52 protein-coding genes (2 of these 52 running past the window's edge) are annotated in these 57,671 nt (G+C 32.6%); 33 read left to right on the top strand and 19 right to left on the bottom strand.

Annotated features, from left to right (window positions below; translation table 11 throughout):
- Both OH806_RS07025 and OH806_RS07020 read right to left on the bottom strand, forming a co-directional pair.
- Positions 1-535 carry the 5' portion of a glycosyltransferase family 2 protein gene (locus tag OH806_RS07025; protein ID WP_264742959.1) on the bottom strand. The gene continues 467 nt to the left of window position 1, outside the view, so 535 of the gene's 1,002 nt are visible here — the first part of the coding sequence; the start codon lies at positions 533-535; its stop codon lies beyond the left edge, outside the window.
- A 3-nt stretch (positions 536-538) separates the two neighbouring features.
- Positions 539-1,609, bottom strand: coding sequence for a formimidoylglutamase (locus tag OH806_RS07020; RefSeq protein WP_264742958.1), 1,071 nt, complete (start codon positions 1,607-1,609; stop codon positions 539-541).
- Positions 1,610-1,900: 291 nt separating this feature from the next.
- On the opposite strand from OH806_RS07020, the gene OH806_RS07015 reads away from it, so the two are divergent.
- The 4 genes from OH806_RS07015 to OH806_RS07000 all read left to right on the top strand — a co-directional run bounded on the left by OH806_RS07015 (position 1,901) and on the right by OH806_RS07000 (position 9,117).
- The gene (locus OH806_RS07015; protein WP_264742957.1) at positions 1,901-3,535 is read left to right on the top strand and encodes a LamG-like jellyroll fold domain-containing protein; all 1,635 of its coding nucleotides are present in this window, start codon (positions 1,901-1,903) and stop codon (positions 3,533-3,535) included.
- Positions 3,536-3,676: 141 nt separating this feature from the next.
- A complete protein-coding gene (locus tag OH806_RS07010) occupies positions 3,677-6,517 on the top strand; it encodes a sensor histidine kinase (protein ID WP_264742956.1) in 2,841 nt (946 codons plus the stop codon).
- A 5-nt stretch (positions 6,518-6,522) separates the two neighbouring features.
- Positions 6,523-7,272 (top strand): LytR/AlgR family response regulator transcription factor, encoded by a 750-nt coding sequence (locus OH806_RS07005; protein ID WP_264742955.1) that lies wholly within the window; start codon positions 6,523-6,525, stop codon positions 7,270-7,272.
- Positions 7,273-7,410: 138 nt separating this feature from the next.
- Positions 7,411-9,117, top strand: a complete 1,707-nt coding sequence (locus tag OH806_RS07000) for a LamG-like jellyroll fold domain-containing protein (RefSeq protein ID WP_264742954.1) — start codon at positions 7,411-7,413, stop codon at positions 9,115-9,117.
- A gap of 75 nt (positions 9,118-9,192) precedes the next feature.
- Here the strand turns inward: OH806_RS07000 and OH806_RS06995 are convergent, their stop codons facing one another.
- The 7 genes from OH806_RS06995 to OH806_RS06965 all read right to left on the bottom strand — a co-directional run bounded on the left by OH806_RS06995 (position 9,193) and on the right by OH806_RS06965 (position 19,118).
- On the bottom strand, positions 9,193-10,092 hold the full coding sequence (locus tag OH806_RS06995) for an MBL fold metallo-hydrolase (protein WP_264742953.1): 900 nt from the start codon (positions 10,090-10,092) through the stop codon (positions 9,193-9,195).
- A gap of 105 nt (positions 10,093-10,197) precedes the next feature.
- Positions 10,198-11,313, bottom strand: a complete 1,116-nt coding sequence (locus tag OH806_RS06990; protein WP_264742952.1) for a T9SS type A sorting domain-containing protein — start codon at positions 11,311-11,313, stop codon at positions 10,198-10,200.
- 203 nt (positions 11,314-11,516) lie between these two features.
- Positions 11,517-14,087, bottom strand: coding sequence for a type I DNA topoisomerase (gene topA, locus OH806_RS06985; RefSeq protein WP_264742951.1), 2,571 nt, complete (start codon positions 14,085-14,087; stop codon positions 11,517-11,519).
- Positions 14,088-14,399: 312 nt separating this feature from the next.
- On the bottom strand, positions 14,400-15,665 hold the full coding sequence (locus OH806_RS06980; RefSeq protein WP_264742950.1) for a hypothetical protein: 1,266 nt from the start codon (positions 15,663-15,665) through the stop codon (positions 14,400-14,402).
- A gap of 1 nt (position 15,666) precedes the next feature.
- Complete coding sequence (locus tag OH806_RS06975) at positions 15,667-16,590, bottom strand: glycosyltransferase family 2 protein (protein WP_264742949.1); 924 nt, start codon at positions 16,588-16,590, stop codon at positions 15,667-15,669.
- 271 nt (positions 16,591-16,861) lie between these two features.
- Positions 16,862-17,905 carry an acyltransferase family protein gene (locus OH806_RS06970; RefSeq protein ID WP_264742948.1) on the bottom strand — a complete coding sequence of 348 codons (1,044 nt, stop codon included), beginning with the start codon at positions 17,903-17,905 and terminating at the stop codon, positions 16,862-16,864.
- 76 nt (positions 17,906-17,981) lie between these two features.
- Complete coding sequence (locus OH806_RS06965) at positions 17,982-19,118, bottom strand: EpsG family protein (RefSeq protein ID WP_264742947.1); 1,137 nt, start codon at positions 19,116-19,118, stop codon at positions 17,982-17,984.
- Between the two features lie 179 nt (positions 19,119-19,297).
- On the opposite strand from OH806_RS06965, the gene OH806_RS06960 reads away from it, so the two are divergent.
- From OH806_RS06960 to OH806_RS06860, 21 genes are all read left to right on the top strand, one after another.
- Positions 19,298-22,951 (top strand): MMPL family transporter, encoded by a 3,654-nt coding sequence (locus OH806_RS06960; protein ID WP_264742946.1) that lies wholly within the window; start codon positions 19,298-19,300, stop codon positions 22,949-22,951.
- A gap of 42 nt (positions 22,952-22,993) precedes the next feature.
- A complete protein-coding gene (locus tag OH806_RS06955; protein ID WP_264742945.1) occupies positions 22,994-23,908 on the top strand; it encodes a dialkylrecorsinol condensing enzyme DarA in 915 nt (304 codons plus the stop codon).
- 1 nt (position 23,909) lies between these two features.
- Positions 23,910-25,049, top strand: coding sequence for a beta-ketoacyl-ACP synthase III (locus OH806_RS06950; protein ID WP_264742944.1), 1,140 nt, complete (start codon positions 23,910-23,912; stop codon positions 25,047-25,049).
- Positions 25,049-25,480 (top strand): hypothetical protein, encoded by a 432-nt coding sequence (locus OH806_RS06945; RefSeq protein WP_264742943.1) that lies wholly within the window; start codon positions 25,049-25,051, stop codon positions 25,478-25,480. Before OH806_RS06950 ends, OH806_RS06945 begins: the two co-directional genes overlap by 1 nt.
- Before the next feature lie 5 nt (positions 25,481-25,485).
- Positions 25,486-25,929 carry an ABC transporter permease gene (locus tag OH806_RS06940; protein ID WP_264742942.1) on the top strand — a complete coding sequence of 148 codons (444 nt, stop codon included), beginning with the start codon at positions 25,486-25,488 and terminating at the stop codon, positions 25,927-25,929.
- A 6-nt stretch (positions 25,930-25,935) separates the two neighbouring features.
- Entirely contained in the window at positions 25,936-26,340 is a 405-nt protein-coding gene (locus tag OH806_RS06935; protein WP_264742941.1) for a hypothetical protein, read from the top strand.
- A 1-nt stretch (position 26,341) separates the two neighbouring features.
- Positions 26,342-27,337, top strand: a complete 996-nt coding sequence (locus OH806_RS06930; protein WP_264742940.1) for a BtrH N-terminal domain-containing protein — start codon at positions 26,342-26,344, stop codon at positions 27,335-27,337.
- Position 27,338: 1 nt separating this feature from the next.
- On the top strand, positions 27,339-28,097 hold the full coding sequence (locus OH806_RS06925) for an ABC transporter ATP-binding protein (RefSeq protein WP_264742939.1): 759 nt from the start codon (positions 27,339-27,341) through the stop codon (positions 28,095-28,097).
- On the top strand, positions 28,084-29,355 hold the full coding sequence (locus tag OH806_RS06920) for an ABC transporter permease (RefSeq protein ID WP_264742938.1): 1,272 nt from the start codon (positions 28,084-28,086) through the stop codon (positions 29,353-29,355). Before OH806_RS06925 ends, OH806_RS06920 begins: the two co-directional genes overlap by 14 nt.
- A 76-nt stretch (positions 29,356-29,431) precedes the next feature.
- Positions 29,432-29,857, top strand: coding sequence for an acyl-CoA thioesterase (locus OH806_RS06915; RefSeq protein ID WP_264742937.1), 426 nt, complete (start codon positions 29,432-29,434; stop codon positions 29,855-29,857).
- Positions 29,857-31,029, top strand: coding sequence for a beta-ketoacyl synthase N-terminal-like domain-containing protein (locus OH806_RS06910; protein WP_264742936.1), 1,173 nt, complete (start codon positions 29,857-29,859; stop codon positions 31,027-31,029). The genes OH806_RS06915 and OH806_RS06910 overlap by 1 nt, the downstream gene beginning before the upstream one ends.
- Before the next feature lie 11 nt (positions 31,030-31,040).
- Positions 31,041-31,580: a 3-oxoacyl-ACP synthase gene (locus tag OH806_RS06905; protein WP_264742935.1), complete on the top strand. Its 540-nt coding sequence runs from the start codon at positions 31,041-31,043 to the stop codon at positions 31,578-31,580.
- An 83-nt stretch (positions 31,581-31,663) separates the two neighbouring features.
- The gene (locus OH806_RS06900; RefSeq protein ID WP_264742983.1) at positions 31,664-31,924 is read left to right on the top strand and encodes a phosphopantetheine-binding protein; all 261 of its coding nucleotides are present in this window, start codon (positions 31,664-31,666) and stop codon (positions 31,922-31,924) included.
- 81 nt (positions 31,925-32,005) lie between these two features.
- Positions 32,006-33,205 (top strand): beta-ketoacyl-[acyl-carrier-protein] synthase family protein, encoded by a 1,200-nt coding sequence (locus OH806_RS06895; RefSeq protein ID WP_264742934.1) that lies wholly within the window; start codon positions 32,006-32,008, stop codon positions 33,203-33,205.
- Positions 33,202-34,263, top strand: coding sequence for a beta-ketoacyl synthase N-terminal-like domain-containing protein (locus tag OH806_RS06890; protein ID WP_264742933.1), 1,062 nt, complete (start codon positions 33,202-33,204; stop codon positions 34,261-34,263). Before OH806_RS06895 ends, OH806_RS06890 begins: the two co-directional genes overlap by 4 nt.
- Positions 34,264-34,516: 253 nt before the next feature.
- A complete protein-coding gene (locus tag OH806_RS06885) occupies positions 34,517-35,269 on the top strand; it encodes a polysaccharide deacetylase family protein (protein ID WP_264742932.1) in 753 nt (250 codons plus the stop codon).
- A complete protein-coding gene (locus tag OH806_RS06880; protein WP_264742931.1) occupies positions 35,266-35,892 on the top strand; it encodes a LolA family protein in 627 nt (208 codons plus the stop codon). The genes OH806_RS06885 and OH806_RS06880 overlap by 4 nt, the downstream gene beginning before the upstream one ends.
- Positions 35,858-36,493 carry a hypothetical protein gene (locus tag OH806_RS06875; RefSeq protein WP_264742930.1) on the top strand — a complete coding sequence of 212 codons (636 nt, stop codon included), beginning with the start codon at positions 35,858-35,860 and terminating at the stop codon, positions 36,491-36,493. Before OH806_RS06880 ends, OH806_RS06875 begins: the two co-directional genes overlap by 35 nt.
- A gap of 21 nt (positions 36,494-36,514) precedes the next feature.
- Positions 36,515-36,892 carry a 3-hydroxyacyl-ACP dehydratase gene (locus OH806_RS06870; RefSeq protein WP_264742929.1) on the top strand — a complete coding sequence of 126 codons (378 nt, stop codon included), beginning with the start codon at positions 36,515-36,517 and terminating at the stop codon, positions 36,890-36,892.
- Positions 36,892-37,368: a hypothetical protein gene (locus OH806_RS06865; RefSeq protein ID WP_264742928.1), complete on the top strand. Its 477-nt coding sequence runs from the start codon at positions 36,892-36,894 to the stop codon at positions 37,366-37,368. The genes OH806_RS06870 and OH806_RS06865 overlap by 1 nt, the downstream gene beginning before the upstream one ends.
- Positions 37,369-37,372: 4 nt before the next feature.
- On the top strand, positions 37,373-38,545 hold the full coding sequence (locus OH806_RS06860; protein WP_264742927.1) for a DUF2062 domain-containing protein: 1,173 nt from the start codon (positions 37,373-37,375) through the stop codon (positions 38,543-38,545).
- Here OH806_RS06860 and OH806_RS06855 read toward each other — a convergent pair.
- The 7 genes from OH806_RS06855 to OH806_RS06825 all read right to left on the bottom strand — a co-directional run bounded on the left by OH806_RS06855 (position 38,542) and on the right by OH806_RS06825 (position 46,775).
- Positions 38,542-40,197: a C45 family autoproteolytic acyltransferase/hydolase gene (locus tag OH806_RS06855; protein ID WP_264742982.1), complete on the bottom strand. Its 1,656-nt coding sequence runs from the start codon at positions 40,195-40,197 to the stop codon at positions 38,542-38,544. The genes OH806_RS06860 and OH806_RS06855 overlap by 4 nt on opposite strands.
- 85 nt (positions 40,198-40,282) lie before the next feature.
- The gene (locus OH806_RS06850) at positions 40,283-41,824 is read right to left on the bottom strand and encodes a phytoene desaturase family protein (protein WP_264742926.1); all 1,542 of its coding nucleotides are present in this window, start codon (positions 41,822-41,824) and stop codon (positions 40,283-40,285) included.
- A 149-nt stretch (positions 41,825-41,973) separates the two neighbouring features.
- A complete protein-coding gene (locus tag OH806_RS06845; protein WP_264742925.1) occupies positions 41,974-42,858 on the bottom strand; it encodes an LpxL/LpxP family acyltransferase in 885 nt (294 codons plus the stop codon).
- 111 nt (positions 42,859-42,969) lie between these two features.
- Positions 42,970-43,224, bottom strand: coding sequence for an acyl carrier protein (locus OH806_RS06840; protein WP_264742924.1), 255 nt, complete (start codon positions 43,222-43,224; stop codon positions 42,970-42,972).
- 4 nt (positions 43,225-43,228) lie between these two features.
- Positions 43,229-44,449: a beta-ketoacyl-[acyl-carrier-protein] synthase family protein gene (locus OH806_RS06835; protein ID WP_264742923.1), complete on the bottom strand. Its 1,221-nt coding sequence runs from the start codon at positions 44,447-44,449 to the stop codon at positions 43,229-43,231.
- A gap of 14 nt (positions 44,450-44,463) precedes the next feature.
- Positions 44,464-45,195 (bottom strand): 3-oxoacyl-ACP reductase FabG, encoded by a 732-nt coding sequence (gene fabG / locus OH806_RS06830; RefSeq protein ID WP_264742922.1) that lies wholly within the window; start codon positions 45,193-45,195, stop codon positions 44,464-44,466.
- Positions 45,196-45,254: 59 nt separating this feature from the next.
- A complete protein-coding gene (locus OH806_RS06825) occupies positions 45,255-46,775 on the bottom strand; it encodes an HAL/PAL/TAL family ammonia-lyase (RefSeq protein ID WP_264742921.1) in 1,521 nt (506 codons plus the stop codon).
- Positions 46,776-46,871: 96 nt separating this feature from the next.
- On the opposite strand from OH806_RS06825, the gene OH806_RS06820 reads away from it, so the two are divergent.
- On the top strand, positions 46,872-48,122 hold the full coding sequence (locus tag OH806_RS06820; RefSeq protein WP_264742920.1) for an NAD(P)/FAD-dependent oxidoreductase: 1,251 nt from the start codon (positions 46,872-46,874) through the stop codon (positions 48,120-48,122).
- Positions 48,123-48,180: 58 nt separating this feature from the next.
- Here OH806_RS06820 and OH806_RS06815 read toward each other — a convergent pair whose 3' ends face one another.
- Genes OH806_RS06815 through OH806_RS06805 form a run of 3 tightly spaced genes read right to left on the bottom strand, consistent with a single transcriptional unit; the run spans position 48,181 to position 50,801 of the window.
- Complete coding sequence (locus OH806_RS06815; protein ID WP_264742919.1) at positions 48,181-48,780, bottom strand: hypothetical protein; 600 nt, start codon at positions 48,778-48,780, stop codon at positions 48,181-48,183.
- A 60-nt stretch (positions 48,781-48,840) separates the two neighbouring features.
- On the bottom strand, positions 48,841-49,452 hold the full coding sequence (locus OH806_RS06810) for a hypothetical protein (protein ID WP_264742918.1): 612 nt from the start codon (positions 49,450-49,452) through the stop codon (positions 48,841-48,843).
- A gap of 56 nt (positions 49,453-49,508) precedes the next feature.
- Positions 49,509-50,801, bottom strand: a complete 1,293-nt coding sequence (locus tag OH806_RS06805; protein ID WP_264742917.1) for a phenylacetate--CoA ligase family protein — start codon at positions 50,799-50,801, stop codon at positions 49,509-49,511.
- A gap of 249 nt (positions 50,802-51,050) precedes the next feature.
- On the opposite strand from OH806_RS06805, the gene ileS reads away from it, so the two are divergent.
- The 7 genes from ileS to trpS form a co-directional block, all read left to right on the top strand.
- Entirely contained in the window at positions 51,051-54,440 is a 3,390-nt protein-coding gene (ileS, locus tag OH806_RS06800) for an isoleucine--tRNA ligase (protein ID WP_264742916.1), read from the top strand.
- A gap of 59 nt (positions 54,441-54,499) precedes the next feature.
- Positions 54,500-54,880 (top strand): TraR/DksA family transcriptional regulator, encoded by a 381-nt coding sequence (locus tag OH806_RS06795; protein WP_264742915.1) that lies wholly within the window; start codon positions 54,500-54,502, stop codon positions 54,878-54,880.
- Between the two features lie 82 nt (positions 54,881-54,962).
- Positions 54,963-55,208: a DUF6576 domain-containing protein gene (locus OH806_RS06790; protein WP_264742914.1), complete on the top strand. Its 246-nt coding sequence runs from the start codon at positions 54,963-54,965 to the stop codon at positions 55,206-55,208.
- Between the two features lie 15 nt (positions 55,209-55,223).
- Positions 55,224-55,415 carry a DUF2683 family protein gene (locus OH806_RS06785; protein ID WP_264742913.1) on the top strand — a complete coding sequence of 64 codons (192 nt, stop codon included), beginning with the start codon at positions 55,224-55,226 and terminating at the stop codon, positions 55,413-55,415.
- Complete coding sequence (locus OH806_RS06780) at positions 55,415-56,053, top strand: lipoprotein signal peptidase (protein WP_264742912.1); 639 nt, start codon at positions 55,415-55,417, stop codon at positions 56,051-56,053. Before OH806_RS06785 ends, OH806_RS06780 begins: the two co-directional genes overlap by 1 nt.
- Before the next feature lie 4 nt (positions 56,054-56,057).
- The gene (locus OH806_RS06775; protein ID WP_264742911.1) at positions 56,058-56,702 is read left to right on the top strand and encodes a SanA/YdcF family protein; all 645 of its coding nucleotides are present in this window, start codon (positions 56,058-56,060) and stop codon (positions 56,700-56,702) included.
- Positions 56,703-56,883: 181 nt separating this feature from the next.
- Positions 56,884-57,671, top strand: partial view of a tryptophan--tRNA ligase gene (trpS, locus tag OH806_RS06770; RefSeq protein ID WP_264742910.1) — the 5' portion only. Its footprint extends 181 nt past the window's final position; the window shows 788 of its 969 coding nt (coding positions 1-788); it begins with the start codon at positions 56,884-56,886; its stop codon lies off the right edge, out of view.

Below are 57,671 nucleotides of genomic sequence, written 5' to 3'. Positions count from 1 at the left end.
TCTTGAATCGTTTTTCATTAAAAAGCTCCTTTTTAAACAATTTATTACATGCAAAATAACTCAAATCGGAAAAAACAGAAAAATTCTTTTCCAAAATTATTTTTTCAGGCATGTTGGGGATTTGAGTTAGCTTTTGAGTAACGTTTTCATTTTGGTCAACCTTCTGAATATTACAGATAACCATCTTTGCCTCATGTTTTTCCGCAAGATTTAGCATTTCTTCAAACATTGTAGGGGTCACATAATCGTCACTATCCACAAAACCGATAAAATCTCCTGTTGTTCTATCTATTCCGAAGTTTCGGGCATCACTTAAACCTCCGTTTTCTTTATTGAATGCTTTAATTTTCTCAGGATATTTCTGAGCATACTCCTGAATAATTACCTCCGAATTATCTTTACTTCCATCGTTTACAACCAAAATTTCAATATTTTGATAAGTCTGATTCACCAAAGAATCAAGACATTTTGCCAAATAATTTTCGACATTATAAACCGGAACAATAATGGAAACTTTTGAGGGAACTTTTTTCATACATTAAAATTTCGTCAGTCGTGCATTGAGCCATCCTTTTTTGGCATCATCAAAATCTTTTCTTGAGCAAGGTATACAGTTTTCTATATTTTCATCATCTCCGAAATACCAAAGATTACTGAATGTATCACGCTTAAAAGCGTACTGTCTGTCATCAATCAGTACATAAAACACTTCATAATGTCTTTCTTTAGGATGAGAGTTCTGAATATTTATCCCTTCAATCAAATACCAAATCATTTGTGCCAAAAGCTGGTGATTTTGCTGATTTTCAGAATAAATATTATAATTGAAAATCCCTACGGATTTTAAGTTTTCACTCAGCCCAATTTCTTTCATATAGGCACAAATTTCTCTTCTGTTTAATCCGTTTACTTGTGGATTCATTGAAAACGGTTCACTGAAACTTTCAATGGCATCACAATTTACCGTTACCAAATCTGCTTTTCTGAAGAAAGGTTCTGTTTTTTCTGTAGAATTCATCATTTCTGCCAAGCGAACGATATCAAACTCCACTTCTTTGATGAGTTTCACCGAATCAACTTCATTCAAATGTTTTTGGTATCCTAAATGATGATAGTTTTTAATTGAAAAGTTTTTCGCTCCAAAAATTTTGCTCAAAAAAGTATGTTCATTGATCATTTCACCTTGCTTAAGGGAAATAATATTGCTGATTTGAGTATAATTGATATTCTTTTTATGAAAATTCAAAGCTGAAAACAGGGAAAAAGCGAAGTCATTTGAGCCTCCAATAATCACAGGAATTGCTCTTTTATAATGACATGCCGACAATACTTCCTGCAAAATATAATGAGAATCCTGAACAGATTTTCCGGAAACCAAATCACCCAAATCAACAATCGGGATTTCAAAGTCTAGTTGCGAAAGTTGGTAAAATTCCTTTCTGATATTTGTAAAATCCTGTACTTCGGCATCACCACTTGCTCCTCTGTAATCTGAAACAAATAATAAAACAATACTATCTTCTTTGATTTCCTTTGTAACCTTGCTTCCGATCTGCCAGCTTTCGGTTTTGAAATTTCTTGGTGAAATGATAAAATCTTCAAAATCCATATAATCTCATCTTTAGTCCCCAAAAATAAGATTTTAATTCTTTTTTTCATTCATTCAGGTGAAAAGTATGCTCATAAACTCAAATCAGGGTTTCGTAAACTCAAACTTCCTTTATACAAAATACATCTAATTTCTTCTCTATTACATGATTAATTTTGAGAAAACTCTAGAACCATGAAATCCAAATTATTATTCTTAACAATTGCTTTTATAGGATTCATTATAAAAAAATTAACAGTAACAATGGATGAAAACAACAATCGAAAACTTAAAATTTAAAAACAAGAAACTATGAAAAAAATTAACATTTTATTTTTAATAATCATTTCATTTTGGAGCAATGCCCAAACCTTATTATACTCAAATGATTTTACAGGCAGCCTGAATGCTCCCGGATTCAGCTATGGAAACACACCCTCCTTTACTTTAAACGGAATAGGAATCTATAACGAAAATTTTAGCGCACTCGCACTTAATCCTAATCACGGTTATGTAAAATTAAATTTCAGTGACAATCCTACAATAAAAACAGAAGGAATAGTCTCTTTTTTCTACAAACACAATATTGCAGGTACAGACAACGTAAGCTCCGTATATCCTATGTTATATCTAAGCAACGGATTGTCTAGCTACAGTGAAGGTCTTGCTCTTTCTATAACAGCACCAGATCCTCAAAACAACAATAAAGTTAAGCTCAGATTAACTTCATACTATGCTGCAAACCAAGGTGGTTTTACAGAATCACCAGCAATGGATCTGTATAACATTTGGAATCATTATACAATTGTTTACAAAAATGGTGCTTCAGGTAGTGGCTATATCAAGGTATATATGAATGGAGAATTATTAATCTCAACCAATCAATACGTACCTCTATCTACTACGCAAACTCAGTTTTTCTTTGCTGGTATTTCTGAAGCAAAACCGTATTCATTATCCGGAACTTTCGACAGAATAAAAGTATATTCTTTCGCCAATCTTACGGATGCCCAGATTAAAACCATGTTTGGTGAGAACTTCGCATTTCAGGCTGGAGGCAATGCTTTATTATATCATTTTAATAATAGCGCTTCTTCATCTTATAATTATTATATCAATTTTAATACTACAGGACCTATTTCTTATAAAACGACCAATGGAAGAATTGGTGTAAATACAGACTCAAGTACAAATCCTCAACTATCATTTCCAACTATAATAAATCCATTATTTGGAAACAATTTCACCATAAGCATGGCTTATTTCCCTGGAATCATGACCTATTCCGGAACAGGATATTATACCTTATTAGACATTCCTAGTACAACATCTGGTGTTCCAGCTCTTTTCGTTGGCCTAAGTAAAGGCTATCCTCAATATTTAGTAATCCAAAGAGGTTCAAAAACCAATTCCATCAGTGTAGCACCTCCTCTTTCGGCTTATTCTCACTTTACACTTACCAACGATAATAATACAATAAAGTTTTATCATAACGGAGAACTAGTACACACAGATACTTATCCTCAAGTAAGTACATCTACTACAGAGTCAATTAAACTTCTTCATTCCAGCATTACAAATTATGACCAGTTCAAAGGTCTTTTGGATGATTTTGGTGCAGATTTCAAAACATACAACAATATAGAAGTTTGGAATAACTATTATCAATGGTATTACAAAATCGAAAGAAATAATGCCAATCTCACATTGGGTGTAGCAAATACATCTCCTGTAAAAAATAACCTTCAGGTTTACCCTAACCCAACTAATGGTGTTGTAAACTTCAATGAAGAAGTGGATGTAATCGTAACTGATTTTACAGGAAGAAGAATTGACGCAAAAAACAAAACTAAATCAATCGATTTAACTTCTCAAAACTCCGGAGTTTATCTATTGCAACTAAAAACATCAGCCGGAACCAAGGCCGTAAAAATAATTAAAAAATAATAGCCGATTCTAAAAATACAAACAAAAGCTGTCTCTATGTAAAGCAGCTTTTGTTTTGAATTTTAGTAATTTTGATAAAAACTAAATAATTAACCAACCAAGCTTAAAAAAGCTTTTTTAACTCTTTTTAAAAATAAAGGTTTGAGACTCTTATTATTCCTTTTCTTTTATTCTTTTCTTTACGGGCAAACCACTCCGTATGCTTTTTATTTGAATAAAGTTTCGGGAATGCCTTCTGACATGGTCTTTGATGTATTTCAGGACAACAGAGGTTTTATGTGGTATGCAACAGGAAAAGGAATCTGTAGATTCGATGGCTCACAAATTAAAACTTATATATCCGCAGATTTCCCAATAAAATCGGTTTCTAATATTAATCAGGATTTTAAAGGTAGAATTTGGTTTCAGGATTTCAATGGTACTATTTTTTATATAGAAAATGGAATAACAAAACTCTTCCCACACTATAAAGCCAATGGTTTTCTGAAATTTGGATTTATTAATAATCATCTTTTCATTGCAGGTAAAGAAGGCATAAAAATATTTCGCATATCCGATTTTAAGCTAATAAAGACTATTTCTCTGGACATGAAATCGGTTATTCAGAGTATTGCCTCAAATGATAAGTTTTATCTGATTGGTTCGCAAGTTTATACTATTACTTTATCCGGAACAGTAGAAAAAGTATCTCTTCCTGATAATTTCACCGCGAAAATACCTGCACCAATACCTATATCATCCAAAGAAGGAATCATTCTATTCTCGAAGTTTAATGACAATTATATTGAGATTGGCAAAAAAGGATATAAAGTATCCCAACTCCCTTTCAACACTACCTTTACTCAAAATGCCAATATCATTGGAGACGACTTTTGGATATGCTCAACTAAAGGAATTTACCGTTATAACACAAAAACTAAAGAGTACAATCTTTACTACCCTTCGGTAAACATATCATTCATTATTAAAACAAAATCCGGAAAATTCTGGATTTCGACAATTAATAACGGAATGCTGTATGTTGACAACTGGAGCTCCGATTTTATCAACACCCCTTCAACACCGGCACGCTTAGTAAAAAGCGGAAAAGACATTTACTTTACAAGTAATCGTGAAGAAATCTATCGCCTTGATAAAAACCAGCAACCCATACAAATATATAAAGGAAATTCTGATCATTTAATCACGCCTCTTCTTGTTGACAGCTTAAATAAAAAACTATTATTTACTTCGTCTAAATTTATTATAAAATCTGAAAAATCTCAATTGGAAAGCATATTTGCTGTAAAACATATTGTTCAGTTAGACGCAAAATATTATGTTGTAAGCGCAAGTACATGGAATGGTATCATCTATACAGATCCTAACAAAAAAAGTGAGTGGGATTCTGTTTTCGAACCGCTAAAACACTCAGAAAACGGAGGAATTCACTTCATAACAATCATAGAAAATGAAAACGGAAAAGACTGTTCTGCAAATCGTAAGGAAAAAAGTTTGTACTTTATCACGAATTATGGTTTAAAGAAATTTCAGAACAGTGTTGTAAAAGAAATCACTTCAAAAGAGGTCAAAAATTTCACACAGTTATCCAATATTAATAATCAACTATTTCTCCTTTCCGAGGATGAAAAAATATATACGCTTAATGATGAAACCATAAAATTAGTCGAGTTTCCATACTATTTCTCAAACTCTAAAATTCAAAGAATAAAGACCAACGGTAATACAATATTCATTTATAAAGATCAGGCTATTTATAACTATTCCCCTTCTCTAAAAACAGTTCATAAGGCCATAAACATCCCAAAAGAACTGGAAGTAAATGACATTACAGCCATGGGAAGCTATGTATATTATGCTACAAATAAGGGAATCATTAAAACTCCTAAGCTCCAAAATTCTTTACTCAGCCTCGTAGAATTACATATTGATAACATCTTAGTAAACGGAGAAAATAGCGTAAATACAGATCTGACTGATCTAAAATTTAATCAAAATAATATTGAAATTAACTTCAGTATTATTTCAGAATCTCCCAACAACTTTTACACGATTTCTGCCAGAATAGACAAAAACCCTTGGGAACAAATTTCTAATACCAGTCGTACCCTCAGATTTTCTTCGCTTTCATTTGGTGAACACATAATTCAATTAAAAATTGAAAACGGAACACAAAAAATTATAAAAGAATTTAAACTATATATTGATCCTCCTATTTGGCTAAAATGGTGGTTTATTACGCTTGTTGTTCTAGTAGCATTTGCTTTAGGATATTTTTATTTCAGAAAAATTTTAAAGCAAAATGATGAGAAAAATCAAAAAAAACTAGAACAGGCAAATCTTGAAAAACTTCTCAATCAGTCTAAATTGAAGTCATTGAAATCTCAAATGAATCCTCATTTCTTTTTCAATGCACTTAATACTTTGCAGTCTTATATTTTGTCTAATGACAAAAAGGAAGCCGTTTCTTATCTTTCAAAATTCTCTAAACTTACACGCTCCATCTTAGAGATGAGCGATAAAGACGATGTATCGGTAGGTGAAGAAATTCAAACTTTAACCAATTATCTTGAGCTTGAAAAAGCAAGATTCAATGGAGATTTTCATTATTCAATAGAAGTAGATGAAAAACTAAATCCTATGGACATCTTTATCCCGTCTTTACTTCTTCAGCCTTTTGTAGAAAATGCTATAAAGCACGGATTATTACATAAAAAAACAGATAAAAACCTCATCATAAAATTTGATGATGAAAATGAATATCTTAAAATAAGTATTGACGATGACGGTATTGGAAGAAAAAAAAGTGCAGAACTCAATTCTATCAAAAATAAAGACCACAAATCATTTGCAACTCAGTCTTTAGCAGAAAGAATTGATATTCTAAATAAAAATCTTAATCCCAAAATACGTCTGGAATACACCGATAAAGAACCAGATCTTGGAACTACAGTAACATTATATCTACCAAAAGAAAGTTGAAAAAAATGATAAAAGCAATAATTATAGATGATGAAGAACGCGCAAGAGTAAATCTAAAACTTTTGATTGAAGAATTCTGCCCTGAAGTTAGGTTGGTTGCAGAATGTAAAAATCTTTCGGAAGGAGTGAAATCTATACGCAAAGAAAATCCGGAACTTGTTTTTCTCGACATAGAAATGCCCGGACATAGTGGGCTCGAGTTATTGGATTTCTTCAATGATAATGAGATAAATTTTTCTATCATTTTTACCACAGCTTATAACAACTATGCAATTCAGGCTTTTAAACTTGCTGCTGTAGATTATTTATTAAAACCCATCAATCCACAGGAGTTAATAGATGCCATAGCTCTTTTTGAAAAGAAAAAAAACCAGCTAGAGAATCTAATTACCCTAAAAAATAATCTTGAGCATAAAGACCAAACTAAAATCGCTGTTCCTGTTTCCGGAAAAATAGTTTTTTTAGATATTAATGAAATTCTTTACCTAAAAGGAGAAGGTTCTTATACCAATATCTTTAAAACGGATAAGACTAATTTTTTAGTTTCTCGAAATTTAAAATCTTTCGAAGAACTTTTGGAAAACAGTAAAAACATGATGCGCATTCATAAGTCTTATATCGCCAATTTCCAGCATATTGTTGCGGTGAGCAAGGCCGATGGAGGGTTTGTAGAGTTTTCAGATGAAAGTCAGATTCCCGTTTCACAAGAAAAATTAACCGAAATACTTGAATTAGTTAAATATTTAAAGAGATAAAGGAAAAATTGATTGCTTTTTTAAACTTATTTATAAAACAAAAACACTGTTTCACAAACTCATTTTACCATTTCACAAACTCGCAAAACCTTCACCAAGAAATAGCAGTAGCTTTGAATATTCAATAAATTTAAAGCCATGAAAAAAATCTATCTGCTATCCTCCTTAGCTTTCATAAACTTTGGTTGGGCTCAACAATTCACACCTGTTTTTGAAAAAAATTTCAATACCATTACGTCTGATTCCTACTTTACTGTTGGTACTTCGGGAGTAACTCAAAGTACAGACTATTATTATAATGATCTTTCTGCAGCAAAATTTACGGGTGATTCCAAAGGTGTTCAATTGGATTTTTCTTCACAGCCCACTTTAGAAACTGAAGGCACTGTTGAGTTCTTCTATTTGCATTCCAGTTTATGGACTGAGGCTTATACCAATATATATCCCATATTTTACATGCCACATGGAGGAACATCATCTTCAACAAGTCGTTTTTCTGCCCTTTTTGCAGCAAACAGTTCAAATGTTTATACAGTAGCCTCTTCTTCACAACAACCAAGTGGACCATCTAGCCAAATGAGTACAATAGTTAATGACAAACCTTTGGTAAAAGATAAATGGCATCATTATATCATAAGCTATAAATTTGGAACTGGAGGTTACGTGAGAGCTTACAGAAATGGAATCTTATTAGCACAAAATGCGCTAAGCTACATAAATACTTCGACTCCAAAAAAAATGTATTTTTTATCCCATATCAATAATGTAAATTCTACACTAACTACTTCAACAGCAGGGCAAATTGACGATATTAAAGTCTACACACAATCTTTTACTCCTGCTCAAGTTATCGATCGTTTCAAGGAAGTTTCAAAAATTATAAAAGGAACAGCTACAGCTAAATATAAATTGAATAACGATCTTACAGATTTTTTTGGTGGACCAGCTCTTGCCGTTGTTGGAAGTACTGCAGCAACTTATGGTCAAAATCTTAATGCAACGAATAATACCGTTTTGAATGTAAATCCTAATACCAACTCACTATCATATCCGCTTTCGCCATTTTATACACAGGTTTCACAATCACTTAACGCGCATTTAGGCACAGAATATACCATTTCTTTTGCCTATAAAAGCTATACAAACAAAAATGACAATAACAGTAGTGATGTAGTTCCGATTGTTTATATTCCAACTCTTGACAGTACAAAACCTATTATTATTGGGGTCCGTAAAAATTCAAATTCAACCCCACTTCCAATTTGCGTTAAGATGGGTACGAACCGATGGGATTCTGATGTAACGATTAACCCGGGAGATTGGGGACATGCAACAGTTGTTGTCAATAACAACTCCTTAAGCCTATATTTTAATGGAGAACGAATTTTAAATAACATCAATATTACCACAAATTCTAAACAGCCATCATTCACAGAACCAATTTTAATTGGAAAATCTGAAACACCAAACGATTGGTTCAGAGGCTATATTGATGATCTAGTAATTGATAACAAAGCGTATACTCCTGCAGATGCACGTGCCTTATATGCACATTGGATCATTCAAGATGAAAGTTTTGTAACGAATTCTGCTCTTTCAACAGCTGATATAAAAAACGCAGAGAAAGGTATCAAGATTGCGCCCAACCCAACATCCGATTTTATTTCAATTGTAAATATTATAGAAGTGTTGAATGTAAAAATCTATACTTCGACGGGACAATTGGTTAGCGTTACGAAGAATGTTAAAAATATCGATGTAAGAAGTCTTCCAAACGGAAATTATTTTATACAAGTTGAAGATACAAACGGACGTACTATGGTAAAACAGTTTATTAAAAAATAAAAACACATTCTTTATAAATAATAGCTAAAAAAATTCCTCCTGAATATAGGAGGAATTTTATTTCTTATCTAAACATTAGATTCTGCCTTCTTTTTTGAGCTTCCAATAGCGAAGCAATCCTGAAACTGACATCCAACTAGGATTTGCGTACTCATAAATTTGAATTTCCTCTTCAGACAATCCTTTCTTTTGAAATTGACTCTTGGTATATGCCATAAACTTTGGTGTAATTTCTTCAGCCGAAATTCCTTCATCGAAATAAGGTTTAATCCAATTCGCCCAATCATCCAATATTATTCTAAGTTCCTGAGTAAGTTCCAATACGTTTTCCTGTCTTCCAAAATGGGTTAAATAAAAAACCTTTGCATTTTCTGCATCAAGTTTATCCAAAGATGATTTCCATAGTTCAAGATTGATATCAGGAGGCGGACAAGGTGGAACAATAGGATGATTCCCAATTTTAACACCTCCTACATCACCTGTAAAAATTATATCTCCCAATCTATAAGAATTGTGATGAACAGCGTGTCCCGGAGTATAAATAACCTTAAACTGATGCTCACCAATAGTAATAATATCATTATCATCAACCTGAATAAGCAAATTCTCAGGAATTGGCTGCATCTTCCCCCAAAGACGATCCATATCATCTCCGTAAATCATTTTCGCAGAATTCCATAATTTCTCAGGATCAAGCATATGAGAATATCCTTTAGGATGTACATATATTTTAGCTCCAAACTCAGCAAACTTCCAGGCTGCACCTGCATGATCAAAATGAATATGGGTCAATAATACATGCTTTACATCTTCAACATTAAATCCTTCGTTTTCAATAGCAGACTGCAAGTGTTTATAAGTAGATTCCGGACCTGATTCTATTAAAATCAAACCCTCTTCACTAGGAATTAAAAAAGACCCGATAGCTTTTTTAGTATCTAAAAACTGTAAGTCTAAAACTTTGATTTTTGACATTTTTTATCTTATGACTTTTAAATATCCAATTTACCCATAAAAAAACCATCAACAAAATTTTGATGATGGCTTTTTTTTATTTTTTAGCAGATTCTTTATTTTTTGCTATTTTTTAATAAATCTGTGTTTGCTTGTATTATGTTTTGATTCTAAAGCAATTATATAATTTCCTGTTGGCAGATTTCTTACATCTAATCTATATGATTTTGAATGAACCTCTTGAGAAATAACTAGCCTACCATCTGCTGCAAATACTTTTAATTTTTCAATATTCACATCGCTGTCTAACTGTACAAAATCAACCGTAGGATTAGGATAAATTTTAGATGATGATTTTACTAAATCTTTAACTCCTAAAGACGGAATTAAGGCTTTTGTCATAAACTGAAGATTTCCAGATAATATTTGAGTTTTTACACCTGTTGTGGTATTTAGTTTGTAAAGACCTGCATCATTTGTGAACAATACATTACCATCTCCCAACTCAATAACTCCTCTCATCCCTGATGATGGCCAACTATTCAAAACAGCTCCATTTGTAGTAGAAATTACATAAACCCCTGCTACATTGCCTGTTCCCGCATGATTTTGAAATACTGCTGCCAAGAGATTACCAGAATTCATGAGATTGATCTGCTGCAAGTTTTGAAAAATATTTGAAGCAACGAGGTTTCCAAGGGAACCACCAGTATAATTAAGTTTTTGAATTCCCTGATTAGTCAATCCTGAAACATAAACAATACCATTCTTATCATCAACAATGTCAAAAATGGAAGTATTTGGAGCCACATAAAACCCTAAAAATGCACCTGTCATACTGAACCTCATGATACTGTCTGCAGTAGCGCCGTTAGCACTTCCGTCATTTGCTACCCAAACTTCGTTATTTACCACATTTATTCCTCTTATATTATCAAGCCCTGTAGAAATTGTAGAAACATAATTCCCCGCTAAATCATAAATGAAAATTTTATCTCCTGTTTGATCGGTAATCCAAATTTTATCTCCTACTTGAGCAATTCCCTTTATAGTACCTGGTGATTGTGAAGCAAGATCTATAAAACTAGAATTAATAACTGTACCATCTGTTGCATTTAGCTGAAGAATTTTCTTGTTACCAGTAGCCGAAGAAATAACTAGAATACTATTTTGTGAAAAAAAACAGGTAGTACTACCAATAAACAGCAATAATAAAGTTAAAAAAATAGATTTTGTTTTCATAGGTTATATTTAAAATTTTCATCAAAAATATGCAAATAATTAAAAAACACAATCCATTTTTTAATAAAAAACCAAAATAATTCATTTTTCAAAACCAATACCACTTTACATTTTCTTTAAACTTAGCTCAATAAATGAAAACGAGAAGAGACAAAAAAAGCACAGATACTACTCTGTGCTTTGTGTTCTTATTAGAATTATATTTATTTTTTAGCTGCCGGTTTTTTAGCAACTGTTTTCTTAACTGTAGTTGTTTTTTTAGCGGTTGATTTCTTCGCTGCAGGTTTTTTCTTTTCTGCAAAAGCTTTAGGATCCTGGTCAGTAATCCATTTTTTCACCTCATCAAGTGATACTTCTTTTAGTTCTTCAGCATCATATTTAGTATCATCTTTTTTCTTCGGAATTTTAAACATCGCTTTTCCGAACTTGATAAAAGGTCCCCATCTTCCGTTTTCGATGGAAATCTTTTCTTTTTCCCATTGCTGAATGTATCTGTTTGCTTCTTTTTCTAATTTAGCATCAATCAGTTCATTGATATCGCTTTGAGAGAGATTGTCAAAATCATATCTCTTAGGAACATTCACAAAAATACTTTGGTATTTTATAAATGGTCCAAATCTTCCGGTTCCTTTTGTTACAGGTTCTCCTTTATAAGTAGCAATTGGCGCATCAGCTTTTTTCTTTTCATTAATAATTTCTTCGGCACGAGCTTGATCTACAGAAAGAGGATCCTCACCTTTAGGTATACTAATGAAAGTTTCGCCCCATTTTACATAAGGTCCGAATCTTCCCACACCAACTGAAACAGCTTGACCATCAAACTCCTTCAAATCAAAAGGAAGTCTAAATAATTCTAAGGCCTCTTCCAGAGTAATCGTTGCGATATTTTGCCCTGTCATTAGAGATGCAAAAATTGGTTTTTCTTCATCATCTGCCTCTCCTATCTGTACCATTGCTCCGAATCTTCCGATTCTTGCATGAACATTTTTACCTGTTTGGGGATCAACTCCCAAAAGCCTTTCTCCTGTTGCTCTATCTGCATTTTCTTCTACTTCTTCAATCCTTGGATGAAATTTGGAATAAAAACTGGTCATCATTTCTTTCCATTTTTGATCACCGTTTGCAATTTCGTCGAAACTTTCTTCTACTCTCGCCGTAAAACCATAATCTAAAATTTCCTTGAAATTATCTGTCAGGAAATCATTTACAACTTCACCTATATCTGTCGGCACAAATTTATTCTTGTCTCCTCCAAATTTTTCGTCTAGAACCTCTTTTTTAATTTTATCTTTGGCTAAAGATATCTTTATTACCTCTCTGATTTGTGGCTCAATTTCTCGTTTATCAACATACTCACGGTTCTGAATTGTCTGAATTGTTGGCGCATAAGTAGAAGGACGACCAATACCCAATTCTTCAAGTTTTCTTACCAATCCTGCTTCCGTGTATCTTGCACTTGGTCTTGTGAATTTTTCGGTTGCTATGATTTTTTTATAATCTAAAGCCTCACCAACACTCACTTTGGGAAGTAATTTTTCATTGTTCTCTTCATCATCATCTTCCGTTTTTACGATTCCGTAAGCTTTTAAGAATCCGTCAAAAACAATTACTTCACCTTGAGCTTCAAAATTCTGAGGTAGTTTTGAGTTTCCTATTTCAATTACTGTCTTTTCAATTTTAGCATTTGCCATCTGAGAAGCCAAAGTTCTTCTATATATTAATTGATATAGTTTATTTAATTGAGCATCACCAATACTTTTAACAGCAAAATCTGTCGGACGAATAGCTTCGTGGGCTTCCTGTGCTGATGCAGATTTAGTAGTATAATTTCTTGGCGAAGAATATTCTGCTCCGTATTCTGATATAATTTGTTTTTTTGCACCTTCAATTGCTTCCTGAGAAAGGTTTACCGAGTCTGTTCTCATATATGTAATATACCCCTCTTCATATAGTCTTTGCGCAAGACGCATCGTATTCGTAACATTATATCCTAATCTTGAAGATGCTTCCTGCTGTAATGTAGATGTTGTAAAAGGTGCAGATGCAGAGCGTGTTCCCGGTTTTGTTTCAACGTTTAGAACTTTGAATTCTGTAGTTTTTGATAATTCTAAGAATTGCTCAGCTTCTTCTTCTTTCTGGAAGTCTTTTTTAAGTTTAGCAGAAATTTCCTGTTCGGTTTTATTTAAGAAAACTCCTTCTACTTTAAAACTTGCCTTCGGAACAAACTCTCTGATTTCCTTTTCTCTTTCTACAATTAATCTTACTGCAACAGATTGCACTCTTCCTGCAGACAATCCTGGTTTTACTTTTTTCCAAAGCACTGGAGACATTTCAAAACCTACGATTCTATCCAAAACTCTTCTTGCCTGTTGTGCATTTACTAAATTCTGGTCAATATCTCTAGGATTTTCGATTGATTTTAGAATGGCATTTTTAGTAATCTCATGGAAAACGATTCTTTTTCTGTTTTCCGGTTTCAACTTCAGTTCTTCTGCCAAGTGCCATGCAATGGCTTCTCCTTCACGGTCTTCATCGGAAGCCAGCCAAACCATATCGGCTTTCTTAACAGCAGCTTTTAATTCTGTTACTAATTTCTTTTTGTCAGCTGAAACTTCGTAATCAGGGCTGAACGTGGCAAGATCAATCCCCATTCCTTTTTTAGGTAAATCTCTGATATGACCAAAGCTGGATTTTACTTCAAAATCCTTCCCTAAATATTTCTGAATAGTTTTTGCTTTTGCCGGTGATTCGACGATTACTAAATTTTTCGACATTCTAAAAATTTTTGCAAAAGTAAAACATTTTTATTATATAGATTTTGTATTATAGGTTTTATTTAAAATATGTGCCATTTCATTAAAGAGAAAAAAAGAGAATGTAAACAGCATAAGTTACTAAAATAAAACAAATTACCATTAAAATATTATATCTAACACGGCTGCGATAGAAATTTCCTTCAACCAAAATAGATAAACACCTTTAAATATTCAACCATATAAACGAATCAACAGAAATTATTTTAAAGCTGAAGTAAAAAAGACAGTATTGCTACTGTCTTTTTCTATTAAAATTAATAAGTCAATAACTTATTTAGTTTCAATCTTTTTCAAAAAGCTAGAGATTGCTAAAGCTATTAAAATCATTAACAATATCAAAAATGGACAATACCATATAAAAAAATCTATATGTACATGAATGTGAGCATGTTCTTTGAATAAAATAAGCCAACTAAGGGGTGCAATAATTGAAAACCAAGTTGTAATAACCAATTTTCTATCAATATTTTTTACATATAAAAAAACTGAGCTAATAATCCCTAAGACAATAATAACAAAAAAAGGTAATTTGATAAAATCTTCATTTATAAATGAACCTCCAATATACCTGAAAAGTATATCCAAATGATATTGCTTTAAAGTGTTTAAATACGCATAATCTCCACTATATGAATATTCTCCATTAGCTCTTCTAGAATAGGCATCAATAAGATGATAAATTCCATCTTTAAAACTCCCCATTAAAAGTTTAAATTGATATAACTGAAATAAAATTGAAAGCACAAGAGGAAAAGCAACTATTAAGAAATGTCTTCCTATAAATTTAATATAAAATGCGAGTTTATTTTCAAATAAATAATAAATATAAGGTATAGCTGAAGAGATTAAGAATACTGTAATAAATTCAAAACCTGTAAACCAAAATTTAACAAAAAATAGAAATGAAAATACAAAAACGTATTTTTTTGCATTAAAGTTTTCTTTATTTCTTTCAAAAAAGAAGAGGGAGTATACAAAAGGTAAGAAGTAAACCCAGCTACACCACCATGTACTCTTACCATAAAGAAATATCCAATAATTTGAAAGTAAAAGTAAAAAACTTATAACGCATGTCCTCATCCCAAACTTTATCTTTACCCAAAATAAAAACAAAGTCAATAGCACACTTAGAAGTATAGAATTAGCAACTCTGAAAATTGTAATATTAGTTTTATTATCTAGCCCAAATGTTTTATCAAAAATGCTATAAAGTATAGCCTGCCCTCCAATTTGAGATTTATATGCCCAATATGCATATTTTTTTGGTCGTTCGTTGTTGATATATTTAGCATAGGACTTCTTCCCCGCAACACTTCTATTTGAAAAATCTTCGTCGACATAAAAAACCCCAGTAAAGCCTCCATCGGCAAAAATTCCTTCTTGCCGTGAATTTAAAAGCTTTCCAATTATCAACGTCTCAGAAACTTCGACCAAACTATACTCAAACCTTTCTTTGGGAATAAGATGAAATGAATTAAACTGAATATTACAAAAAAAAAGAATAGCAAAAACAAAGAAAATCAGCTTATGTTTCATATTATTTTGTACTATTATATCGTACTCTAAAATTCTTTTTATCAATTATACTAATGTTATCCAAAATAAGTCCGGTCATAAAAGAAAGTAATGACACAATAATCAACATTATAGAAAATATAAGAGTTGGCACTTTATATACATATTTGTAATCAAAATATTCTTTGATGGGTACAATCATAAATAACATCCCCAATATAAACAAAATCCCAGCGACTGCACCAAAAAACAACAATGGTTTATAAAGCCTTACCAGATTAAAGAAAAGTTTGATAACCTTGAATCCATCCGTAAAAGTATTCAGTTTCGATTCACTTCCTTCCGGTCTGTCTCTATAATTTATAGAATATTCTTCTATTGCCAACCCATTGTGAAGAGAATAAATTGAAAGATCAGTCTCCAATTCAAAACCTTTAATTGTGCTGGCATAATTTTTTACAAATTTTCTAGAGAAAATTCTATATCCAGACAAGATATCTTTTAATTCTGACCCGAAGAATATATTTATCAGATTTCTAACTAGGTTATTCCCAAAATTATGGAAAGCCCTTTTATTTTCTTTTTTATAACTATTATTTGAAAGCCTGTCTCCTACCAACATATCACAGTTATTATCAATAAACTGATTTATCATTTCCTGCACACAATCTACAGGATAGGTATCATCACCATCGATCATTATATATATATCGGCCTCAATTTCACGAAACATTTTAAAAACAACATTTGCCTTGCCCTGTCTCTTCTCATGACGAACAATTGCGCCTGCTTTTTTTGCAATTGCTACCGTTTCGTCCTTTGAATTATTATCATAGACATAAATATCTGCATTGGGGAGGAAGGTCTTGAAGTCGCTTACAACTTTTCCAATGGTTAAAGCTTCATTATAACAGGGAACGAGTACGGCTATTTTAGGAGACTCCATTAGAAGAATAATGTTTTTTGTTGAGAAACTTTCACGGATGCATATTTCATCCCATTAAAAATATTTTTTTCAGTCATCATTTTATTTAATAAATTTTTGGTAAAAATACTAAAAAACTACTATAAATAAAACCGCATCAATGCCGACGGTTAACATTTTCCCACTACAACCTATCCAAAACAACCTTTTCCGATTAGGGTCTACACATTTAGAAGAGAGTCTTGTTTGGGGAAACTATCAAAAATACAACACACACAAAGAATTAAAACGACTATTTAAAATTTAACCGTTTTTTTAAAAATTTTTGAATTGGCGGCTCTATTACCTTTGCTATTATATAAGATATTAGTACTAAAAATAATGTAGCTATTATAGGAAGAGCAATATCCGGAATAAATGGGAAGTTCTTATTAATTTTAATAATTAGAGATATCAACATGTTTTCATGTATGAGATATAAAGGATAGCTTATAAAGCCAATAAATACCAAAAATTTTGAAGCAATAATTTTTTGAAGATTTGGTAAAAGAAATGTAAGACCAAACAATGAAGCCAATACAACCATATACACAACCATTCCCAATGTTGCCTTATCATACACAGACAACATAGACATAACCGCCATTATAACGAAATAATATAAATATTTTTTATTTTTCTCCACGAAATACAAATACATTACAGCTCCTGCAGAAAACCATCCAAACTGAATAAATGTATCTATGAGTCCTCCTAGAATAGGATTCAGTTTTATCTGATATTGTGCAGAAATGAAAGTCAGGACCAAAGCCAGAATATATATTAAAAAATTAAATAATACAGCCTTATACTTTCCAAATACATAAAACAGCAACCCGAAAACGATATAAAACTTTACTTCAAGATAAATCGTCCAAAATGATGTTTCTAAAATCGGAAAATCAATTCGGGTAAATGCCTCCAAAATACTGGAGTTAATAAACACCAAACCAGGCACAAGGGATTTCAAAGGAGGAATCCCCAAAGGTCTTTCATGAAAAAAAGAAGCTGTAAAGAAAATAATAAAAGAAACAATAAACATTGACGGAAATAAGCGTATCCATCTATTTTTTAAAAACTTAAAATAGTTATTCGTTTTCTCTAATGACATCAAAATTACAAACCCTGAGATAAGAAAAAAAAGTTGAACACCAAGATTACCATATTTAAATAAAAGAACATCTGCATATTTTTTTCCAAAAGGCAAATGATCAAACCAAATATAATATCCATGATACAAAATCACCAGCAAAATTGCTATTCCACGGAATCCATCTAAAAAATCAATTCTTTTCATTCAGTTATTTATGTTTTTATATTTTTTTGATGTCAAAAAAATTATAAATATATCAGCATATTTATCTAATACTACCCTACGGAAGTAAAAAATTCTGATAAAGATCTATTGTAAATCTACCCGCAGTAATATTCCTAAAGGAAGAGAAAACAACAAAATTAAAGGCAAATAAAAACACAATAAAACCATAAACAAGTCCTTTCGTTCTACTAGAAACAACATATAATGAGTTAATAATAACAAAAGACCCAAATCCGGTAAATGCTCCTACCAACCTAGACGAGAAAACAGGATTATTTCTAAAAATAAAGTAAAAACAGATACCTACAAGAGCATAATTCCTATGATATTCGTAATAAGGATATTTTTCTTTAAGTTTTGTGTCAAAGAAAAACAAAAAGAAGGTAAGAATGGCGGTCATTACTTCGGGAATACCAATCGCTCCATTAAGTCTTTCTACAGATTCTTCCATATAAGCATTAAACCCTCCAACCACAACACTATCAGAAGCTATACTATCCATAAAACTTCCAAAAACTCGATAGACTTCAAAAGGTGACATTAATATCGAAGCTAAAATTGCTCCAAGCATAATTCCTTTATTTACGGGAATACGCGCTATCCAATACATTGGTAAAAATGCATAACAAACATTATGAACTCCTCCCGCCAAATAAATGCATAAAAGATAATAAAACAGTTTTTTTTCTTTTATAAATCTTACTGCAAAATATACAATAAACACTCCTAAATTCTGTCGCATCTGTCCGCATTCTCCTACAAAAAAGCCCGGAATAAACATAAATAAGATGTAAGTAAAAGGATAAAATGTATTGTCTTCAATGTATCTTACCTTAAAGAATATTGCTAATAACGCCACAACAAAAGTAAGCATGTAAAATGGCGCATTAAAAATATTAAGCATCAGCTTATTAATCAACAGATAAAACCATTCTATAGCCACAGGTTGCGGACTCTCCAGATGCAGAGCTTTAAAAATGATACTTACATAATCTACAGTATCAGAATATACATAGATCGCTCTATAACTTCCATAGTCTGGACCGGCATCACGAAAACCAGCAACAAGAATCATAAAACCACCAAGATAATAAAGGTATTTTTTATCTACCTTCCCTCGAAAAACTTCCTGGTAACTAAATATTATGAGGAAAAAGATTATTATCAGAAAATATGGGTGAAATAAACTCATTATTTTTTATTATGAATCTTTATAAATTTTTTAAATCATCAGTGTCGAACTTTTGCAAAAGTAGATTTTTTTTTTATTTCCCCTAGAATATTTTATTGATTTTCAGTGAAAACTTATGCTTAAATGTTTTGAACTAACACTTAAAAATTTAAATTTGCAAACTTGATTTTTATAATGTAATGCATCGTTTTTTTGTATTTTTATATTATTTGATATCCAAAAACAGGCTTCTTTCTGCACTTACAGCAGTCGGAATTGCTATTTTGTGTATATTTTTTGCCTCAAAAATCAATTTTGAAGAAGATATCAATCAAATAATTCCCAAAAACGAAAAATCAGATCTTACTGCAAAAGTTTTAAAGCAACTTAACTTTTCGGATAAAATCATAGTCATCATTGAAAACAAATCGAAAGAAAGCAACTTTCAGCTTTCCGAAACCGCCGATGCTTTTTTAAATAAAATTGAACCTTTACAAAAATATATTGGCTCTGTTCAAGGAAAAGTAAACGACAATGAAATTTCAGAAACATTTGACTTTGTAAATCAGAATCTTCCTTTATTTTTAAATGAAAACGATTACAAGGAAATTGAAAGAAAACTTGAAAAAGACAGCATTGCAAAACAGGTTGAGAACAATTACGTTTCGTTGGTTTCGCCCACAAGTTTAGTAACAAAAGATTTTATTAAAAAAGACCCTCTTGGAATCACTTTTTTAGGAATCAAGAAACTCAACGCATTGAATATCAGCAAAGATTTCAAACTTGAAGACAATTATATCGTTACTAAAGACGGAAAAAGCCTTCTGCTTTTCATTGACCCGAAAAACAAAAGCAACGACACCAAAAACAATGAACTATTTGTAAATCAGTTAAATGAAATAAAAGATAATCTCAACAATCAATTCAAAGGAAAAACCGAAATCAGCTATTTTGGTTCTCCTGTAATTGCTGTTGCTAATGCTCAACAAATCAAAAAAGACATTCAAAATACAGTAATGATTTCCATGACGGTACTTTTGATTTTGTTGATTTATTATTTCAGAAACATTTTTACACCTATCATTGTTTTTCTTCCGACAGTTTTTTCCGTTTTACTGGCTTTGCTGATTTTGTATTTTATTAAAGACAAAATTTCAGCAATTTCTTTGAGTGTCGGAGCTATTCTGATTGGGATTACAATTGATTATGCTCTGCATATTCTCACCCATTATAAGCACAACAATAATATAGAAGAGCTTTACAAAGAAATCACTCAACCAATTATTCTAAGCAGTGCAACAACGGCTGTTTCATTTTTATGCTTGGTTTTTGTACGCTCTGAAGCATTGAAAGATTTAGGTCTTTTTGCCGCAATCACAGTGATTTTATCCTCAATCTCAGCACTCATTATTGTTCCCCAATTATACAAACCAAAGAAAAATGAAAAGGAGGTCAACACAAACTTTATTGATAAAATAGGTTCTTATCCTTATGAAAAGAATAAACCCTTGATTATTGGATGTTCCATTATTATCATTGCCTGTCTTTTCGGTTTTAGACATGTTGGCTTTAATGAAGATATTGGAGACTTGAATTACATCCCAAAAGACTTAAAAATAAGTGAACAAAAACTTGAGAAACTCTCCGACATCACTTCAAAATCAATTTATACAATATCCTACGGAAATTCTGAAAGTGAAGCTCTGACAAGAAATTCTGAATTGAGCAGCTTTCTTGAAAAAGAAAAACAGGAAGGCAAAATATTAAGTTATAATTCCCTAGGAAATGTTGTACTTTCCGAAAAAGACCAGCAACAAAAAATTGACGAATGGAAAAAATTCTGGGACACTAATAAAAAAAGTCAAACGATTTCTGAATTAGTAAATAACGGAAATAAATTTGGGTTTAATAGTTCCGCATTCGACCAATTCAACGAAAATCTGAATAAAGATTACACAACTTTAAGCCTAAAAGACTACGAAAAGGTAAAAGCTTTACAAATTTCTGAATTTTTAAGCAATGAAAATGGCTTTTACACCGTTTCAAATGTGGTAAAAGTTAACGAAAATAAAAGAGACGCATTCATTAAAGATATTGAAAAGAAGCATGATGCTTTGGCAATCGACCGTCAACAGATGAACGAAAACTTTTTAGGGTTACTGAAAAGAGATTTTAACACTCTAATTAATTATTCTCTTTTAGCCATAATTTTAACAATCATTGTTTTCTTCAGAAATTTTGAACTGACGCTTCTTACAATGTTCCCGATTGTATTGACAGGAGTTGTAACAGCGGGAATTCTCTACTTTTTAGGATTAGAACTGAATATTTTCAGTACAGTTGTTTGTACTTTGGTTTTTGGAGTCGGTGACGATTTCAGTATTTTTCTTACAAAGGCTCTACAAAAAGAGCATACAACTGGTAAAAATGAGCTTCCGACTTATAGAATTTCTATTATTTTAGCAGTTTTTACAACCATCCTTTCGATTGGTTCTCTGATTTTTGCAAAACATCCGGCTTTACATTCCTTAGCTTTGGTTGCTTTGATAGGAATGTTCTCTGTCATCATTATCACCTCAACATTATATCCGTTTTGGTTTAGATTATTAATAACCAACAGAGCAAAAAAAGGACTTTCTCCAATTACTTTCAGGTTGTTTATGCGTTCCGTTTTATCTTTCATATATTATGGATTGGGCGGACTTATTTTTTCGTTCTTCGGGCATTTTTTCATCAAAAAAGCAAAAGGAAAAACACTGGACAGCATAAAAAAGGTTATTGCGTTATTTTTGAAATCTGTTTTGCATCTTACTCCTTTTGTAAAGAAAACAGTTATTAAAAACCCGAATGAAAATTTTAGCAAACCGGCTGTAATTATTGCCAATCATACTTCTTTTTTAGACACTTTAGCACTTGCAATGGCAACCCATAAAATTGTTTATTTAGTTAATGATTGGGTGTATGACTCTCCTGTTTTCGGAAAATTGGTAAAAGCACTTGGCTTCTTCCCTGTTTCTAAAGGTATCGAAAACGGGATGGATAAACTAAAAGAAAAAGTAGATGAAGGTTATTCATTAATGATATTTCCGGAGGCTGAACGTTCTTATACAAATGACGTCAAGAGATTTCACAAAGGAGCATTTTATATTGCAGAAGAATTCGGATTAGATGTTCTTCCTGTTTATATCCATGGAAATTCGGAAGTATTACCAAAAGGTGATTTCGTAATTTATGACGGAAGTATTACTGTAAAAGTTGGCGAAAGAGTAGATAAAGACGACACCAATTTTGGTAAAAACTATTCTGAAAGAACTAAAAAAATCAATGCTTATTTCAGAGAGCAGTTCGCAAAATTGAGAAATGAAATTGAAGATGAAAATTACTTCAAAAAGAAATTATTTTTAAGCTTTTTATATAAAGAAAATGAAGTAGTGAAAGCTGTAAAAGAAGATTTCAACAGAAACAAATCAGCTTATTTTGAATTGAATAAACACATTGCAAATGATGCTGTGATTCTTCACATTGCAGATGATTATGGTCAGAAAGATGTTCTTCTTACTCTTCAACAGGCAAGTAGAAGGGTTTTCAGTTTAATTAATGACAAAGAAAAAAGAGAAGTTGCAGCGCATAATTATGTAGTAAAAAATAGGAAGATAACTTATATAAACAGCATTTCAGATGTCAATAAAAAAACTGATGTACTTTTGGTTTCAGATGAAAATTTCAATCTAAGTGAAATTACAAAACTCCCAGAAACTATTATTTATGTAAATACAAAAAATGATTCATTACTCAACGGTAATTACACTTTGGAATACAGTTCAGAATCATTAAAAATATATAAGACTAAATAATAAATCTGAAAATCATATTTTTGTAAACGCTAAAAAAAACTAATGCGAAAAAATATACTCGTCATATACTACTCTCAAACCGGTCAATTGGAAGATATTGTAAGGAATGTTGCTAAACCTTTTGAATCTCAAAAGGATAAATATGACGTTACTTATTACAATATACAACTGAAAGAAGACTTTCCTTTCCCTTGGCCGAATGATGTTTTCTTCAACACATTCCCAGAATCTTATCTTCAGATTCCCAAAGAAATTCTTCCGCCATCGGATGAAATATTGAATAAAAAATACGACCTCATCATTTTTGGATATCAGGTTTGGTACTTAACGCCATCTATACCTATTATTTCATTCTTGAAAAGTGGTTTTGCAGAAAAAATCTTGAAAGACACACAGATAGTTACCATTTCCGGAACAAGAAATATGTGGATGCTTTCTCAGGAAAAACTTAAAGTATATTTAAGAGATATGAAGGCCAAACTTGTAGGAAATATAGCTTTGGTAGACAGACATGACAACTATACGAGTGTATTAACTATTTTGCGTTGGCTGACAACAGGGCAAAAAGAAAAATCAGGAATACTTCCCGCTGCCGGAGTTTCAGATGAAGAAATAAAAGGCTCGGTAAAATATGGAGAAATCATTGAAAACCATTTTAAAAATAATGATTTAATGACCCTACAACCAGATTTGGTAAAAAACGGAGCCGTAGAGATAAGACCTTTTTTGGTAAGAGTAGAAAAAGTTGGGAACAAAATTTTCACCGTTTGGTCAAACCTTATCATCAAGAAAAAAGAAAAACGACCATTGCTTATCAAATTCTTTAAGGTATATTTGATGGCTGCAATATGGATTATTTCACCAATTGTTTTAGTTTTACATTTGTTGACAACTCCAATTTTTTGGTTTAAAAGACAAAAACAGAAAAAATATTTACAAGGAATTAATTTAAAATAGAATGTACGACGTATTTATAACAAAAGCATCAAAATACTTACCCAACGAGCCTGTTTCTAATGATGAAATGGAAACGTATCTTGGTTATATAAATGGTGCTAAATCTAAAGCAAAGTCTCTTATTTTAAGAAACAACAAAATCACTACAAGATATTATGCCTTAGACAAAGAGGGAAACCCAACCCATACCAATGCACAGCTTACAGCAAAAGCTATTGAAGGTCTTTTTGATGAAAACTTCAAAAAAGAAGATATGAAATTACTATCCGTAGGAACTACTTCTCCGGATCAGATTCAGCCTTCCCATGCTTCTATGGTTCATGGTGAATTAAACATCGGAAAATCTATCGAAATTAATACCGCAACAGGTCTCTGCAACTCAGGCATGAATGCCCTTAATTACGGATTCCTTTCTGTAAAGGCAGGTGTACAGGAAGCTGCCGTTTGTGCAGGTTCTGAGAGAATGTCTTCTTGGATGACGGCTGACAAATTCAACCATGAAGCAGAAAACTTAATTTTATTGGAAGAAAGACCAATTATCGCCTTCAAAAGAGAATTCCTAAGGTGGATGCTTTCTGACGGAGCAGGTGCTTTCTTATTAGAAAATAAACCAAGAGAAAACGCAACGAATTTAAAAATAGAATGGATTGATTTCTATTCATATGCTCATGAAATTGAAGCTTGTATGTATGCTGGTTGTGAAAAACAAGAAGACGGAAGTTTAAAATCCTGGGCAGACTACCCTTCAGATGAATGGTTAAAACAATCAATCTTTGCTTTAAAACAAGACACTAAAATTTTAGATAAATATATTTTAGTAAAAGGAGCTGAGAGTTTAAGATCATCTTTCGATAAGCACAACCTTAATCCGGAATCTATTGATCATGTTTTAGCTCACATTTCATCTGGTTATTTTAAAGAAGGATTAAAAGACGAATTTGCCAACGTTGGATTAGACTTCCCTTGGGAAAAATGGTTCTACAATCTTTCTGAAATCGGAAATATCGGCGCAGGTTCTATTTTCGTAGCATTAGAAGAATTAATGAATTCGGGAAAATTGAAAAAAGGAGAAAAAGTACTTCTTTGTGTTCCTGAAAGTGGAAGATTTGCATATTCTTGTGCATTATTAACGGTTTGCTAATGGAAAACAAATTGCCAACATCTGACCAAAATTTTGTGGAAAGTTTAATTCCGCAAAGATTTCCTTTTGTAATGGTAAACAGTATTTCAGATTATTCTGAGAATAAATTGGTCTCTGGATTTGAAATAAAAGAGGAAAATATTTTTGTTCATAATGGAGTTTTTCAAGCATCAGGCTTAGTAGAACATCAGGCTCAAAGTGTGGCTTTACACACCGGGTACAAATATTATTTATTAGGAAAAGAAGCTCCGACAGGTTATATCGGAGCTATCAAAACTTTTGAAACCACTTCATTACCAAAAGTTGGTGATGTTTTGGAAACAGAAGTTATAATTCTGAGTGAAATCATGGGAGTAACATTAGTGGATATCTTCACAAAATTAAACGGTGAAGTTATTGCCAATTCTCAAATGAAAACCGTTGTAAAATAATTGTAATGGAAATCAAGGAAAACGACAATATCAGTATACATCAATTCTTGCCACATCGTGCTCCAATGCTGATGGCTGACAATATTTTAGAATTGACCAAAGAAAAAGTTGTGACTTCCTTTGAAATTTTAGAAAACAATATTTTCGTACACAATAATGAATTTGTGGAAGCCGGACTTATTGAAAATATGGCTCAAACCTGCTCTTCGATTTTGGGACAGAGTTTCTTCGAAAATCCTGAAGCAGATACGAAAGTAATTGGTTTCATTACCAATATTAAAAAGATTGAAGTTTTTGCATTGCCAAAAGTAGGTGATAAAATCATTTCAAAAGCATCACTGATTTCACAGTTTGAAAATATCTGCAATATTTTTTGTGAAACTTTTAATAACGATGAATTATTAATCAGAGCTGAAATTAATTTGTTTATTCAAGAAGTAAAAAACTGAAAACAAATGAAAAAACAAGACCTTCCTCAAGATGATAGCAACCTAAAGTCAGCAAACATGACCGAAGTATTGTATGTAACTGACGAAAACGATAATTATACAACAGCAAACAGCATAGGTTGGGAAGCAAAAAAAGCCGCATTGGACGAATCGATGGGGCTGATTAATGAAAGAATTGCAGAAGCCAAGCAAAATGTTGCTAACAATATTGTAAGCCCAATTGTTTATTTTATGGAATTAAACAAAATGGATTTGCAGGTTCTCGCTGCTTATGTTGGAATGTGGCAATGGACAGTGAAAAGACACTCAAAACCAACAATTTTTAAAAAACTAAGTGATTCTAAACTGAAAAAATATGCCGATGCTTTCGGGATTTCAGTGGATGAATTAAAAAATTTCGACGGAAAATAAAATGAAGCTTAATTTTGAACACCATCAAACCGCCCATTGCGAAAACGGTGTTGCATCCAATTTACTACTTAATAAAGGTTTAAAACTCAGTGAACCTATGATTTTCGGAATCGGTTCCGGATTATTTTTTGTGTATTTACCTTTTTTAAAAGTAAATTTTGCCCCTGGTTTTAGTTATCGTCCGATGCCGGGTGCTATTTTTAGTAAGGCTGCAAAAAGACTGGGAATTAAAATTAAAAGAGAAAAATTTTCAAATCCTAAAGAAGCACAGACTGCTTTAGAGAGAAATTTGGCAAACAATATCCCTACAGGTTTACAGGTTGGTGTTTTCAACCTTACTTATTTTCCTGAAGAATATAAATTCCATTTCAACGCACACAATTTGGTGGTTTATGGGAAAGAAGACGGCAGATTTTTAATCAGTGATCCTGTGATGGATTACACAACTTCTCTATCCGAAGCAGAGCTGGAAAAAGTGAGATATGCGAAAGGAGCTCTTCCACCGAAAGGGCACATGTACTACCCTATTTTCATTCCTGAAAATATAAATTTAGAAGAAGCCATCAAAAAAGGAATTAAAGACACCTGCAAAAATATGTTGGCTCCTGTTCCTTTAATTGGTGTAAAAGCAATGAGATGGGTTGCAAAAAGTATCCCGAAATGGGCAGAAAAAAAAGGAACAAAAGTCACTAATCATTATCTGGGACAGCTAATCAGAATGCAGGAGGAAATCGGAACAGGAGGAGGTGGTTTCAGGTTTATTTATGGTGCTTTTTTACAGGAAGCAGCCATGATTCTTAAAAATGATCAGTTAAAAGAACTTTCGAAAGAAATTACAGCAATCGGAGATCTTTGGAGAGATTTCGCAGTAGATATTGCCAGAGTTTACAAAAACAGAAACTCAAAAAGCGATATTTATAACCAACTTTCAAAATCAATGCTTCATATTGCTGATTTGGAAGAGGCTTTCTACAAAAAATTAAGAAAAGCTATCTAACATGGCAGAGAACATTATTGAGATTAAAAATTTATATAAAAAATATAAAAATGCAGATGATTTTTCTGTAAACAATATCTCGTTGAATATTGAAAAGAACGAAATCTACGGAATTCTTGGTCCAAACGGAGCAGGAAAAACAACGTTAATTTCTATGCTTTCCGGATTGATAAAACCTACCTCAGGACACTTTACAATCAATGGATTATCTCCGCAAAAAGATAGTTTCAGATTAAAGCAAATCATCGGAATCGTTCCTCAGGAATATGCATTGTACCCAACTTTAACTGCCAGAGAAAACTTAATGTTTTTCGGAAGTTTGTACGGTATTCCACATAAAAAACTGAAAACATCTATTGCACAATCACTTGAAACAATGGGATTAACAAAGTTTGCCGATAAAAAAGTTGAACAATTTTCCGGTGGTATGAAACGCCGTTGCAATCTTATTGCAGGAACGCTTCACAATCCGAAAGTTTTATTTTTGGATGAGCCTACCGTTGGTGTTGATGTACAGTCAAAAAAAGTGATTATTGATTTTCTGCAAGAGCTTAATAAAAACGGAACCTGTATCATTTATACGTCACATCACCTTTCAGAAGCGGAGGAATTTTGCACCAAAATAGCGATTATTGATGGAGGAAAAATTCATGCTGTAGGAACACCTGAAGAACTTGTTTCACAAATTTCAAACGCAGAAAACCTGGAAGACGTTTTCATTTCATTAACCGGAAAAGAATTAAGAGATGTTGTTGTATAAACTGTGGAGAAGTTTCATTAAAGAAATCCTTTTGCTAAAAAGAGATATCGGAGGAATTGTCATCATTTTTGTGATGCCTTTGCTTCTCATTATCACTGTTACCTTGATTCAGGATTCTACTTTTAAAAATCTGGAAGGTTCAAAAATCCCGATTATTTTTATTGATAACGATAAATCTGAAGTTTCAAAAAGCATAAAACAGGAACTGGAAAACAGTAAAACATTCCAGCTTTTGACCAATTATGATGAAAAATCTGCCCAAGAAGCCGTTTTTGGAGGAGATTATCAAATGGCAATCGTTATTCCTCAAAATTTGACGAAAGATTTAAATTCAAATATTGAGTCTAAAGTTCAGACTATTGTTAGCTCATTTGGGTTGGAAAGCGATTCTGTAGCCATACAAAAACCAGCTGCAATAAAAGCAAAAGAAATTCACCTCTATTTCGACCCTGCAACCAATGCAGGATTCAAAAATTCTGTGATGAATTCTGTGAACAAAATGGTTTTTGAAATCGAAAATAAAAAGATTTACAAGGCTTTTCAGGACCAATTGGGAACTACCGAAAACCTTGAAGAAAATAAAAACTTAATCAGCTTTAAAGAAATTACTCCCAAAAAAGGAGAAATGGAAGTAATGCCAAACTCCGTTCAGCACAATGTTCCAGCTTGGGCGTTATTTGCCATTTTCTTTATTGTGGTGCCTTTGTCTATTAATTTGGTTAAAGAAAAAAGCCAGGGAACGAGTGTAAGAATAAGAACCAGTCCTACTCCTTATTTTATACATATTTTAGGGAAAACTTTTACTTATCTTATTATTTGTATCATTCAGTTTTTATTGATGGTTGCAGTAGGAGTCTATCTTTTCCCTTATATGGATTTGCCACAATTCGATGTTACCGGAAAAATGTTCCAACTTCTTGCAGTCACTTTATTTTCAGGTTTGGCGGCAATTGGCTTTGGAATTTTATTAGGAACTATTGCAAATACTCAGGAACAGTCTGCACCGTTTGGAGCAACCTCTGTTGTGGTTTTAGCAGCAATTGGAGGAATTTGGGTTCCTGTATTTTTAATGCCGGAATTTATGCAGACTGTTGCAAAATTTTCTCCTATGAATTGGGGATTGAATGCCTATTATGACATCATTTTAAGAAACAGTGGAATTGGCGGAATTACCAAAGAGCTCACTTTCTTATTTTTATTTTATCTTGCAATGGTTACTATTTCATTAATTTACGAAAGAAAACTCCATAGTATTTAAGTATTTATGAAAACTATTTATCTTGGGAGTTTCCTGACGTCCTATAAAAACAATAAAAATACTGGAAGAAAGCAAAATGCAGTCTAAAGAAAACATATTAAGCTGCACGGAAGAAGTTCGTGTAAGATTCAACGAGACAGATCCTTTGGGAATTGTGTGGCATGGTCATTATATTGTTTATTTTGAAGATGGAAGAGAGGCTTTCGGACGCCAACACGGGCTCACTTATCTCGACATTCAAAAAGCAGGATATGTTACCCCGATTGTAAAAAGCACTTGTGAACACTTTCTCCCTTTGAAATATGGGGAAACTTTCAAAATTGTTACCACTTTCGTGAATTCAACTTCAGCTAAGTTAATTTACAGATACGAACTTTTTAACGGAAACAATAAATTGGTTTGCTCAGGAGAAACTATTCAGGTTTTTTTGGATTCGGACAACAATTTATGTTTGTATAATCCTGAGTTTTTTCAGGCTTGGAAAGATAAAATGGGTTTATAATGAAGAAGGAAATTTACATCACAGATTATAATTGCGTCACTCCTTTAGGTTTTGATGTTTCTTCAAATTGGAATGCCATTTTGGAAGGAAAATCAGGAGTAGCTTTGCATAAAATCATAGAAAACCAGGAGGCTTTTTATGTTTCGATGATTGATTCTGAAAAGCTGAATGAAGAGTTTAACAGATTCTTCGACTCCGCTCAGAATGACATTACAGATTTCACCAGACTGGAAAAAATGTTTTTGTTGAGTCTGAAACCTTTAGTTGAAAGACATAAAATTTCAGAGGGAACAGCTTTTATTCTATCAACAACAAAAGGAAATGTAAGTTTACTCAAAAATCAGACGAACTTACCAGAAGGAGCTTATCTTTCAAACTTGGCAAAGAAAATATCCGATTTTTTTGGATTTAAAAATAAACCCATTGTCATTTCAAACGCCTGTGTTTCTGGAGTAATGGCAATTGGTATTGCCAAAAATATGATTCAGGTCGGAAAGTATAAGGACGCTTTTGTGGTAGCAGGAGACGAGATTTCAGAGTTTGTAATTTCAGGGTTTAACTCTTTTCAAGCTATCGGTTCAGAACCTTGCAAACCGTATGATAAAAACCGCACAGGAATCAATATTGGTGAAGCGACAGCAGCAGTTTATATTACAAGTCATTGCGAGGAACAAAGTGACGAAGCAATCTCACAAAACGAAAAATTTTGTTTTAAAGTTTTAGGAGATTCTGCCATCAATGATGCCAACCATATCTCAGGACCATCCAGAACTGGTGACGGATTGTATGCAAGTGTAAAAAATGCAATGACGGAGGCCAAAGTTTCATCAGAAATTTTAGACTTCATTTCTGCACACGGAACAGCAACAATATATAACGATGAGATGGAAGCCATCGCATTCAACAGAATGGAATTACAAAATATTCCTTTAAACAGTATGAAAGGGTATTATGGACATTGTTTGGGTGCATCAGGCTTATTGGAAAGCATTATTTCAATGGAAAGTGCCTTGAACAATACTTTAATTCCATCTAAAAATTTTGAAGAACCCGGAACATCCCAACCTTTGAATATCATTAAAGAAAATAAAAATGTCGAAATCAAATATATTCTGAAAACTGCATCAGGTTTTGGTGGATGTAATGCTGCAATTGTTTTAGAAAAATGCTAAAAGAAAAAATCATGAAGAAAACGAACATTTGCACCATACAAAATTCAAAAATTGTTCTCGACAACGAAATTATTTTTGAAACACAAGCTGAAAACTTTTCACACTTTGCGAAAGAAGCCTATAAAAATTTAGAATTAAATTATCCCAAATTTCATAAAATGGATAATTTGAGTAAACTCGCTTTTCTTGCTTCCGAAATGATTTTAAAAGATGATGACCACAGTAGAACTGCTCTTGTTTTTGCCAACAAATCATCCAGTTTAGACACAGATTTTAAATATCAGGAAAGCATCAATTCTCAGGAGAATTATTTCCCGAGCCCTGCCGTTTTTGTGTATACCTTACCGAATATTTGTGTTGGTGAAATAAGTATCAAGCACAAAATGCAGACGGAAAATGCTTTTTTTGTTTTGGATGAATTTGATGAACAGTTTTTGAATGATTATTCATGGCAAATTTTGCAATCAGGTAAGGCAGACAGAGTATTATGTGGCTGGGTAGAATTGTTTCAGGAAAATTATAATGCTTTTGTATATTTGCTTACTTTGTAATATAACAATAAAACAGTATAAAAATGTAACAATCAGTTCAGAATCAATAAGCTGAGACATTGGTACATTATCAAATTAAAAAAATTATGGAAAACTTAAAAGAAGAATTAAAACACAAAATCATCGAAGTTCTTAATCTTGAAGACGTTGCAGTAGAAGAAATCAAAAATTCAGACCCTTTATTTGGAGGAGGTCTTGGGTTAGACTCTATTGATGCTCTTGAGCTTATCGTTCTTTTAGACAAAGAATACGGAATCAAGCTTTCTGACCCTAAAAAAGGAAAAGAAATTTTTGCATCTATCGACACAATGGCGAAATTCATCGAAGAAAACAGAACAAAATAAATTAATCTAACAGTGTATCAACTTAGCAATGTACCAAAATTGTTACACTGTTAGATTAATACATTGGTATATTATAAAAAGATGAGTCAAAAAATTGCCATAACAGGAATGGGCATCATTTCCTCCATCGGAAACAACGTGGAGGAAAATTTTGTTTCTCTCACAACAGGAAAACATGGTATTTCGGACATTCAGATGTTTGAAACCCGTCATGCTGGAAATATAAAAACAGGAGAAATAAAACTTACTAATGAAGAATTGGCACAAAAACTTCAGCTAAATGAAGATAACAATGTTACAAGAACCGCTTTATTAGGAATGATTGCTGCAAAAGAAGCTGTAGAAAGTTCTCAAATTTCAAATATTAACGAATACAGAACCGGCTTGATTTCTTCAACCAGTGTTGGAGGAATGGATATCACCGAAAAATATTTCTATACTTACGAAGATTTCCCTGAAAAGCAAAAATATATTGACTCTCACGATGCTGGTAATTCATCATTGGCAATTGCGGATTATTTAGGCTTAAAAGGTATGGTTTCAACTATCAGTACAGCCTGTTCATCGGCAGCAAATGCAATAATGATGGGTGCTAAACTGATAAAAAATGGTGTTTTAGACCGAGTTGTTGTTGGCGGAACAGATTCTCTTTCAAAATTTACACTGAATGGTTTTAATACCTTGATGATTCTTACCGACTCTTACAACACACCTTTTGACAACGACAGAAAAGGTCTGAATTTAGGAGAAGCAGCAGCTTTCATCGTTTTAGAATCTGATGAAGTTGTAAAAAAAGAAAACAAAAAAGTGTTGGGCTATCTTTCAGGATATGGAAATGCCAATGATGCACATCATCAAACTGCCTCTTCCGAAAACGGACAAGGTGCATTTTTAGCAATGGAAAAAGCCTTGAAAATTTCGGGTTTAAATAAAGAAAACATTGATTACATCAATGTTCACGGAACAGCAACTCCAAATAACGATTTATCGGAAGGAATTGCAATGATTAGAATTTTTGGAGAAAATAAAGTTCCTGATTTCAGCTCTACAAAAGCATTTACAGGCCACACTTTGGCAGCTGCAGCAGGAATTGAAGCGGTATATTCATTACTTGCTATTCAACATAATAGCATTTTTCCTAATCTGAATTTCAAAACAAAGATGCAAGAATTTGATTTAATGCCTGTTACAGAATTAAAAGAAAAAAATATCAATCATGTTCTTTCCAATTCATTTGGATTTGGAGGAAATTGTTCAACCTTAATTTTCTCAAAATCATGAACGTAGTTTATATCAACAGTGCGTCTTGCATTTCTGTTCAGGACACTTTAAACGAGAATTTTTTCCAAAACCTGAAATCTGAAAATTCAGTTCAGATTCTCAAAGCTATTGAGCCCAATTACAAAGAATTCATCCCTCCTGCAATGATTAGAAGAATGTCTAAAACTGTAAAAATGAGCACAGTAGCATCACATTACGCTTTAAAAGAAGCAGAAATAGAAAATCCTGATGCCATTATTGTAGGAACAGGAATGGGTTGCTCTCAAGATTCTGAAAAGTTTTTGAAAAATGTGATTAATAATAATGAAGAATTTTTGACTCCGACATTTTTCATCCAGTCAACTCACAATACAGTTGCAGGACAAATCGCGCTAGGATTGCAATGTCATGCCTATAATTTCACTTATGTGAACACTTCATCCTCTCTAGAGTTTTCATTTTTAGATGCTAAACTTCAAATTATTGACGGAGAAGCTGAAAATATTTTGGTAGGTTCAACAGACGAACAAACCGACAGAACAATGGAATTGTATCAGCTCAACAATACCATAAAAAAAGAAGAAAATTTACCCGCAGATCACATACATTCGACAACAAATGGGGTGATTTGGGGTGAAGGAGCTAGCTTCTTTGTTGTTGGAAAAAACAAAACAACGACTTCTTACGCTCAATTAAATGATATTCAAATTAGCAATAAACTAGATTTGTACGAAACAAAACAATTTATCGAACAATTTTTAGCTAAAAATAATTTGACAAACAATGAAATCGATGCTGTTATTTTAGGATTTAGCGGAGACGCTCAATCTGATGTTTATTATGCAGAAGCGATGAATTTATTTCAAAATTCTGTGTTACTATATTATAAACATTTAAGCGGAGAATTCAATACAGCAAGTGGTTTTTCTACTTTCATGGCTTGTCACATCCTTAAGACGCAAGAAATTCCGGAAATAATGATGATCAACTCTGTAAAAAAAGAAGAGATTAAGAGTATACTTCTGTATAATCATCTAGGAGGAAATGACCATAGCTTGGTTCTGTTGGAAAGAATTTAGTTTTAGCATAAAAAGGATAAAGATTTTATTCTAAATTTTGAAAATACTCCCAGCTCATACAGGTATTTAACTTAACAAGACAAACAATATATTTATCATTTCGACGAAGGAGAAATCTCTTAATACCCTTAATAACTTAATGGTTAAATTTGAAACATTAAGTTTAGATTCTTTTCTCCCCCTTGCTACATTCAGGATGACAGAATGGGAAACATATTGAAAATAATTTAGATCAAAACTAAAAAAATAAAAGATGAAACATTATCCATTTATACTATTTTATCTTTTGTGTAATGTTATTATTTATGCATTTCACGGAAGTTTTTGGGTCTATTTATTAGGTTTTCTAGTTTTTTCGGCAGTTGTGATTTGGGGTTCTTTCGATATTGAGCTAGGCTATTTCGTTAACAGTAAAACTCATAAAAGAACAAAAATAAAAGAGGTTGCTCTCACTTTTGATGACGGTCCTACTGAATTTACACCCAAATTTTTGGATATTTTAAAAGAAAATCAGGTAAAAGCTACTTTTTTCTGTATCGGAAAACAAATTGAAAAATATCCTGAAATATTTCAGAGAATCATTGCAGAAGGTCATACAGTTGGAAATCATACTTTATCACATTCCAACAATACCGGATTTTTATCAACTTCAAAAATGATTGAAGAAATTGAAAAATGTGATGAAATTATTTCAAAAATTGGGAACATTACCACCAATTTGTACCGTCCACCTTTCGGAGTTACCAATCCGAATATTGCAAAAGCCATCAAAAAAACGCATAAACAAAGCATCGGCTGGAATGTTCGCTCATTAGATACCATTATTGCTGATGAGAAAAAAATCTATCGAAGAGTAACTAAAGATATAAAAAAAGGAAGCATAATTCTGCTTCACGACACTTCGGAAAAAACCTACAACGTTTTGGTAGATTTATTGCTATTTTTGAAACAGAAAAATTATTCAACTTTTACGGTTGATTCAATCATAAAAATCAATAAAAAATGATTAAAAATATTGCTTTTGGAGCATTTTTATTAGTTTCAAGTTTCTTTTTTGCTCAAAACACGGCAATGTCGGGAGCTGAAGCAAAAGCATTTGTGGCAAAAGTTTCATCAGAAACAAAAGAAATAAAAACATTACAAAGTGATTTTACCCAAACCAAAAAAATGGATTTTTTGGATAAAAACATTGTAACACAAGGAAAAATGTCTCTGAAAACACCCAATATGCTGAGTTGGAAGTATACAAAACCTTATCAGTATAGCATTGTTTTTAAGGATAATAAGATTTTCATCAACGATCAGGGGAAAAAATCTTCTGTGGATGCAAAAAGCAAAACATTTGAAAAAATCAACAAATTAATTGTAGGTAGCTCCAACGGGCAAATGTTCAATGACCCTGAGTTTTCTGTAAGTTATTTCAAAAACGGTAATTTCAACATTGCTAAATTCATCCCGAAATCGGCTCAATTACTGAAATATATTAAACAAATCGAGCTTCATTTTCCTAAAAACCAATCAACTGTTTCTCAGGTAAATATGACAGAAGCATCAGGAGATACTACCAATATTGTTTTCAAAAACACTAAAATCAATGCACCGATTTCTGCGTCAGAGTTTTCTTTATAGTTGTATCCTTTTATTCTGTGTTTCCTGTAAAACATATGAGTTAACCGATGCAAAACCTGTTTCAAGCTCTGAAAAATCAGTCGAAAACTTATATTTTTCTTCCAATGAAGATTATGTGTATAAATGTCAGATGGATATTTATAAAAATCACATAAGCGGAATTGTAATCATCAAAAAAATAAACGAAACGACACATCGTGTTGCCATGACTTCGGATTTCGGGAATAAATTAATCGATTTTGAAATTTCTGATAACGATTTCAAGCTCAATTACGTTTTACCCGATTTGGATAAAAAAATTGTAATTAATTTTCTTAAAAACGATTTTCAACTACTTCTAAAACAGAAATATCCTGTAAATGAAAGTTTTGAGAATAATAATTCTAAAATTTATCTTTCAAAAATTGATAACAAAGCACATTATTTATTCTTCAACAAAGAAAATGGATTATTAAACCAAATTGTTTACACCAAAAATAATAAGGAAAAAATCGATTTTACTTTTGATGCAAAAAAACATATCTTCGCAGATAGTTTAGACATTCAACATAAAGATTTCAAAATCAATATCAAACTGTTTCAGATAACAGATGTTGAATAATTTTTAAGTGAAAAATAATTTATGCAGACAATTCTTACAGACTTTTATACTTTAGAATTATACGAACAGGCAGAAAACGGAGGTTTTATTGCCAATATTAATTTGAATAAAAACCATGATATTTTCAAGGGTCATTTTCCAGGAAATCCGGTAACTCCAGGTGTTTGTATGATGCAGATTGTAAAAGAACTTACAGAAGAATTCACAGGCAAGAAACTATTTCTAAAAACGGCTTCAAACGTAAAATTCATGGCAATTATCAATCCTTTTGAAACTCCTGCTTTAAAGCTTCAACTGGATATAAATGAAAATGAAGATGAAATAAAAGTAAAAAATACAACTTCTTTTGGCGAGACAATTGCATTAAAAATGTCAGTAAACTATAAAAAATTGGCATAATGAAACTGCTTTTATCATTCTTAACAGCTTTTTTTATATTCTTTCAATCAGATTTAGACGAATTGAGAAACAGCTATGCAAAAGCAAATCTGTCTAATGCAAATACACAAGCTTTTATTAATATAGCAGAGAAACAATCTGGTTCTGATGTTATCATAACGGGATACAAAGCTGCCGCTCAAATCATGGAAGCCAAAATAACTAAAGGAAACAGAAAAGCTTTAGTAAAAACAGGTGCAACCAATCTTGAAAATATTATCAAATCAAATCCTAATAATATTGAATTGAGATTGATAAGATTAAGTGTGCAGGAAAATATTCCGAAAATTGTAGGGTACAATAAAAACCTTAAAGAAGATAAAACTTTCATTCTTAACAATTACGGAAAACAAAATACAGCCTTAAAAAACTATATTAAAAGATTTGCAGCCCAATCTAAAACCATTACGGCTGAAGAAAGAGCGACATTAAAATAAAACAATGACCATTCCCGAAGTACAAAATGCAATTTCTGAAAAGAAAATCTGCATTTTAATACCTACTTACAATAATGAAAAAACTCTGAAAAGAGTAATTGATGGTATATTACAGTATACCGAAAATATTATTGTGATAAATGATGGTTCTACAGACTCTACTTCACAGATTTTAGCTCAATATCCTCAGATTGAGGTTATGAGTTTACCGGAGAACAAAGGAAAGGGAAATGGTCTGAAAATAGGTTTCAGAAAAGCTAAAAAGTCAGGATACAATTATGCCATAACAATTGATTCTGACGGACAACATTATCCTGATGACATTCCTGTATTTGTAGAGGCTTTACTCAATGAAAAGGAAGATGTTTTATTAATCGGAAACCGAAATATGTCACAAGACGGAATTCCTAAAAAAAGCAGTTTTGGAAACCGTTTTTCTAATTTTTGGTTTTGGTTTGAAACGGGAATAAAACTGGAAGATACACAATCTGGTTATAGACTTTATCCGCTACATAAAATTCCAAAAAAATATTTTACTCCAAAATTCGAATTTGAGATTGAAATTATTGTAAGAACAGCATGGAGACACGTTTTTGTAAAGAATGTTCCTATAAAAGTTTTATATGACCCTGCAGAAAGAGTTTCTCATTTCAGGCCTTTCAAAGATTTTACGAGAATCAGTATTTTGAATACAATTTTAGTAACGATTACTCTTCTTTACATTATTCCGAGAAACTTCTTGAATAATTTCAAAAAAAAAAGCTTTAAAAAGTTTCTAAAAGAAGATGTTCTTGAAAGCGACGGAAGCAACAGAACCAAAGCTTTCTCTGTTGCATTGGGAGTATTTGTAGGTCTTTCTCCTTTTTGGGGATTTCACACTTTGATTGTGATTTCTCTCTCAGTCCTGTTTAAGTTAAATAAAGTTTTAGCTTTTGTAGCTTCAAATGTAAGTTTACCTCCATTTATTCCTTTCATTATTGCTGCTTCATTATTTTTGGGAGCTCCGTTTGTATCTGGTGACAGTAGTATTTTGAATCAGGAACTAAATTTTGAACTGATAAAAAACAATCTTCTTCAATATGTAATCGGAAGTGCTATTCTGGCAAGTACAATGTCTGTAATTTCAGGGATTTCTGTTTTCTTTTTTCTGAATAAAGTGAGTCCTGAAAATAGTTAACGAATCTTCTTCAAAACTTTCTTCAAATATTTCTCAACATTTTTTTTATCAGGAACAGTTGTAATTTCTTTAGTTAGAGCTTTTTCAAATTCAATTTTTGCTTTAGAATAATCTTTTCTATTGAAATAATATTTTCCAATCTGGTAATGAACTAACCAAAAATCAGGATTTAATCTCTTATAATGATTGATAAAATCCTCAGAAAGATTTTTACTTTCATCATCAATCGCTTCTTCCATCTGATGATTTAGTTTTTTATATTCCTCATAGTTTTTAAAATCCTGGGAATCAATAAAAGGGTCTTTCTCAATATTGAACTCAGATGTTGCAAAAACACCTGTTTTTAATCTTTTATCTGAAAAAATTTCGTTTAAATCATAACAAACAAATTCACCCAGCTGATACGGATTTGCAGAAACCCAAGCCATTTTTTTTTGAGGCGAAAAAATAACCGCATGATGTGCTAAAAGCTGATTAATAGCCTTTTCGTTTCCATAACCAATCTTCTCTCCTTTCAAGCCTGATTTATCTCTTAAAATAGCAGCCATTTTTTCGGGATTCAACTTTTTTTTCTCTTGTAAAAGTTCCTGCAATTTTTCATAACGATATTCGGAATGGCTTTCTATAATATGCTTTTGATTTCTTTTGTCTTTTTTGTAAGCATCGGACTGAAAATGATTGGTACAAAAAACTCTACTTGAATTTTCAACTTTATATACTCCGAAATTATCTGGGGAAGTTTCAATAATTACAGCGTTTTTATCATTTGCACTTCCTACCAAAATAGACTCTGACACAAAAACTTTTCTTTTTTTGGCAATGGCTATGGCTTCGTCTATATTTTTTGCATACTGTAAAATCTCTCTTGTCACCAAAGAAATTGGTGTTTTAGCAGTCAACGGAATTTTCGATTTTCCGGCGTTTATTGTCACAGTAATACCTTCTTTATTCATTCCGGAAACCACTCCAATCATTCCGGGCCAGCTTACAGACAAATAAGGAATCCCATTTTCTGGTTCTACAAATTCTACTAATTTATTCTTAGCAAAATCATCTCCAACGTAAAAATCAAAGTTTCTTCCTATCAGCAAATCTCCGTCTTCAGTATTTTCGTTCCAGACCGCAAGAGAAGTACAACCAACCATCATTAAATCCTGCATTGCGTGTCCAATATCATGCGCACCGTGCAGATACAGATTTCTTAAATATTTGGGTGCAACAAAATTATATTTATCCGAAGAATACTGAGATAAGCCATACAATTCCGCCTGATAATCTTCGCTAACGTTTAGATACATTTTTCTATTGTACCATTTCAGAAATCCTCTCAATAAGTTTTGCTTGAATTTTGAAGGGACAAAACCTTCTACTTTAGAAAAGAAAATCTCCTCTTGTTTCTGCATTAAACTTTGAGTTAAAGCTCCATTGTTATATCCTAATTGTAGAGGATTTCCTTTGATATAAAGCTCCCAAATTTGTTGCTTGTTTTTCGTTAAATAATTTTGATTAAAACTAAAAGTTGAATCATTAATTTTATTAACCTTCGGAATTTCAAGTGAATATTGAGTTACATCCGGAATATGCCTGATTGATTTTTGTATTCCGCAAGACGTAAGACCAAGAAGTAAAATAGCAAAAAGCAACAACTTCATGTCATTTCTGCGAAACGAAAAATCTTGTACAAATATTTTAGATTCTTCACTTCGTTTCACTTCGCTCCGAGTGGCAAAATAGAAATTACTTTTTTTCACCTGTATTTTTATTAATCATTTGTATCAATCTATCATCAATTACTTCTTTTCCTAAAATTTCAGAACAAGTATTAAAAGCACCAATCGTACATCCTAAAATACCATGCATATTCACAGATTGCCCCGTCAAAAAAAGATTATCAATTTTTGTTCGCGGCGAAACCATCGTTTTCAACGGATTTTCTGAACTTTTTAGATATCCATACATATTCCCTTCAAAACTCCCGATATAGTCGCGGTAAGATAATGGTGAAGATGTATATACAGCTTTTATTGATTCTCTTAAATTCGGTATTTTTTTCTCCAAAGCATCAATCATTTTTTCTGATTTTTCCGCTTTGAATTCTTCGTACAATTCTCCTCTTTTATATTCATCAGCCACTGTATTGAACGTTTCTTCCCATTCTTTAACCTCATCAAAATTCATATAAGAGATAGCCGTTAAACTTTCCGCAAACTCAGGGTACTGTTTTGATTGTGTAGAAGAAAGCATATAAGTTTCAGGCCATGTGTTTTTATTATAACAGTAGGCTTTCCAGACCATTTCTTCCGATGAAAAATGATAGATATTATAATTAAAATTAGGAATAGTTTGAGGTTTTAGCACCAAATAAACACTGAAACAAGAAGGAACAGGTTCCCAACTTAAAACACGATTCAAAAAAGATTTTTTCAACCTTTCTTCCCCGATTAATTTTACCGTAGAACGAATTTCTATATTCGAAATAAATTTATCTGCCCAATATTCGTCTCCGTTTTTTGTTTTTACAGATGTCAGTTTTTGATTTTCATTAAAGCTAAATTCAGAAACTTCTGTGCGCTTGTATACTTCAGCTCCATATTCACGAAGTTTTTTTATCAAAAGTTTTGAAATCTGGCTTCCTCCTTTCACACATTTATAAGCACTTTGTATGTATGAATTCACCGTCAAAGCATGAACATAAAATGGTACGTTTTCAGAATCTCCGGCGTATAGGAAATTGGAACCCAGTAAAACTGATTGTAGTTTTTTATCTGAAGTCAGCGATTCAATAAACCTTTTTGTATTTAAATGAAGAATTTCTTCATTATAATTATCTTTCCCAACCAGATTGTACCTAGGAAACTGACTGCAAACCCGCTGAATTTCTTCACAATAATCTTCCAGATTTTCTCTTTCCTCAGGAAAATATTTTGATAATTGCTCAACAAAATTTTCGTAACCCTGTGCGTGAGGATATTCAGTTTCATCATCTCCAAAAGTGATTTTGTCATATCCGTCCTCATCCATTTTTTTAAGTTCCAAATCGTCAATAATTTCAAGATAAGAAAAGTACTGATGAAGGTTTTGCCCTTTGGAAAGACCTCCCAAATAGTGAACCCCGGTATCAAAAATCAGCTTATCACGGGAAAATGTCTGCAAATTTCCTCCATACTGATTATTTTTTTCCAAAACACAAACCTTTAAGCCTTCTTTTGCTAAAATAAGAGCCGAAACGAGACCTCCCAATCCGCTACCGATTACAAGTATGTCAAATTTTCTTTTCAAAAGGAGAGAATTATGTTTTTTTCTGATTTTTGGAATCTATAAATAGCAAAGGCACTAAACTACACTTTACTTAAAACAACAATTTTAATTCCTCAACCAATTCAATGATTTTGAGTTCATTATTAGTTTAGTCTATAAAAGTAGGAAATTTAATCAATATCATCCCAAAAATCAAAGTAATTGAACCATTGAAGAGGATATTTTTTTATCATGGTTTCAAGATTTCGGGTGTAAGAGTTTAAAAGTCCCTGAGCATCGCGTCTTTTCACGTTTTCTGCAACTCTTGCGTACAAATGATAATGAAGATTTTTCTCCTTCATTACATAAACATACACAACAGGAACACCCAATCTGGAGGCAATAAGGAAAGGACCAGCAGGAAATTTTGCACTTTTCCCGAGCAAATCTGCTTCAAGATATTTCGAGCCTTCGAAATAACGGTCACCCGTAAAGCAAATCAGTTCATTTTTAGACAAAGCTTCATTGATATCGAAAATATGCGACATATCGTCTTTTACGTAGATGAACTTAATGCTGCTTGTTTTTACAGAAACACTTTCCAAATATTCTTTAATAACAGTAACCTCCTGGTCTGTCGTAACTAAATTAATCTGACAATCAAAATCAATTTCGGCAAAAAAATGCTCTGCTATTTCAAAATTTCCGATATGAGCGCTGATGAGAACACCTCCTTTCTTCTCCTCCAAAAGATTTTTAAGGTTTTCCACTCCGTCAAATTCGTAGGTATATTTTTCTCTTAGTCCGGCAGAAATTGCTGTTTTATCAATCAAAACCGTTCCGAAGGTAAAATAGCTTTTAAATAATGAAATTTTTGTTTTCCAAAATCCGTAATTCAGTCTTTTTTGAAAATAATAAGTATAATATCTGTTGCTGTTTTTTTCGAACAAAAAATAGTATAAAGCAACAAAATAAAGAACAAAATATGAACTTCGGATTCCGATATTTCTAATGCACCAGACGAAAATTTTGTATCCTAAAATCGTCCCTTTAGATTTACCCTTCCACTTGTTCATAATTTCAATTTAGCAATGTATCAATTTAACAATTTGTCAAACTTTAGTGAGCATTGATAAACTGTTAAATTGGTATATTGTTAGTTTTTAAAGTAAAATTTCAATCAATAATTAAGCGTTTTTCTCAGCTATTTTATTTTCAATAGTTGTATAAAAATCATCAAAAGTGACCATTTTTTTAAAGTCTGCTTCCCCTAATTTCACTCCGAAATTAGATTCAATAACTACAACCATATCAATATAATCTAAGCTGTCTAGGCCTAACGTATTTTTTAAATTAGCCTCGTTGCTGATTTCATCTCCATCTACTTCAAACTCATTAACTAAAAAGTTGTTGACAATAGCAACAATTTTTTCCCTTTCCATGTTTTTAATCAAATTTTTTAACAATTAATGCAGAATTGGTTCCCCCAAATCCGAAAGAATTCGACAAAAATACATCAATTTTTTGATTTTTTGTGTGGGAGATTAAATTTATCTTTTTAGCATCTTCATCAGGATTTTCTAAATTGATATTAGGAGCAATGAAATCGTTTTGCATCATCAAAATTGAATAAATCACTTCACTTGCACCCGCCATCCAACATTCGTGTCCCGTCATCGATTTTGTGGAACTTACAGGAACTTCACCTCCAAAAATTTCATAAATAGCTTTTGCTTCGTTTGCATCACCAATTGGTGTAGAAGTTGCGTGAGCATTAATATAATCGATATCTTTAGCTGTTAATCCTGATTGTTTTAAAGCCCTGTCCATTGCCAAAGCCGGACCGTCAACATTTGGTGTAGAAATATGTCCTCCGTTTGAAGAAAAGCCATAACCAATAATTTCGGCTAAAATATTTGCTCCTCTTTTTTGGGCAGATTCTAAACTTTCAACAATTAAAGTTGCCGCTCCACCACTCGGAATCAAACCGTCTCTTCCTGCATCAAAAGGTCTTGACGCTTTTTCAGGTTCATTTTCCCTTACCGAAAAAACCCCTAAACCGTCAAAACTAGCCATTGAATATTTATTGGTTTCCTGAGCTCCACCGCAAACAATCATATCCTGAAACCCGTTTTTAATCATCATATAGGCCAATCCCAAAGAGTGCGACCCACTTGCACAAGCTGCACTAATAGTTAAATTAATTCCTCTTAATTTAAAAATTGTAGAAAGATTCATCGTAACCGTGGAATTCATCGATTTGAAAATCGCGCCTGAACCCATCAAGGTTGTATCTTTTTTCTCTCTGGCAATATCGATAGATTCTACAACAGCCTGAGAAACACTGTCGTTTCCGTATAAAATTCCGACCTCATTATTATCCAGATATTCTTGGTCAATATTAGCTTGTTTCAGAGCATCAAGCGTTGCGATATAGGCATATTCACTTTCTTCACCCATACTCACACGTTGTCTTCTGTTCAAAAGGTTTTTCAAATCAGGTTTTGGGACTACACCTGTAAGACCAGACCTGAAACCAAATTCTTTTCTTTCATCTACCAAAACAATCCCAGATTTTCCTTGAAATAAAGATTCTTTAACCTCTTCCAAAGAAGTTCCTATGCAGGAATAAATTCCCATCCCGGTAATTACAACCCTATTTTCCATTTGCAAAATAATGATTATGAGTAAATTCCGCCATTAATATTAATCACTTCACCTGTAATGTAAGAAGATTTTTTAGAGGCTAAAAAAGCAACTAAATCTGCTACTTCTTCTGCTTCCCCAAATCTGTTGGCAGGAATCATTGCTTTTAATTCTTCTTCATTAAATTCCTGAGTCATATCAGTTTTTATAAAACCTGGAGCAACTGCATTTACTGTGATATTTCTTTTGGCAACTTCCTGAGCAAGAGCTTTTGTAGCACCAACCACAGCTCCTTTAGCCGCAGAATAATTGGTTTGTCCAGCGGTTCCTTTCACTCCGGAAACAGAAACCATATTGATAATTCTCCCGTATTTATTTCGCAACAGCTTTTGAATAAAGAAGTTTGTTACGTTGAAAAAACCATTTAAACTTGTATTAATTACAGAGTTCCAATCTTCACTTTGCATCCACATAAACAATCCGTCTCTTGTGATTCCTGCATTATTTACAATTACCTCTACCACAGAATCAGGATTTTTTTCCTGCCACTCCGTTAAAACCTTTTGAGTTTCTTCTGCATTTCCTACATCGAATTTAAGAATCTCTCCCGTAGAACCCAATTCCTCAACTTTAGCCAACGTTTCCTTTGCTGCTACTTCGTTTGAAGTATAGTTTATAAGAATATGATAATTTTTTTCTTCCGCCAGTTTTATACAGATTGCTCTTCCGATTCCTCTAGAACCACCTGTTACAATTGCACATTTCATGTCTTAGTGTTAGTTTTTTAATTTCATCTTAATATTTGACACCGTAAAATGGTAATTTGTTACATTGTTTTCATGTAATTTTTCACCTGTTCCAAATACGGATACATCACCATATCATTTGAGAAAGCAGGAATAATTTTTCTTATTTCGTCATACAATTCTTTTGTAGGCGAAGACACTTTATCCTGAAACCCAAGATATTCTATAGCCTGAACAATTGTAATTGCTTCAATAGTTAATACTTCAAAAGCATTTTCAATTACTTTTCTGCAAATTACTGCAGCATTTGTCCCCATGCTCACAATATCCTGATTATCATTATTATTAGGAATACTGTGAATATACATTGGATTTGACAACATTTGGCTTTCTGCTGTTGTGGAAGTTGCTGTGAACTGAACTCCCTGCATTCCAAAATTGAATCCTAATTTACCTAAATTTACAAAAGGAGGCAAAATTTCGTTTATTTTAGCATTCAAAAGATAGTTCAATTGTCTTTCTGCCAACATCGTAAGTTTTGTAACAACTATTTTCAGCTTATCCATTTCCAAAGAAATGTAATCTCCGTGGAAATTTCCTCCGTGATAAACATGCTGGTCTTCAACATTAATAATAGGATTATCATTCGCTGAATTGATTTCATTTTCAAGCACTTTCTCAGTGTACTCCAACGTATCTAAAACAGGCCCTAAAATTTGCGGTACACATCTCAAAGAATAATATTCCTGAACTTTTTCTTTAAATACCTTTTCCTGCTCTTCAAAATGAGTATAAAGATGGTCTGCTCTTTTTCTGATTAATTTACTATCAGATAAATGTTCACGCATTTTTGCAGCTACTTTTTGCTGACCTTCATGTAATTTTGTTCCGTTTAAAGCTTCTGACAAATGATCGTCATAAGCCTGAACAATTTCATTAATAGCACAAGATAACTTAATTGAAATATCGGTTAGCTGATTGGCTTTGTATGCATTCACAATACCAATTCCCGACATTACAGAAGTTCCGTTCATTAGGGCCAAACCTTCACGAATCTCAACCTGAATAGGTTCCAAGCCTTCAATCTCAAAAACTTCTTTCGTTGATTTCCTTTCTCCTTTATAAAAAACTTCACCCTCTCCGATTAAAACTAAAGCTAAATGAGCCAATTGAACCAAATCTCCACTCGCGCCTACACCACCATGTTCAAAAATAAGTGGAGTAATATCTCTATTTATTAATTCCTTAAGTAAAAAAACAACAGAATTATGAACTCCGGAATTTCCAAGTGACAGTGTATTCAATCTTGCCAACATACAAGCCTTTACTTCTGTCGGAGGAAGAGGATTCCCAATGCCTGAAGAATGACTTCTAATTAAATTATATTGAAGCTGATGCGTATCTTCATCACTAATTTTGAATTGTGCCATTGGTCCGAAACCTGTGTTCACACCATAGATCACTTTATTCTTGGAAAATTCTTTTAAAAACTGAAAACTTGCATCTACTCTAGCAAGAAGTGTCTCGTCCAGTTCTATTTTCTCATTATTTATAATGATTTTTTGAAAATCTTTGAGTTCTAAAAAGTTATTTATTTTCATTTATTAAAAGTAATAAAGATAATTTTGTAATTATTGATTAATTGTCATTAATTTTGCGGCAAAGATAGAAGTTATTATTAAAATAAAAAATCAAAGATGAACAAAGAATTTGTTGATGTTCTCGTAATTGGTGCAGGACCTTCCGGATGTGTATCTTCTTCATACTTAAAGAAAAACAACATCAACGTAAAGGTTGTCGAAAAAACTAAATTCCCCAGACTGGTTGTAGGCGAAAGCTTAATCCCAAGGGTAATGGATCACTTTGATGAAGCAGGTCTTTTTCCCGCTTTAGACAAAATGGGATTTGAAAAAAAATTAGGAGCACGTTTTCTGCGAGGTAATGAAGTTTGCATTTTTGATTTCAGTGATAAATTTGGAGAAGGATGGAATTGGACCTGGCAGGTTCCTAGAGCTGATTTTGATAATACTCTAGCTCAAGAAGTAATCAATAAAGGAATTGACCTTGAATTTGAAACAGAAGTTATCGGTATCAAATTTAATGGAACGGATTCTATCACAACTGTAAAAGACAAAACCGGAGAAACAAAAGAAATCCATGCGAAATTTGTAATTGATTCTAGTGGCTACGGAAGAGTTTTACCCCGTCTTTTAGACTTGGAAAAGCCATCAAAACTATCTCCACACTCCGCTATTTTCACTCATGTTGAAGATATCCACAGAGAGAAAGGCGTAGAAGGAACTCAGATTTCTTTCGATATCATTGAAACAGAAGTTTGGCTTTGGGTTATCCCTTTTTCAAACGGAAATACAAGTGTAGGGATTGTAGGACCAACAGAATACATTGATAAACTTTCTGAAAACGGAGATACAACGGCCGCTTTGAAAAAAGCGATTTCCCTTTCTGATTATTATGTAAAACGTTTCGGAGATATAGATTTTCTATTTGAACCAAGACATTTGAAAGACTATTCTTGCTCAGTGAAAAGCTTATTCGGAGACGGATTTGCTTTAACAGGGAATGCTTCGGAGTTTCTTGACCCTGTTTTCTCTTCAGGAATGGCTTTTGCAACAGAATCCGGCATGTTGGCTGCCAAACTGGCTCTAAGACAACTAAACGGAGAACAAATAGACTGGCAAAAAGAATATACAGATTATATCTTATACGGAGTTGATGTTTTCACTACTTATATAAAAGAATGGTATACAGGAAATCTTCAGGAGTTATTTTTTCATCAACCGGAAAATACTGAAGTAAAAAAGAAAATATGTGCTGTTTTAGCAGGATATGTCTGGAATAAAGAAAACCCTTTTGTAAAAAAACATGATACTGTAATAAAAAATCTTGCAAACCTCATCAAACTTGAAAAAGAACAACAGCAAGAGTAACCATAAAAACAAAACGGTCTGAAAATTTCAGACCGTTTTTATTTCTCTAATAAATATTTTATTTGACCTCTTTCTCAATTTTCAGAGCCAGAGTTTTTCCTGTTTTCGCAAAACCTTCGCCTATTCTCGTTTCATTATTAAAATTACTTCCCCATTGATCTCCCGGAGCTTCTACACTTTCTATTTCACACATTACTTTTTTTGTTTTATTTTCTATAAAAGTAAGCTGTGTAGTCACTTTTGCAGGTTGCTTCATAATTCCGGCATCCCAACCAGGAAAAAGCCATTTTACTTTCACTTGCAATGTATACACACTATTCCCTTTCTCTTGTAGAGCAGTATTAACTCCTTCTTTTGAAAGAACTTTATTAAATATTGTAATGAATTTAGGATTCCAAATCTCTTCTTTACTTCGTTCCCATTGTTTCTTCCAAATATCACCTCCTCCTGTTTTTTTATTAACCTCTTCAATTCTTCTGCTAACATATTCCGCCTCAGAATAATTTTCTTTCATAAGCTTCATATCAGCATAATCAAAAACAACATTTATGGTTTCAACTCCTTTTAAGAATTTCAAATCTCCACTTTGGATCTTAATTTTTTGAGCAATTGCTACTGTCGAGATCATAGCAAACATCAATAATAATAATTTTTTCATAGTTTTTATTTTTTATGATAGGGTAAATATAATCAGAAATTGAAAGCAAAAATGATTTTATTAATTCTTTACCGCCTTCTTAATCTCTACACCAAGTTTTCTTCCTGTAATTTCGTACGCTGCAGCTATTCTTCCGTATTCCCAATTAAAAACTTTATTTTCTTTTCTTCCTAATATTTTATCAGCACTCAACTTCATTATCACCTTATCTGGACTATCTGTTTCTACAAATAGTAAGTCTGCGGTTAATTTAGCCTCTTGAGAACCGATCATTCCGCCATACCAACCTGCATAAATCCACTTTGCATCAATAATTAGGGTATATTTTGCTTTAACATCATTTCTAAATGCAATAATTTTCTTTAATTTAGGATTTATACCTTTAAAGAAATATTCTAAATATTCTGAAGTCTTAAAGTTTCCCCATTGAAATGCCCAATTATCCCAAACTTTTTCACCTTTCCTAGTAATAATATCTGTTTTTCTACCTTCAAGATATTGTTCTTCTGTTAAATTTTTCTCCTGATAAACAGCATTATCGAACTTCAACTGAACATTAACTTCAGTTTGATCTTTCAGGAAATCAAAATTTCCTTGAACCAAATTGATTTGATTTTGAGCAAAAATTGTAGTAGTAATTGCCATACAAAAAAGCAAGAGTAATTTTTTCATAATTTCTATTATTTATTTTTAAATTTGAGAAAGTCAGTATTAGTATTCAGTTACGTTTATCTTAAATCAATAAAAGTAATAGGTTTTCTGCTGTTAGGATTGTAAACGAGTTTAGACAAAATATCAAAATTAACGATTTCAATTTTCGGACTTACTCTTAATTTTGCTCGGAAATGGTCTCTCACTTCACTTACAAAGTTTTCAGACTTGCTATCTGTACTGACTTTAATGACAATTTCATCCAATCCAATCTCATTCAACCTAATAACTATTTGATAACACTGAATATTATTGAAATCATTTAGAATATCGTTCATAGCAGGAGGGTACAAAGTTGTTCCTTTATATTTTATCATCTGCTGCTTTCTCCCAATCACAGGACCTAACCTCATTGTATTTCGCCCGCACTCGCAAGGTTCATAATGTGCTTTCACGATATCTCCCGTTTTAAATCTCAGCAAAGGAATAGCTTCTACTCCCAAAGTTGTAATTGTTAATTCCCCACTCTCTCCTTCCTGAACAGCATTCCCTTCGTCATCAAGAATTTCTGTGATTATCAATTCAGGATGATGATGCCCTCCTTGCTGAAATTCACATTCTGTAAAAGCAGTACTCATTTCAGTAGAGGCATACGTTGAGAATAATTTAATATCCCATTTTTCTTTAATCTTTTGTGAAAGAATATTGTCTGTAAAGTCCTGATTTTTGATACTTTCTCCAATACAAACCGCTCCATAAACACTAGAATCTTTATATTCAATTCCATGTTTTTCAGCATAATCAATCATTTTCAACAGAAATGATGGAACAGTAATTAAATATTTCGGTTTATACCTGAAAATAGAATCCCACTGTAATTCAGGAATTCCGGGTCCCATTCTCACAACACTTGCTCCCATTTTTCTTAACCCTAAAAAATAAGCAAGACCCGCCATAAATCTTTTGTCGATGGTTGTAATCATTTGAACAACATCTCCTTTCTGAATTCCTGCACAAGCAAAAGAAATAGCTTCATTATAAGCCAATCTATCAAGGTCTTTGTCTGATAAACCAAAAGTAACAGGATCTCCCAAAGTCCCCGAAGTTGTACTATAATCAACAATTTTATCAGGAGTTATACAGAAAAAATCATGATTATGTTGCTGCAAATCATTTTTCACAGTAGTCGGTATTTTCTGTAAATCTTCCAGAGTCTGAATATCAGCAATATTGATATTGTTTTCCTTAAATAATTTCTGATAAAAAGGCGAATTGTCTTCAAGATAAACCAAAAGCTCCCGAAGTTTATTTTCCTGTAGCTTTTTTATTTCCTGAGTACTTGATTTTTCAATTGAAGGATAAAGTTCCAATGGTTTGTATTTTAAAAAGCAAATTTAATTAAAAGATTGAATGATTATAGAATTCGGGATTAAAACAAGTAAAAACAATCCATATAGGAGCTCAAAAATCACAATTCTGTATTTCATAACAGTATCAAATATTTAAATTTCTGAAACAGAACTTTTTATTTGAAAATATCAAAATAAAACATATATTATAAACCGCAAAAAATCACTAAATTTGCCAACTTAATTAATCATCGATATTGAGATATTACAATGAGCCAATTTAAAGAATACAAAAACCTCAACCTTATTGACGTAGCCGAGAATGTAGCGGAATTTTGGAAACAAAATAAAACTTTCAATAAAAGTGTTGAGATTCGTGAAGGGAATCCTGAGTTTGTTTTTTATGAAGGTCCTCCTTCGGCAAACGGTATGCCCGGAATTCACCACGTTATGGCCAGAGCATTAAAGGATATTTTCTGTCGTTATCAAACTCAAAACGGGAAACAGGTTTTCCGTAAAGCGGGTTGGGATACACATGGACTTCCTGTGGAACTAGGCGTAGAAAAAGAATTAGGAATCACTAAAGAAGATATTGGCAAAAAAATTTCAATTGAAGATTACAACAAAGCATGTCGTGAAGCGGTAATGCGTTACACAGACGTTTGGAATAACCTTACCGAAAAAATAGGATATTGGGTAGATCTTGATGACCCATACATCACGTATAAATCAAAATACATGGAGACGGTTTGGTGGCTACTAAAACAATTGTATAACAAAGATTTATTATACAAAGGCTATACAATTCAACCATACTCTCCAAAAGCAGGAACAGGTCTTTCGTCTCACGAATTGAACCAGCCTGGAACATATCGTGATGTTTCTGACACAACAGTTGTTGTACAATTCAAAGCTAAAAAAGAAACAACAACGTTATTCAATGATGTTGACGGAGACGTTCACATCTTGGCTTGGACGACCACACCTTGGACTTTACCTTCAAATACAGCCTTGACTGTTGGTTCTGCAATCGATTATGTTTTAGTAAAAACATTCAATCAATATACATTTGAACCAATTAATATAGTTTTAGCAAAAGCTTTAGTATCTAAACAATTTGGTAAAAAGTATGTTGAAGGCACAGCTGAAGATTTAGCTGCTTATACTTCTGAAAGTAAAACAATTCCTTATATCGTTCTTAGAGAATTCAAAGGTTCTGAATTGGTAGGAACAAAATACGAACAATTAGTTCCTTGGTTTTTACCTGCTGAAAATCCAGAAGAAGCATTCCGTGTAATTCCCGGAGATTTTGTAACAACAGAAGACGGTACAGGTATCGTACACACTGCTCCAACTTTTGGTGCGGATGATGCTCGTGTTGCTAAAGAAGCAGGAGTTCCTCCAATGTTGGTAAAAGATGCTAATGATAATTTAGTTCCACTTGTTGATTTACAAGGTAAATTCATTGAAGGAGAAAACGTTCCTGAATTATTCTCAGGAAAATATATCAAAAATGAATATTATGATGAAGGGACAGCTCCGGAAAAATCTTGGGATGTAGAACTCGCAATCTTATTAAAAACTGAAAATAAAGCCTTTAAGGTTGAAAAATATGTTCACTCCTATCCTCATTGTTGGAGAACCGACAAACCTGTTCTTTACTATCCGCTAGATTCTTGGTTCGTAAAAATGACCGCTGTAAAAGACAGATTGGTAGACCTGAACAAAGAAATCAACTGGAAACCAAAAGCAACAGGTGAAGGACGTTTCGCAAATTGGTTGGAAAATGTAAACGACTGGAACTTATCCCGTTCAAGATATTGGGGTATTCCGTTGCCTATTTGGAGAACTGATGATTTAAAAGAAGAAAAAATCATAGGTTCTGTAGAAGAATTATGCAACGAAATCGAAAAATCTATTGAAAAAGGATTGATGTCTGAAAATCCGTTCAAAGGTTTTGAAATTGGAAATATGTCCGAACAAAATTACTCTTTAGTTGATTTGCACAAAAATGTGGTTGACAAAGTAATTTTGGTTTCAGATTCAGGAAAAGAAATGAAGCGTGAAAGTGACCTTATCGATGTTTGGTTCGATTCAGGTTCAATGCCTTACGCTCAATTGCACTATCCGTTTGAAAATAAGGAATTAATCGACAACAATAAAGCATTCCCTGCAGATTTCATCGCAGAAGGTGTTGACCAGACTCGTGGTTGGTTCTATACGCTACACGCTATCGGAACAGCAGTTTTTGATTCGGTTGCTTATAAAAACGTAATGAGTAACGGACTTGTTTTGGATAAAAACGGTCAGAAAATGTCAAAACGTTTAGGAAATGCAGTTGACCCGTTTGAAACCCTTTCCGTTTACGGACCAGATGCAACACGTTGGTACATGATTTCGAATGCAAATCCTTGGGAAAACTTGAAATTTGACATTGAAGGAATCGACGAAGTAAGAAGAAAATTCTTTGGAACATTGTACAACACCTATTCATTCTTTGCTTTATACGCGAATGTTGACGGATTCAAATATGCTGAAGCCGAAGTTCAAAACCGACCTGAAATTGACAGATGGATTCTTTCAGAATTGAATTTATTAATCAAAGAAGTAAAAGCATTCTACGAAGATTACGAACCAACAAGAGTAGCCAGAGCAATCAATACGTTTGTAAATGACAACTTAAGTAACTGGTATGTAAGATTATGCAGAAGACGTTTCTGGAAAGGAGACTATTCGGATGATAAAATCTCTGCTTACCAGACCTTATATACTTGCTTGGATACTGTTGCCAAATTATCCGCACCTATTGCACCATTCTTTATGGATCAGTTATATCAGGATTTAAATAAAGTAACAGGAAAAGAAAACTGCGAATCTGTTCATTTAACAGACTTCCCGGTTGCTGATGAAAGTTTAATTGACACTGACTTAGTTGAAAAAACTCACTTGGCACAAAACATCACAAGTATGGTTTTCTCTCTAAGAAAGAAGGAAAACGTAAAGGTTCGTCAACCGCTACAAAAAGTTTTAATTCCTGTATTAGATTCTAAAACTGAAGAACAAATTTTAGCCGTTGCAGAATTAATCAAACAGGAGGTAAACGTTAAAGAATTACAATTAATCAATGCAGAAGAAGCATCACATTTAATTGTAAAACAAATAAAACCAAATTTCAAAGCACTTGGTCCTAAATTAGGAAAAGACATGAAAGTGGTTGGAGGAGAAATTGCAAATCTTGACACAGAACAGATTTCAAAACTTGAAAAAGAAGGTAAACTAGACGTTCAAGGATATGAAATTACACTTGATGATGTAGAAATTTCTACAAAAGATATTCCGGGATGGACAGTGACTTCTGACGGAAAAACAACTGTGGCATTAGATTTGACGTTAACAGAAGAGTTAAAATCTGAAGGTATCGCAAGAGAATTCATTAACAGAGTTCAAAACTTGAGAAAAGATAAAGATTTCGACCTGACAGACAGAATTAATATTTTCTTGGAAGAAAACACTCCTTTCCTGAATGATATTAAGAAAAATGAGGAATATATTTCTTCGGAAGTCTTGTCAAATAAAATAGAAATTGTATCTTCACTTTCAAATTTTAGCGAAATTGAAATAGATGAGGTTAATTTTAAGATAAATGTTGAAAAAAATTAACATATAGTTATTGTTTTTCAAAATCCATTTCATAATTTTATTAAAAAAGAGAAACGAACATGTCAGACGAAAGAGTAAGATACAGTGATGCTGATTTACAAGAATTTAAAGCTATCATTAAGGAAAAAATAGAAAAAGCAGAAAAGGATTTACAATTAATCAGAGAAAGTTTCATCAACGACCAAAACAACGGTACAGATGATACTTCCCCTACTTTTAAAGCTTTTGAAGAAGGAGCAGAGACTTTGAGTAAAGAACAGAATTCTATTTTGGCAGGTAGACAGGAAAAATTCGTACGTGATTTGAAAAATGCTTTAATAAGAATTGAAAATAAAACGTATGGTGTTTGCAGAGTAACAGGTAAACTTATTCCTAAAGACAGACTATTGGCCGTTCCTCATGCTACATTAAGTATTGAAGCGAAAAACATGCAAAAATAACCTACTTGGTTAATTAAAATAATTTTGGGTTTATATTGTATTTTATGGAATACTTTATAAACCTAATTTTTAATTTACATCCATGAGCGAATTATTAATTTTAATACTTATCATCATTGCAGTTTTAGCATTTTTCAACAGAAACTGGCTTAAAAACAAAGTTAGTCCCGACAAACAAAGAAACTATACAATTGACGATAAATTTAATTCTGATAAACGCGAAAGAGAAAAAGAAATAGACAGACTTCTAAGTAAAATGGGAAAAAACGGAGTAAACGACTTATCTCCTAAAGAAAAGAAACGACTTGACGAACTGTCTAAACATTAAAATTTTACACTAAAAATGGAATCCATAATAGTACACACCAAAAACTCAATGGAACTTAATGCTTTGAAAAGCGTTTTGAAAGAGATGAACATACGTTTCGAAAAATTCCATACAAAAAACACGCATCACAACAACAAAACAATTAAGAAAATTGTTGATAAGAAAAATGAAAAAATAGGAAAACCTTCTAAACCCAAAGGATTGTAATGAAAAAGATATTAGCTGTAACTTTTCTTATATTATTAATTGATCAGGCATCGAAAATCTATATAAAGACACATTTCAATTTAGATGACAGTGTGTCGGTTTTTCCAGGTTTCAAACTTACTTTCGTTGAAAATCCAGGAATGGCTTACGGGCTTCATTTCGGAGGAGTTCTTGGGAAATATTTTTTAGTAATCTTAAGAATTTTTCTGATCGGCGGAATGGTGTATATGTTTAACAAATGGCTTAAACAAGGCGTATCCAATTATCTTTTGATTCCGATGGCAATGATTTTTGCCGGAGCAATTGGTAACTTAATTGACGGAATGTTTTACGGTCTAATCTTTGATAGTGGAACCGTATATGATGAAAGCATCGACCGATGGATTGGCTATGGCGGAATTTCCAAGTTTGTGCCCTTAGGAGAGGGATATTCTTCATTTATGAGAGGTTGCGTGGTTGATATGCTTCACTTCCCGTTAGTAGATTGGAATGTACCAGAAAGTTGGCCCATAATTGGAGGAAAACATATTGAATTTTTCAAATATATTTTCAATGTAGCGGATTCAGCGATTACTGTTGGTGCCGTTTTACTATTAATTTTTAGAAAAAAAGCTTTCCCGAACGGTCTGGAATTTTAAACAAATGAAAAAAGTTATCAAAACTATATTTAAAATTTTCCTGCTTCTTTTCGTTGCAGGAATTATTTTTATTGCCTGGGCGAATTACAGCATCAAAAAAAATAGCGATGCTTACATTTCTTATAATATTGCGGATATTCCCGAAACAAAAACTGCTTTACTTTTAGGAACAAGTAAAAATCTAAGCAATGGTTTTCCTAATGCCTATTTCTACAATAGAATCAAGGCGACTATAGACTTATACAAAAGTGGAAAAATTCAATACGTCATTGTAAGTGGAGATAACAGCACAAAAAACTATAACGAATCTGAAGACATGCAATTCGCATTGATTCAGCAAGGTATTCCTACAGATAAAATCTTTATGGATTTTGCCGGTTTCAGAACATTGGATTCTGTTGTGCGTGCGAAAGATATTTTCGGACAGAACAAAATCATTATCGTTTCACAAAAATTCCACAATGAAAGAGCCGTATTTTTAGCCAGAAAAAATAAAATCGAGGCATATGGATACAATGCGGAAGACGTGAATAAATTTGCAGGCTTCAAAACCAATTTGAGAGAATATCTGGCTAAAGCAAAAGCATATTTAGATTTAATCTTTGGTGTTGAACCTAGATTTGGAGGAGATAAAGTTTTGATTCCATAATTTTACATCTCGCTGATTCAACAAATTACACAGATTTTTTTAACTTAAAGCTTTAATCAAATAGTAAAAATCTTTGCCCCTACATTTTATAAAAGCACAATCCCCCCTTTTAAAAACCATGCAATCAGAGGGAAAATAACTAAATTTGCAATTCATTAATTTTTAAAATAATTTTTAAACAATGTCAAGAATTCTTACCGGCATACAAGCCACCGGAACACCGCACCTTGGTAATTTATTGGGTGCCATTATTCCTGCAATTGAACTTTCAAAACAGGAAGGAAATGAATCATTTTTATTTATCGCAAATCTTCACTCGCTTACTCAGATTAAAGACGCGAAAGAGCTAAAACAAAACACCTACGAGATTGCTGCGGCTTGGCTTGCTTGTGGATTAGATACCGAAAAAACATTTTTTTACAGACAGAGCGACATCCCTGAAACCTGTGAACTTTCTTGGCATTTATCATGTTTTTTTCCGTATCAGAGACTTACTTTAGCACATTCATTCAAGGATAAGGCAGACAGATTACAGGATGTAAATGCAGGTTTATTTACCTACCCTATTTTGATGGCAGCAGATATTTTGTTGTATGATGCAGAAGTAGTACCTGTAGGTAAAGACCAGCTTCAGCATTTGGAAATTGCCCGTGATGTAGCTTCAAGATTCAACAATCAAATGGGAGAGGTTTTTGTCTTACCCCAATCTGAACTTCAGGAAAACACAAAATACGTTCCCGGAGTAGACGGACACAAAATGTCTAAATCCAGAGGAAATATCATCAATATCTTCTTGCCTGAAAAGGAATTGAAAAAACAGGTAATGAGCATTGAGTCCGATTCTAAAACATTGGAAGAGCCTAAAGATCCTGAAACGGATAAAACTTTTGCAATCTATCAACTGATTGCAACTCCAGAACAAACAGAAGAACTTAGAGCAAAATATTTAGCCGGAAACTTTGGTTACGG

Origin of the sequence: Chryseobacterium oryctis (genome assembly GCF_025971925.1) — a bacterium.
GTDB lineage: Bacteria > Bacteroidota > Bacteroidia > Flavobacteriales > Weeksellaceae > Chryseobacterium > Chryseobacterium oryctis.
The sequence above is the reverse complement of the archived record's forward strand: the minus strand, read 5'-3'. Positions and strand labels throughout refer to the sequence as shown.

Bases quoted from the DNA above. Each gene is read 5' to 3' on its own strand.
- OH806_RS07020 (WP_264742958.1), bottom strand. From the start codon at position 1,609: ATGGATTTTGAAGATTTTATCATTTCACCAAGAAATTTCAAAACCGAA.
- OH806_RS07015 (WP_264742957.1), top strand. From the start codon at position 1,901: ATGAAAAAAATTAACATTTTATTTTTAATAATCATTTCATTTTGGAGC.
- OH806_RS07005 (WP_264742955.1), top strand. From the start codon at position 6,523: ATGATAAAAGCAATAATTATAGATGATGAAGAACGCGCAAGAGTAAAT.
- OH806_RS07000 (WP_264742954.1), top strand. From the start codon at position 7,411: ATGAAAAAAATCTATCTGCTATCCTCCTTAGCTTTCATAAACTTTGGT.
- OH806_RS06995 (WP_264742953.1), bottom strand. From the start codon at position 10,092: ATGTCAAAAATCAAAGTTTTAGACTTACAGTTTTTAGATACTAAAAAA.
- OH806_RS06990 (WP_264742952.1), bottom strand. From the start codon at position 11,313: ATGAAAACAAAATCTATTTTTTTAACTTTATTATTGCTGTTTATTGGT.
- topA (WP_264742951.1), bottom strand. From the start codon at position 14,087: ATGTCGAAAAATTTAGTAATCGTCGAATCACCGGCAAAAGCAAAAACT.
- OH806_RS06980 (WP_264742950.1), bottom strand. From the start codon at position 15,665: ATGAAACATAAGCTGATTTTCTTTGTTTTTGCTATTCTTTTTTTTTGT.
- OH806_RS06975 (WP_264742949.1), bottom strand. From the start codon at position 16,590: ATGGAGTCTCCTAAAATAGCCGTACTCGTTCCCTGTTATAATGAAGCT.
- OH806_RS06970 (WP_264742948.1), bottom strand. From the start codon at position 17,905: ATGAAAAGAATTGATTTTTTAGATGGATTCCGTGGAATAGCAATTTTG.
- OH806_RS06965 (WP_264742947.1), bottom strand. From the start codon at position 19,118: ATGAGTTTATTTCACCCATATTTTCTGATAATAATCTTTTTCCTCATA.
- OH806_RS06960 (WP_264742946.1), top strand. From the start codon at position 19,298: ATGCATCGTTTTTTTGTATTTTTATATTATTTGATATCCAAAAACAGG.
- OH806_RS06955 (WP_264742945.1), top strand. From the start codon at position 22,994: ATGCGAAAAAATATACTCGTCATATACTACTCTCAAACCGGTCAATTG.
- OH806_RS06950 (WP_264742944.1), top strand. From the start codon at position 23,910: ATGTACGACGTATTTATAACAAAAGCATCAAAATACTTACCCAACGAG.
- OH806_RS06945 (WP_264742943.1), top strand. From the start codon at position 25,049: ATGGAAAACAAATTGCCAACATCTGACCAAAATTTTGTGGAAAGTTTA.
- OH806_RS06940 (WP_264742942.1), top strand. From the start codon at position 25,486: ATGGAAATCAAGGAAAACGACAATATCAGTATACATCAATTCTTGCCA.
- OH806_RS06935 (WP_264742941.1), top strand. From the start codon at position 25,936: ATGAAAAAACAAGACCTTCCTCAAGATGATAGCAACCTAAAGTCAGCA.
- OH806_RS06930 (WP_264742940.1), top strand. From the start codon at position 26,342: ATGAAGCTTAATTTTGAACACCATCAAACCGCCCATTGCGAAAACGGT.
- OH806_RS06925 (WP_264742939.1), top strand. From the start codon at position 27,339: ATGGCAGAGAACATTATTGAGATTAAAAATTTATATAAAAAATATAAA.
- OH806_RS06920 (WP_264742938.1), top strand. From the start codon at position 28,084: ATGTTGTTGTATAAACTGTGGAGAAGTTTCATTAAAGAAATCCTTTTG.
- OH806_RS06915 (WP_264742937.1), top strand. From the start codon at position 29,432: ATGCAGTCTAAAGAAAACATATTAAGCTGCACGGAAGAAGTTCGTGTA.
- OH806_RS06910 (WP_264742936.1), top strand. From the start codon at position 29,857: ATGAAGAAGGAAATTTACATCACAGATTATAATTGCGTCACTCCTTTA.
- OH806_RS06905 (WP_264742935.1), top strand. From the start codon at position 31,041: ATGAAGAAAACGAACATTTGCACCATACAAAATTCAAAAATTGTTCTC.
- OH806_RS06895 (WP_264742934.1), top strand. From the start codon at position 32,006: ATGAGTCAAAAAATTGCCATAACAGGAATGGGCATCATTTCCTCCATC.
- OH806_RS06890 (WP_264742933.1), top strand. From the start codon at position 33,202: ATGAACGTAGTTTATATCAACAGTGCGTCTTGCATTTCTGTTCAGGAC.
- OH806_RS06885 (WP_264742932.1), top strand. From the start codon at position 34,517: ATGAAACATTATCCATTTATACTATTTTATCTTTTGTGTAATGTTATT.
- OH806_RS06880 (WP_264742931.1), top strand. From the start codon at position 35,266: ATGATTAAAAATATTGCTTTTGGAGCATTTTTATTAGTTTCAAGTTTC.
- OH806_RS06875 (WP_264742930.1), top strand. From the start codon at position 35,858: ATGCACCGATTTCTGCGTCAGAGTTTTCTTTATAGTTGTATCCTTTTA.
- OH806_RS06870 (WP_264742929.1), top strand. From the start codon at position 36,515: ATGCAGACAATTCTTACAGACTTTTATACTTTAGAATTATACGAACAG.
- OH806_RS06865 (WP_264742928.1), top strand. From the start codon at position 36,892: ATGAAACTGCTTTTATCATTCTTAACAGCTTTTTTTATATTCTTTCAA.
- OH806_RS06860 (WP_264742927.1), top strand. From the start codon at position 37,373: ATGACCATTCCCGAAGTACAAAATGCAATTTCTGAAAAGAAAATCTGC.
- OH806_RS06855 (WP_264742982.1), bottom strand. From the start codon at position 40,197: ATGAAGTTGTTGCTTTTTGCTATTTTACTTCTTGGTCTTACGTCTTGC.
- OH806_RS06845 (WP_264742925.1), bottom strand. From the start codon at position 42,858: ATGAACAAGTGGAAGGGTAAATCTAAAGGGACGATTTTAGGATACAAA.
- OH806_RS06840 (WP_264742924.1), bottom strand. From the start codon at position 43,224: ATGGAAAGGGAAAAAATTGTTGCTATTGTCAACAACTTTTTAGTTAAT.
- OH806_RS06835 (WP_264742923.1), bottom strand. From the start codon at position 44,449: ATGGAAAATAGGGTTGTAATTACCGGGATGGGAATTTATTCCTGCATA.
- fabG (WP_264742922.1), bottom strand. From the start codon at position 45,195: ATGAAATGTGCAATTGTAACAGGTGGTTCTAGAGGAATCGGAAGAGCA.
- OH806_RS06825 (WP_264742921.1), bottom strand. From the start codon at position 46,775: ATGAAAATAAATAACTTTTTAGAACTCAAAGATTTTCAAAAAATCATT.
- OH806_RS06820 (WP_264742920.1), top strand. From the start codon at position 46,872: ATGAACAAAGAATTTGTTGATGTTCTCGTAATTGGTGCAGGACCTTCC.
- OH806_RS06815 (WP_264742919.1), bottom strand. From the start codon at position 48,780: ATGAAAAAATTATTATTATTGATGTTTGCTATGATCTCGACAGTAGCA.
- OH806_RS06810 (WP_264742918.1), bottom strand. From the start codon at position 49,452: ATGAAAAAATTACTCTTGCTTTTTTGTATGGCAATTACTACTACAATT.
- ileS (WP_264742916.1), top strand. From the start codon at position 51,051: ATGAGCCAATTTAAAGAATACAAAAACCTCAACCTTATTGACGTAGCC.
- OH806_RS06795 (WP_264742915.1), top strand. From the start codon at position 54,500: ATGTCAGACGAAAGAGTAAGATACAGTGATGCTGATTTACAAGAATTT.
- OH806_RS06790 (WP_264742914.1), top strand. From the start codon at position 54,963: ATGAGCGAATTATTAATTTTAATACTTATCATCATTGCAGTTTTAGCA.
- OH806_RS06785 (WP_264742913.1), top strand. From the start codon at position 55,224: ATGGAATCCATAATAGTACACACCAAAAACTCAATGGAACTTAATGCT.
- OH806_RS06780 (WP_264742912.1), top strand. From the start codon at position 55,415: ATGAAAAAGATATTAGCTGTAACTTTTCTTATATTATTAATTGATCAG.
- OH806_RS06775 (WP_264742911.1), top strand. From the start codon at position 56,058: ATGAAAAAAGTTATCAAAACTATATTTAAAATTTTCCTGCTTCTTTTC.